The sequence below is a fragment of the Microcoleus sp. B3-D2 genome, assembly GCF_036705345.1.
Taxonomy (GTDB): domain Bacteria; phylum Cyanobacteriota; class Cyanobacteriia; order Cyanobacteriales; family Microcoleaceae; genus Microcoleus.
The window spans coordinates 57,672-115,342 of record NZ_JAUBUG010000003.1; the positions used below are offsets into that span (position 1 = coordinate 57,672).

The window sequence follows — 57,671 nt, forward strand, 5'->3', positions numbered from 1 at the left end:
TGGTATCCGGGTGTATCTTATGGAAGACCGGGAACTCCCGTTAGTCGGGGGAACGGCGCTATTTCGCACGGGCGAGCGCTTTGAACCTGCCGATAAAATTGGACTCGGAAGTTTGACGGGAGAAGTGATGCGAACTGGCGGCACGAGCCGACATACGGCTGATGAACTAAATCAGTTGCTAGAACAGCGAGCAGCTTCGGTAGAAACGGGAATTGATGTTGCTTCTGGCACCGCTAATTTTAGTGCTTTAGCTGAAGATTTGGAACCCGTGTTTGACTTATTTTCGGAAGTGATTCGGGAACCAATATTTGCTAAGGAAAAGTTAGATTTAGCAAAAAACCAAACTCAAGGTGCGATCGCCCGCCGCAATGACGACCCTAACGAGATTACCGGCCGCGAGTTTGAAAAGTTAATTTATGGCGATCGCAGTCCTTACGCGCGCACGGTAGAATACAAAACCCTCGCCAATATTTCCCGCGACGATGTGGTGAGTTTCTACCAGAAATATTTCCACCCCAAGAATATGATTTTGGGTATTTCTGGCGACTTTGATACCGCTAAAATGCGATCGCTCGTCGAGCAAAAATTTGGCAACTGGCAACCGACTCAAAATGCAGAAGTGCCTGCGCTACCAAGGGTATCGCCAGCAAATGGGGGCGGCATATTTTTGGTAAATCAGCCGCAATTAAGTCAAAGTTACGTGCAAATGGGACATTTGGGCGGAATGCTCAGCAGTCCAGATTACGGTGCTTTGGACGTGATGAATGGGGTTCTCAACGGTTTCGGTGGCCGTTTGTTTAATAACGTGCGATCGCGCCAAGGCTTAGCTTATTCAGTATACGCAGCTTGGAGTCCGAGATATGACTATCCGGGGGTGTTTTTCGCTGGAGGCCAAACGCGATCGGACGCAACAGTACCGTTTATCCAGGCAATTCGCGCGGAGATCGATCGTATCCGCACCGAACCAATTACCCCGGCAGAATTAGCTTTTGCTAAAGATTCCACCCTGAATTCTTTCATCTTCAAATTTGAAAATCCTAGTCAAACTTTGTCGCGATTAATCCGCTACGAATACTACGGTTATCCCGAAGATTTCATTTTCCGCTACCGCCGCAGCATCGAAGCAGCAACAATTGCCGACGTGCAGCGCGTAGCCAAGACTTACTTGAAACCCGAGAATCTGGTAACATTAGTAGTGGGAAATACGGCAGCAATTCAACCGCCCTTATCGAGTTTGGGAACTTCGGTAAAAGTGCAATCTGTTGATATCACAATTCCCCCAGCAACTTAATTTATTTACTCGTCTACTCGTTACCAGGCAGAGCCTGGTAACGCAGCTCCGGAGGCTCTGCCTCCATTTTCGGAAGTATTTTGTAGGGTGCGTCGCTGCTGAAACTTCGCTCTTTCTTTGTGAATTTTCTTTCTTCGACGCACCTGACTATTGTGTGGTGCGTCGCTGTGAGATTGTCGCTCTTTCTTTGTAAATTTTCTTTCTTCGACGCACCCTACGGCTAACTACTGCCAAAAGTCCACAACGATCGGTTCCAACACACCCGGTGCGCCGCAATGGATGTGAAATGCGGTCACATTGGCCGCATCAACGCCCGACACTTGGAACTCAAAATTGCCGGAACTCAGATGGCGCGGGAACCGTAGCTTACCATAGGCTATGGATTGCACCTTGAGTTCTGGATCGGCTTCTTGGGCGGGATGTAAATAGGCTTCATACTCAGTGAAAGACCGATCGCCAGCGGGTGGATTCGCCGCGATCGCGGGTTATAATAGGGTCATCAGGACTAACAATGTACTGGGAGCATCTGTGCGCAAGCTTTTGTAGTGCGACGACGCAAGAGCTCCCTACATACTATAAGCCTGTGCGAGCACTTCAAGAGCTCGCACTTAAACAAAAAATGCTTTTTACTCTCCGCAGAGATGCTCCCAATGCACTGACCAAGACACCAATCAGAAATTTCATATTGCACTCCCTGATGAAGTTGACTAACTCTCCCAGTATGGAAACGGAATTCAGCGAAATCATTGGCAGTTTCTGATTAAATGTTACTGACTCAGAAGCATAGGAAAGACCGAATGACCCATTATGACTTGATTGTGTGTGGTGCGGGCCCAGCGGGGACGGTGGCAGCGACAACGGCTGCCCAGCGGGGGTTGAAAGTTGCTTTGCTAGAAAAATATTCCTTGCCTCGCCATAAACCCTGCGGTGGGGGAACGCCGGTTGCCATCCACCAAGTCCTCCAGGATCTGGTTCCTGATGCAGTGGTGGAATGCAATGTGCGGTATATGCGGCATACCTGGCAGTTTGGCGATCCCTACCTGGGGGCGATGAATCTGCCCGATAGCGATGACCACTATTCTCTCTGGATGGTGCAGCGGACTCTGTTTGACCGAGCTTTGGCTCTTCGGGCTGTTCAGGCAGGGGTAGAACTGCGGGATGGGTTAGCGGTGCGATCTGTGGAACTGGAATCAAGCCGGGTAACGGTGCGGGCAAAGGCCATGAAAGCCAATGGGGATTCTGGTCAAGGAGGGGAGTTTGTGGCAACGGCCTGCCAGGTGATTGGGGCAGATGGCGCGAATGGAATTGTGGCTAAGATTGCCAAGTTGCGACAGAATCCGGTGATCGCCCTGGGCATGGAAATCGAACTCCCCCACGCATGGGATGCCAACCACCCCATTCTCAAGCCCGACACGATCCATGTGGAATATGGTGCCATTCCCCGTGGCTATGCCTGGATTTTCCCAAAAGCCAATCACCTCAATATTGGCGCAGGCGTGTTCCATTCCCGCTATCGGGATGCCCGCCAGGATCCCAAGGCCCGTGGGGAAATTCAGCGCACGATTTTTGAATATATGGATCATTTGCAAATTCCCTACCACCGAGAAGCCTTGAAGTTTTATGCCCATCCCTTGCCCATCTGGAATGGCCCAGAACCCTTGCATACGACCGATGGACGACTATTGCTAGCGGGTGATGCGGCGGGGTTGATTAACCCGGTGTTTGGGGATGGCATCCTCCATGCGGTCAGAAGTGGCGTGATTGCTGGCAACTGTGTGGCCGAAGGGAAGGTGCACCAATATAGCGATCGCATCCATGCTGAGTTTGCCACCAACTTCGACGCCGCCCGTCAGCTCGCCTTTATGTTCTATCGCTTTCCCAAACTTTGCTCTAAATATGGTGTCAAACATCCCAAAGGCACCCGACTCGTCACCCGACTCCTGAGTGGCGATCTGGAATTCACCGGCATCCTAGGACGAAGCATCCGGCGGATTGGCATGGGTTTGGTTCAAGATCTATTCAGACCATCGACTGAAAATTCGGTCCTTTAGAATTCTTTTGAGAAAATCACTGGTCGATTCGATGCAATCAGGTTAACTTATGAATTACAAAGGAAGCTATACAGAAACTTTCGACCTATCCACCCCAATCAGGGAGCTATACAGAAAGTTTCAGCCTATCTACCCAAATCAGGGAGCTATACAGAAAGTTTCAGCCTATCTACCCAAATCAGGGAGCTATACAGAAAGTTCGATCGCGACGCACCCTACGGCTAACTAACGAACATCCCGCCCGTTCAAGCCAGCCGATCGGGATCGACACCCAACTCCCGCAACTTTGCCGCCAATACATCCGCCCGCTGGCGTTCCTGTTGAGCCCGCAGCCGTTCCTGCTGGGCCTGTTCCGAACTCCACAGCAGCAAATTTCCCTGCGAATCCCACCAGCGCAGCCAGTTAATAGTTTGGCCCAGCCGTTCCCCCGACCAAATCCCCAGCCACAAATCCAACTCAGGAATCCGCACCCGTCCCTCAGCATCAGCAGCCTGCGTTTCATAGGCTCCATTTTGCAGATACCGCACTTCCAGCTTGGGCTCGTAGGGGTCGTAGGTGACGTAGGTGGGCACTTGCAGAATCTGTTCGTAGAAGTAGAGCTTGCCGTAGGGAGGAGTCGATCGCACAGACAATTCGCTGTAATCTTCATTAGACAAAAACTCCATCACCACCGATACCGGCGCACCCTCCAAATTCGGCGTGTAGCTGCGGCGAATCGTCCCCTCAGCAACTGGATGCACTTGCGGCACGTAAAACCAATCCGGTGCTTTGACTACAATCTGCTTATTTACTGTCGCTACCAGTCCAAAATTGGAAGCGATGAGGGCGATCGGCCCAATGCGTCCAGCGGCTCCCAGAGCATCGGTGAGAGCGGCCGCAAGGGGTGGTTGTTGAATATTTTCCACCGGATCGTCGGGTAAAACAAAGTCGGCTGGTAAGGCTTCCCAGGTGACAGTTGGTGCTTTGGAACTCGATGGGATTTGAAGTACCATTAGCTCATACCATTTGAGATTTTATATTTTATATTTTAGATTGGAAAAGAAGGTGTTTGTAGTGATGATTAAAGTCCTCCTAAAACTCGCTCTGACTTTAGTCCTCACTACAAACAATCCTCAACTAAAAATCAATGCTCAAAGGCGCTCTCGGAAATGGAATCACATCCCGAATATTCCCCATTCCCGTCATAAACTGCACCAACCGTTCAAATCCCAAACCAAACCCAGCGTGAGGCACAGTACCGTAGCGGCGCAAATCCAAATACCACCACAATTCCTCCTTATTCATACCCTGCGCTTCCATGCGCCGCTCCAACACATCCAGCCTTTCTTCCCGCTGCGAACCGCCGATAATTTCCCCAATATTAGGAGCCAAAACATCCATTGCTCGCACCGTTTTCTCGTCATCATTTAAACGCATATAAAATGCTTTAATCCCGACGGGATAGTCGCTGACAATTGTCGGCTTTTTAAACAAGTCCTCAGCCAAATAACGCTCGTGCTCCGACTGCAAATCTAAACCCCAACTTACCGGAAAATCAAACTTTTTGTCTGCTTTTTCCAAAAGTGCGATCGCCTCCGTATAAGTAATCCGCTCGAACTGATTATTAATGATATTTTCAGCAGTAGCCAAAACCGTTTTGTCAATGCGCTCGTTGAAAAACTCCATATCTTCCGGGCAATGCTCCAAAACGTATTTAAAAATGTACTTTAAAAACGCCTCAGCCAGATCCATATTTCCCTGCAGATCGCAGAAAGCCATCTCCGGTTCAATCATCCAAAACTCAGCCAAATGTCGCGAAGTATTAGAATTTTCCGCTCGGAAAGTCGGCCCGAAAGTGTAAACATTTCCGAAAGCCAGCGCCATAACTTCCGCTTCCAACTGGCCGCTAACTGTTAAATAGGCGCGCTTTCCAAAAAAGTCTTTAGCATAATCAACCTCTTGCGAATCAGTGCGCGGCACATTCTTTAAATCAAAGTTGGTAACGGCGAACATTTCCCCCGCACCTTCGCAGTCGCTAGCAGCAATAATCGGAGTGTGAACCCACAAAAAACCGCGTTCTTGAAAAAATTGGTGTACCGCCGCCGAACAAGCATTGCGGACTCGAAAGACAGCACCGTGGGTGTTTGTGCGCGGCCGCAAATGCGCGATTGTCCGCAAAAATTCAAAGGAATGGCGCTTTTTTTGCAGCGGATAAGTTTGCGGGTCTGCATCGCCGTAAACTTGTACTTGTGAGGCTTTCAACTCAATTCGCTGTCCCTTCGCCGGAGATGCTACCAGCACTCCCGACACTTCTAAAGATGCACCTGTATTCAGTTGTTTCAGTACATTTTCAAAGTCTGGCAAATCGGAATTTATGACTACTTGCAAGTTAGCCATCGCCGAACCATCGTTGACTTCCACAAAGGCAAATTCTTTCAATTCGCGTTTGGTACGAACCCAACCTTGAACAGTTACAGTTTCGTCGGGTTCACCTGCGCGCAAAATTGCTGCAATTCGTTGATTTGTCATCTCCACTCCTGTTTATTTAATATTTATTTTGCACCATCTTTATCTCTTTTCTCTTCCTCTGCGCCCTCTGCGCCCTCTGCGGTAAATAAAAAAATCCTAAATCTCAACATAGTTCAACCTGCATAGGATTTCAAAATCCAACCGATCAAAATACCGAGTCCCCCAAAGCGAACTGCTTGCCAAAAAGGTTGTTTTATGCTTCCCCAAGAAAACAGGCTGCTTTCTAAATTCAACTCGATAGTTTCCAATTCTTGCTCAATTTCCCGCAATTCTTTTTTGAGTTGCGGCAATGGATTTGGGCGTCCCGACTGGCGGATTTCTTCGCGCCGATGGCCGAGTTCGACTTGGCGCTGTCGATCGACCTGAATTTGAGTGTACCGTTCTTTGACTGCCGCGAGCGATCGCTCTACTGCTGCGAGCGCTTGAACAAACTCGCTTTCTTGCTCTTCCGGATTTAACTCTGACGGCTGTTGAGGCATTTCGATCTGCAAACCTGACAATAATAATAAAAAAAACCGATTTCCAATTAAGTTGTTATTATATGCAGTATATTTTCTAAATTAACGAACTCTAGCCAAATAGAGATAAGTATAGCAACTTTATCGGCATTTAAAACGTTTTTAATTGCTGAAACCATTGATTTTATCGCATTTTCCTTCTTCCTTCTTCCTTCTTCCTTCTTCCTTCTTCCTTACCACCTATGCTTGAAACTACACAAACAACCCAAACTGTCAACCTCAACGAGCTGAGCACGGTAGAACTGGCCCAAGCTCTAGCCGCGCGCCTCGCCATCCACGAAAAAGATTGGCACCGCCTCAAAGCCAACCGTTCCGCGCGGGCCTGCGAGCAAGCTGCGGCCGCTTTGGTCTTTTTGCTCAAAAAACAGCCCGAAGAAGCTCTCCCGCGCTTAAACCAAGCAGCAGGATGGCTGGATCGATCGATATCTGCTCCTCCCTGTCCCACCCACGGCAAATAATTAGATTGCTTCGTTCTTCGTAACGCTTGGGGGTGTTGAGTTTTGGCTTGAGTAGTCGCTCAAAACTTAGACAATCGCGCCGCTCGATCGAGCAGCGCGATTGTGAGTTCAAAAGATTTATACTTTTTTAACTCAAAACTCACATTTTGCATTATGATCAGCTATCAATAGCCAGAACGTTCAAATTCTCACTGCAAACTTCAGCCCGAGAACGAAAAATTTTCCCGGTTTAGCTGAGGTTAAAACTGCTGCCAAATAGCAGTTCTAGCGCAAGCGAGGCAGCCGGTAGCGACTGGAAAGTTCTTTGCACAGCCGTAACTCTGTACCTTGAGCATTCCACTCTACCCGATCGAATATTTGGTAAAGAATAAACAACCCCCTACCACATTCCTGTTCCACATGAGGTAGTCCAGAGTCATCTGCAACGTCCTCTGCGAGGAGATTGTCGCAATCATCGGTATAAAGGTTACAACTGCAAGGGGCATTAAAGCCAGAACCTTCATCCGATATCACCCACCAATATTGGTTTTGGACGATCGAAAAACGGACTCCAACAGTTTTACCGGGGTCTAATTTGTTTCCATGCTTAGCAGCATTTACCAAAGCTTCTTGAAGCCCCAACCGCAATTCTGCTTGCCAGTAATCTGGCACCTCTGCTAGGAGCAGATCCAAAATAGGACAAAGGTATAGAGTAGAAGCGAAGCTAATCGTAATCCAATTGCGTCCGACGGGACGGGGTGAAATAGCAATCACTCAGAAAACTCCCTAACTTTCAGGTGGATAAAGTTCACACCCTGCATAGTTGGCTCCCTAGTATTCAAAATGCTAATTAATTGAGCGGCGCAGCTCTACTTCTATATTAGAGGATCAAAGCAATTAAGAACAGCAAACAACGTCACAAAATATTCAGGGATTCTGAGAAACTTCTGCAGAGAACCATCAGTAATTTTACTTATAACTTCTCCCAGCCACGAAATTTTTGATTTCAGCTTTTGCCAACTCGCAACGCTTAGGTTCGCTGCATCCCCCAAGCCGTCAACACCTTTTGAACAAACGATCCCCACCTGTAAAAGCTCGGAAATAACTATAAAAAAGTCGATCCCTTGACCCTCACCAATCAGGTTCGACCCTCGCCGCCAAGCTTTGCACCCATCGCCCCAGAGCTATCTCTTACCGCCACACAGCACAATCATCATACCTAGGTATGTTGCAGCCAAAACCCGATTTATTTTCCCAAATGCAATCGGGCAAAACATCTCCCCTTGCTACGCCCCTCACAAAATCAATATTCGTTACAAAACTTATTAATCCTGAGTGCGTAAGATCGCCAGCTCCCAACTCGCTCACATTGACGAATCCTTTGCTAGCGGAACCCCGGCGCGGATGCCAAACTTTATAAATCTGAGCGTCGCGATACAATAGTTAAAGTAAATAATTATTTCTTTACATCATGCAAACAACCCCAGCCATCACCACAGCCCCCATAGCCGGCACTTACTGGCAGTGGCGGGGGCATTCAGTATACTACGTTCGATCGAGCGCTCGGCATCCAGAACGCCCTCCCCTGCTGTTAATTCACGGTTTTGGAGCCTCCACAGACCACTGGCGCAAAAATATCAGCGGGCTGAGCAAAGACTTTGAGGTGTGGGCGATCGACCTGATCGGATTTGGGCGATCGGCAAAACCCGAATTACAGTACAGCGGCGACCTCTGGCGCGACCAACTCCACGACTTTATCACCAACATCATCGGCCGACCCGCCGTACTAGCCGGCAACTCCCTCGGAGGCTACGCCGCCTTGTGTGTAGCAGCCCAGCGCCCCGAATCAGCAGCCGGACTCATATTAATCAACAGCGCCGGGCCCTTCAGCGAACCGCAGCCCGCACCCGAAGCCCCGCCCTTGCAAAAAGCCATATCTGCAGTAGCTAAAACTTTATTTCAGCAAGATTGGGCAAGTTTTCTGCTGTTCCAGTACGTGCGCCAGCGATCGACAATTCGGAAAACCCTAGAAAAAGTATATCTCGACCAAAGCGCCGTTACAGACCAATTAGTAGAAGAAATATACCTTCCCTCCTGCGATCCCGGTGCCCCCAAAGTATTCGCCTCCGTATTCCGAACACCCCAAGGCGAAAAAATTGACGTATTACTTAGTCAATTAACCTGCCCGTTGCTAATGCTGTGGGGAGAAGGCGATCCGTGGATGAATTCCACAGAAAGAAGCGCCAAATTTCGCAAACACTATCCGCAGTTAACAGAACACTTTATCAAAGCTGGTCACTGTCCCCACGACGAAGTACCAGAACAGATAAACGAACTGATTCGCGCATGGATAATTGACCAATAGTCGATCGGCACATAAATAATTTTCCCCCGGCCATCTCCTCCCTCGGAGAGGGGGAAAATTATCCGATTTGGGGTAAAAATCTATGTATTGTGCCCACACAAACGCGGTTAATTTCTCTCACATCTTCTGAGGAGACGGAAACAATGGCCCGCAAAAAGACTCGCCGCAATTTTATATTGAGCAGTATAGCTGTTGCCAGCAGCATTGCAGGTGCTAAGGCGATCGAACAGCAGGATCGGGAAATCGCAGCCGCACCCACTAACAAGGCGGCCGCCACAGTAAAAATGCCAGAACGAGTGTTAGGCAACACCGGGGTGAAAGTGCCGATTTTCGGTTTGGGAGGGGCCGGACAAACACCGCTGTCGCAGCCGGGAAGAGAAGCAGAAGCAGCGGTGCAAATTGAACGCGCGATCGAACTAGGCATTCGTTATTTTGACACGGCGGCCGAGTACGGGCCCAGCGAAGAAAACTTAGGCAAAGTTTTGCCACCATATCGATCGCGCCTATTCCTAGCCACAAAAACCTCCGCCAGAGACAGAGATGGCGCGTGGAGAGACTTAGAGCGATCGCTCAAAAGATTGAAAACCGATCGGATCGACTTGTGGCAACTCCACCACGTCTCATTCCAAGCCGAATTAGACCAAATTTTCAGTGCCAAAGGAGCAATAAAGGCGATCGAAGAAGCCAAACAGCAAAAAATAATTCGTTTTTCCGGCATCACCGGACACCACGAACCTGCTATCATTGTGGCCGGCTTGGAGCGCTATCCTTTCGACACAACATTAATCTCCCTCAACGCCGCCGAAAAACATCACCCGCGCTCCTTTGTTACCAGCGCTTTACCAGTAGCCAAAGCAAAAAACATCGGCGTCATAGCCATGAAAATACCAGCTTACGGCAAATTATTTCAGAACGGTGTTTTAGATGGAATGCACCAAGCAATGGGCTACACGCTTTCACTTCCCGGCGTGCACTGCTGCGTCATCGCCGCCGACTCAGTAAAGCAATTAGAAGAAAATTTCAAAGTCGCCCAAGCATTCAAACCCCTGAACACAACAGAAATGGCAGCACTTGAAAAACGCACCGCCGCCGCTTGGCAAGAAAATACATTTTTCAGACAGTGGACTTAAAATACCAACTCCAAAATCCCTTTTTTCCTCTGTGTTCGTTGTGGTGTATTTGTTGTGGCGCGGGCGTCTTGGCGGTGAATCATCTTATGTGCGATCCTCTTCGAGGGCTTCGCTAACGAACGACTGCAATCAAATTGTTTTGTAGTGAGAACGTGACTACTCATAAAACTAATAAGCTGTCAAACATCTAAACTGCATTAACTAAGTTACCTTTGTTTTTTATTTTTCGGTTCCATTTCATAATTAGTTCTCCTTCATTTAACAGTTTATGTAACAGTGATTCTAGTTTTTCAAGTGATTCAAATAATCTATTAGCAACATATTCCTTGGCAGAATGCCATACTAATTCAACTAAATTATAATCCGGGCTATACTTGGGCAAAAACTCTATGATTAAATTCGGCATCTCTTCGGCTATTTTCTGCAAAGTCGCTGCTTTTTTATGAAAACTAGCGTTGTCCAAAATTATCACAAACTTACAGCCTTTATCTTTAAAATCTTCCGCTAAATTTCCTTGCAATATCCACTCTGCTCTTAAATCTCCATAAAAATTTTTCAGCACTGCATAAAAATTAGCCTAATTCCCAGATGGAATAAAATCTACCCATCTTTTTTTGTCTGAATATCTCACTCCACCCATGACATTGATACGACCCTTTCGTCTGTCTCCTCTTTTGTTGCTTCGAGTTCCTTTTTTACACCAGTTTTTCCTTCTAATCACTCTTAAACTAAATCCACTTTCATCCCAAAACCATACCTGCAAAAGCTCGGGAGATTCTTTTTCAATTCTTAGATAGTCAGCTAATTTATTTTTAAATAAACTCCTTTCTACGGTATCTTGCTTATCCTCTAAGCTGTATTTCGCCCAGAGGTAAACATACTTTTTTGATTTTAAAATCCTCCTTACTTGGGTACTACTCAGCTCAATTCCCGTCTTCTCTCCTAGATATATTGCCAGTCTAGCTGTTGTCCATCTTCCGAACTCATAGCCATATTTCTCAGGCTCTACGTCAACTGTTTCTAAAAGTAAATTAATGTATTGTTCTGTGGCTTTTCGGTAATTACCCTTCATCCTATTATCTTTAAAAGTGTCTAAATTATCAGGATCACCATGAATGCTCCAATAAGCAATCTTTCTCAGAGAGCATCCTATTAGTTCAGCAGTTTGAGCTTGTGTATTTCCGCTATTTAGCAATAAAAAAATTAAGGCTCTTTGCCGAATGTCTGGATGCTCATGCTCCTTTAATACTTGTTGAAGAGTTGCCCTTGTCTCGGAAGTCAGGAAGTTTTTACTAGGCATTGGCTTTTTCTAAATATGGTCATATTGTATGATACAATATGCGTTTTAGATGCACAACAGCTTAGAACTCAACTCCTCATTACAAACCTACAACGTTTATGTTAGCGAACTTTCTTTGATCGGCGGTGAAAATATAGCAACCGCCAAGCCGGTTAGGACATTTTAAATTGCTGAAACCATGGCGATTCTTGCATCTTCCTTTTTCCGACTTCCCTCGGACTTCTGCTATACCTCAAATAAAAAACAAGGCGACCCAACCAGGTCGCCTTGTTTTTTATCATAAAATATGCACTTTGTCAACAGCAAAGAGCTACTTTTTTTTCCGTTTAGCCTTATCTAACCGCCTGCGATCGCGCCACTCAACAGAAGTCAAATAAGCGACCCCGCCAGTCACCGTCACCAGCAGTACAAAGGCCACTAAAACTAGAATATTAGCAATCGAAAATTCCACAACCCCTCTTCCTCTGATTTTACATTTTCTACTTTCGATTTTAGATGAAAAATGTTAACAATTAACAGTTGAATTTTGACGGCTAACTGTTAATTGTTAACACTCGATTCAAACTGCTGGCAAATCTTCCAAAATTGTAAACCTCACATGATTAATTGCCAGAGTTCCCACGGAAACATCCTCCTTGTTCAAAGGAAGACCGCCGCTCGTGAGACGTTGAAACCGAATTCCCTTGCCAATTTCTACGTGATACCAAGCCAAGCCCATAAAAAATCGCAAAGGATAAGGGCCTCTGTCTTGAATATCATCAGGATTAGATTCCATCGGCACCCAGCCAAAACCCGGAATGTAAAATTCCAGCCAAACGTGATTGAAATCCGGCTCCAGCGACACACCTTTTCTGTCAGCAAAAGCCGGACACTTGTAGCGCCCGATCGTGCGGCAAGCAATCCCGTTTAACCTAGCCAAAGCCAACAACAAGCCCACGTACTCGCCACAAGAACCGATGCCCCGGCGCAGCACAATATCGGGAGTGTCAATGTGAGGCCTAATCCCGTAAGAAAGTTGGTCGTAAACAAAATTGCGAATGCTCAGTAACTGCCTCAGAATATTAGTTTCTGAGCCAATGGCAGCCACAGCAGCCGATCGCACAATCTCCGTATCCATAGCCAAATTGTCATTATCCACCAAATACTTAGCGGCAAACTCTGGGGACAGCTTCGGAACCTTTTCGACATCCCGAGGCGACAACTGATACTTAATCGATCGAACTTCTAACAAAGCCTTCCAGCCAAAAATTCGGCGTTCCCCAGGGTGCAGCCGATCGAACTTAAACACCGCCACCCGTTCTCCTTCCTGAATTTCCTCAGTAAAAGGCATTCCGATAGGCGTAACACTCCTTACCTTTTGCCGGTGAGTTTCCGAAGGCAAAGCAATCCGCCACTCCAAATTTTCGATTTCTACCTCATCGAGAGGAGACAGTTCCTCCACATAAGACATTTCCATCAAAAAACCGTTTGACAGAGCGTAGCGGTCAGCTTCATTGTAGTAAAAAGACAAAGGCTGAATAAAAGTGCGATCGCGCTTCGTCAACTGAAAAGGATCTTCCGAATTCGGGTCGTCCCGGATGTAAAGTTCATCCCCGGCATAAGCCACGTACAGAACCTCCTCTCCGGTCTCGGAATCTTTGTGAAAAGCCAAACCAGAAGGCAACTCAAAGGGAGTCAAAACACTAAATTTAATCTCCCCAGTTCCCCGTTCCAAACAGTAAACAGTTTGCTCAGTCTTGTCGCAAACCCAAAGTTCCTCATCCCGGACAGTGATATTTTCCACCCCAATACCGGGAGCGTAAAACCGAGTAATTTCCCGACCCGTTTTCAGGTCAAAAACCAGAATAGAACCCAATCTCTGGCAAGTGACATAAAGCGTAGATTTCCAAACAGCAATCCCGTCAGCAGGATAAGAAAGCGAAACAAAATGTTCCGGCTTGAGTTCAGCGATCGCCCCGTCCCGAATTGCGCCCCGACAGCAACAAATATCCTCATCCCGCGCAAACCAGAGAGTATCTTCCGAAATAGCCAGTCCGGTTGCGCCCGCAAACTTAGCCGTTTGATAAGGATTCAAAACAGTAGTGTTGTCACTTTCTCTATCGATCTCCAATAGCAGCCCTTCGGCGCGATCGACAGCGAACAACCTATTTCCTAAAAAAGCAATGCCGTGCAGTGCCAAGACTCCGATGGGTCTTACCATCCGCAGCCCCGAAGGCTGTTTGTCCGAGAGAACAGGTGAATCGAGATTCATGCTAAATTTCTTGCCGGTATTGTACAGAAAACCTGATATGTAACTTGTAGCCGATCGCTTGAGGTTCACCAGCAAAATTGCCGAGTTTCCTGATATTCAGGATTGACGCATCAACCGGGTGTTTTTACGAAAAGACGCGTTGTAGCCTCTTGCTAGAGTTAAAAGAACCCGAATATTAGTCTTTGTCAAAGTTGGGTTTAACAAGCTCAACCCAACCTGCTGCCGTGAATGAAAGTAAGTATAACTACTAAGCTACCACTGACAAACGCAACACAGAATTATATGTTGATCAGAGCGACCCAAATAATCGTATCTGCCTAAAGATATAAATTAAGTACAAGGGATTACTATATCCGTCAAAACCTTGGATAGAATAAAACCGTGCGATAAAGTTCCTAGGTTCATCAAAAGGCAGGTTCGTCATGGCTTTGAAGTCTGCTCTAAATATCGGTGTTCTTTCCTTAATTCTGTCTTTAGAGGCAGTTGCCGCCGGTAGTTTTTTAATACCAGCAGAGGCTCTCAACAGCCGCGCAAACATTGTCCCGCGCCCCTCACGGCCGCAGCTACCCCTCAACTGGCAAACAGTTCAACCCCCTGAATCCAGCGGAAGCAGACCAAACATTCAGCCAACGGGTTCCACGTGGAATAGCTTTCAACCGCCGGAGGACGGAGTACCGGGAAGGCGTGAAGGGGGAGGAACGCGCGGCTTAGAATGCCCCACGGCCACAACTGCCTTAACTGCGTTGATTCCCCAATCAACTATGGGGCAAACCATATCAGCAAAGCCAACATTTTTCTACTACCTTCCCGTACCCCTCGACAAAATAGTTCAGTTTGAGTTAGCAGACCAAAGAGACAAAACAGTATACAAAAAAAGTTTTCGCATGGTAACTAGCCGTGCAGGTATCGTTAGCGTCAGCCTCGGCTCCGACGACAACTCGCCAGCCCTGGAAGTTGGCAAAAACTATCAATGGTACTTTACTATCAAATGCAACCCAAAAAATACAACAGATGATGTTCTCGTTTCCGGGTGGATCAACCGCACCGCACTCGCCCCAACCGTGAAAACAGAGTTGGAGCGATCGCCCGATGATCGCACCAAGCTCAGTATCTTCGCTCAACAACGTCTCTGGTACGAGTACCTGGCAACTCTAGCTCAATTGCGTATCGAGTCTCCCAGTGATGCCAGTTTAGCGATCAAGTGGTCAGCACTGTTGAACTCAGTCGAACTCGGCAAAATATCCCAAGAACCCTTAGTCGCAAGTGAGTTAACGCCTATCACAAGAAAATAATTCAGCACCAGTTTCAAAAAAGAATGCAACGGTAGGCAAGCCCCAAACGGTGATAGCCATCAGTCAGTCGATTTTAGATTTTAGATTTTAGATTTACTTGCTGCATTGAATCTGGGAGCAGGAACAGGAGTCTAAAATTTTAGGATCTACACTGATGAGCGTTCGGGATACAGTACCCGTTTTTGGGCGAGTCATTGCCAAATCTCAAATCTCAAATGGTATGACTGGTGCAGCAAGTACGAAAAACTCGGTTTCGAGCGCCGTATTTGGCAGCACCACAGATGATTTTTGCCTGTTCCGGGTTGTTTGGTCGATCGTCCTAAATAAATTAAAATTTGTGTACCGATCGGCTGTTCGGACTTCTGCCATCTTGAAAGGCGGACTGTGGAGATTTTGATGGTCAAATTTCGCCTAATACTAAATGATAAACTGGCATAGTCAAGCAGCCGACAAACTTATTTTAGAGAAATTATTAATTATGCGCCCGAATGCAAATATTGCACTATTTCGGTTGGGAATTTCACTTTTAACTGGGTTCCCGATGGCTTGCTTTTATGCCAATAAAGCTATATCCCAAACAAAGGATATTTCTCAGTTGCCCATCGCCGCTGACAACTCAGCAGATAGGGGCAATCAAGTATTAGCACTGCAAAAACTGGAAATCAAGCAGGATGAAACAGCAACCAACTTAAATCAGTTTCCCGATTCGATCGACACCAACCCTGAACCAGAAACACAATCGAACCCCGCCGAGAACAGCCAAGATGCCTGTTCCACCATCGATGGAACTGCTTGTGGTGCGGGCATCTTGCCCGAACCAACAAATCTGGCTGACAACGATCCCCAATGTCAGAACCAGCTACATTGCAATCATGTTTTAGCCCAGAACCAACCCTCGCTGCCTCCAAACCTGCCACCGCCGCCGACGGAACAAGATCCAAATCGCGATCGATTTCTGCAACCAGCCCCGCAGCCTTCCCCAGAACCTCCCCAAGTACCGCCCACAGTAGCGCCGGCGTCCCCGTCGCCAGTTCCCCCAACGCTGCCGAATACACCTATTGAGGTGCAAAAAATTCAAGTAGTTGGCAGCACAATTTTAAGCCAAGATGAAATTAATGCCTTAGTCAACCCATTAGAAGGCCGTTCTACCACCCTAGAACAACTCAAACAAATCGCCGACAAAATTACCGAAATTTACCTCAATCGTGGCTACATCACTTCGAGAGCAGTCTTGCCACCCCAAACTATCACCGCAGGGGTAGTCCAAATTCAAGTGATTGAAGGCAAGCTAGCCAGAATTGAGGTAGAAGGAACTAAAAGATTGAATCCAAGTTACATCCGCAGCCGGATTCGACTCGGTGCCGGAATGCCTTTAAGCACAGCTTCATTAGAAGACCAACTCCGGCTGCTGCGAGTCGATCCTTTATTTGACAATGTAGAAGCCAGTCTCCGGGCTGGGGATAATGAAGGTGAGAGCATTCTGATCGTCCGAGTCTCGGAAGCTAATCCATTTCAACCTACTTTCAGCATTGACAATTACTCGCCTCCCAGTGTCGGTTCCGAAAGATTGGGAGTTAGTTTGCGGCACCGCAATATAACAGGAAATGGCGACGAACTGGCAGGGGCTTATTATCGATCGCTGGGGGATTCAGATGTGTTTGATTTCAGCTATCGCGTGCCGCTAAATGCGATGAACGGCACTTTGCAATTGAGGGCGGCGCCGAACCGCAACAGTATCGTACAAGCACCTTTTGACGCTTTTGACATTTCAGGAAAATCGCATTTATTTGAAGTTAGTTACCGCCAGCCGCTGCGGAGAACGCCGATCGAAGAATTTGCCTTATCTGCCGGTTTTACTTATCAGACAGGCAGAACTTTTCTCGCCGGCGAACCGTATGCTTTTGGCATCGGCCCGGACTCCAATGGTGTCACCACTACGAGTGCAATTAAGCTGGGACAGGACTACATTCGGCGGGACCCGCAGGGTGCTTGGGCCTTGCGATCGCAATTTACGATCGGCACTAGCTTGTTTGATGCTACTCAAAACGAAGGTTCAGATCCCGACGGACAATTTTTTAGTTGGCTGGGTCAAGTGCAGCGAGTACAGCGATTGAATGACAAACATTTATTAATTTTGCAGGCAGACTTGCAGTTGTCAGCTAATAGTTTGTTGCCTTCCCAGCAATTTGTAATTGGCGGCGGGCAATCTTTGCGCGGCTACCGCCAAAATGTCCGTTCTGGGGATAACGGCTTCAGAGTTTCGATCGAGGATCGGATTACTTTGCAGCGCGATGCTTCGGGAAATCCCAAACTTCAATTGGCTCCTTTTTTGGATGCCGGTATGGTGTTGAACGTTGCGAACAATCCTAATAAATTAACCAATGAGACATTTTTAGCAGGTGTGGGTTTGGGGGTAATCTGGGAACCGATACAGCGGGTGAACTTGCGCGTAGATTACGCTTTCCCATTGGTGAGAATTAGCGATAAAGGCGATAATCTGCAAGATAAGGGCATTTACTTCAATATAATTTATACGCCATAAAATGAGGGTTCAGCACCTCTGGTAGGCATATAAATTGTCTGTTATGGCAGAGGGGAGATGGGAAGAGTGGGCGAGTGAGAAAGAGGGAGAAAGTGGTGGAGTGGCAGATGAAGAAAATATTTCCTTCTTGCTTCTTCCCTCTTCCCTCTTCCTTGTTCAACATCAAATATTAATCGCCGACTTCCCCAACAACCTCCGCAGCAGCCTGAGTTTCGAGCCAGAGTTTCAGCAGCAAGAACTCCACCCGATCGCCCAACACAGTCGCAAACACGCCGTCAGCCCCTTCAGACGCGCCAGAAATCCACGTACCGCGCAGAGTCACTTCTACAAAGTCAGCATCAGCAACACAAAGCTCGATCGCATCGTTGTCGTTTCGGCGCGCCTCAGATTCCAACAGAGGCAGCGCCGGCAAATTCGCGGGCAGCAAAAATGCCGCAGTGCTCGGTTCGACGCTGATGCTTTGACCAACTCGCATAGCCAGCACAACTCGCAGCGCCACTAACTGTTCGGGAGATTGAGCCAAACGCTCCAGGTTAAAGCCCGTTTCAGTGTAAGTCAACTTCAGCATATTGACAGCCCTAAATTTGGAATTGAAAGTTTAAAATTGAAAATCGGGAATTGGGAATTGGGAATTGGGAATTGGGCATCGGGAATTGGGCATCGGGAATTGGGAATTGAGCATCGGGCATTGGATAGGTCGGAATGAAAAGTTTGCTATTGCGACCTAAAATCCTTTTCAATTACAGGACTGAATTAGCTATTAACTATTAGCTATTACCAATTACCAATTACCAATTACCTGTTTGGCCCATGCCCCATGCCCTATTCCCTATTCCCCTATTTGATATTCGTGCCAAAACAGTTCGGCAAAAGCAACAGTGGGGTGTATGGGGGCTTTCGGCTTAGTTCGCAGAGTCATTCCAGCTTCTATGGGAGTTCGATCGCCCTTACGAGAATTGCACCGTTCGCAAGCAGTCACCACATTGTCCCAAGTATGCGGGCCGCCCTTCGATCGAGGCATCACGTGATCCAGCGTCAAATGTCGGTTGCTACCGCAGTATTGGCAAGAATGAGCGTCGCGGCGCAGAACTTCCCGGCGATTGACCGGGGGCACTTTCCACAGGCGTTCCCTGTTACCAAAAGTCAAGCGGATTTGTTCGGGTACGTGGATGCTGGTGCTGGGCGATCGTACCAGCCAGCCGTTGCCAATGCTAAAATCCAGAGGTTCAGCCTTGCCTGTTACCAAAAGTACGATCGCCCGTTTGATGTTGACACGGCTCATTGGTAGGTAATTCTGAGAAAACACCACCACAGATTGCCTCAATACATCAGTTACTACGGTCACGGCTTGCTCCTCCTCGTCAATTTTGGATTTTAGATTTTGGATTGTAAATTTTGAATTTTGGGTGCTTCGTCTGCATTGGCTACATCTGGTTTTTTGCCAGTTCCCCAAGCGGATCGAATTTCTCAAATATCCAATCAAATGCCCCCGCTTCTCTTACTTAGAAGCGGGGGCTAGAAAAACTGCTTTCATGCAAATTTTCATCCTGTCTTGGTACAGTCGTTTAGCTGTACCTCCCGCTTCGCGTATCTCGATATGGCTGTGCCACTTGCAGACCGTCTCGGTCTATCTCGTTGTAATTAATTTCTGCAATTTGTCCTAATCCACTATAACCGTGTTTATTTAGGCCCAAGCCCGCCCACGAGGTCGCTGCGACAGTCGCAAAACCTGTCCTAAAGACGTGCCGTAACGACTCGGAGCGACCCCTGGGGCGATCGCACTTCAGTTGATAGGTGGAGTAGGTGGGGAGAAATTTCACAGCAGGCAGAAAGTGGTAAGAGAGCTTTAAATCTAGCTGTAAACATACTACACTGATATTACACATATGTCCACCCGTCACGGAGAAAAAATTATGCATACCCTACCTAGAACCTCAACCACCGAAATGGAAGTCACCAGCATTCGACTCGAAAGAGAACTCAAAGAGAGACTTAAAGAGCTCGCAGGCAATCAAGGCTATCAAGCTTTGATTCGAGATTTGCTCTGGAATTACGTGCAGCAGAAGTCTGGAGAGTATCGGCAGATGTTTTCTCGATCGGATATTCGAGCTAGCATTAATGCCACAGCACAGCAGGAGGAACGCTGCGCGCTTACAGGAGAGTTGATTCGACCGGGCGGGCCGATGTTATTAGGTCTGACGATGCACGGCGAAATGGTGCCGCTGAGTATAGGGAGTATGGCTGGATAAACCAGTTTATCGAAAATTTGTGAGAGCGATCGGCCTGGGGTGAAGGCCCCAGGCGCTGAAGATCATACTATTTTAGATTTTAGATTTTAGATTTTAGATTTTAGAATTGGCAAGGACTTATAAGATAAGGGTTGGGAGCTTGCCTAGAGTTGCATTGCTTTTGGGAACTGGTATAACAATACTTGAAACATTTTTTGATTACCAACCGTAGAATAAGGGTTTCAAGGCTCCAAGGCAATCGAGCTACCAACGAAAATTCAGGGTTTCAGATTACGAACTAAAAACAGTCCGGGCTATTGGTATAAAATCCCGCAGTATTTAAACAATATTTATTTAACCAACCCCGAAGACGCCAACAGCGCGAAGAAAGATGGAGAAGAAGATAGCTACTGTTAGCGCTTCGCAATTCTGGTAACGCAGCTCCGGATGCTCCAAAACGCGCGGGCTAGTGCTAAAATTTCCATCGGGCGTGCCGAACAGACGATCGTACATTTGATGAAAAAAATTAAAGTAATGCTGAAAAACCGCTACTTGACTGCTGCGAGTTCGATCGCCCTTCTCACAATTATTGCCGGATGCGCCGCTACTGAATCACCTCAACTTGCATCTCCCTCTCCTGTAGCTGAATCTTCCCCGCCGCCAGTTAAACCAAGTCAGCCTCAGCCCTTAATAGTCTCTGCTAAGAATCCCGAAACCCCCACAAATACCAAAATCCAGCAATATCTCAACGGGTTGGCAGCCCAAGGTTTTGCCAAAGAAGACCAAGGGATCTGGATGCAATCGGGCAATACTTTGCTAGCCAATCATCAAGGTACAGTTCCTCTGTCAGCCGCTTCTATTACCAAAGTAGCAACATCTCTCGTAGCGCTGCAAGAATTCGGGCCGGAACATCAATTTATTACCTTAATTGGTACAACGGGAAAAATTGAAAACGGCGTATTAAAAGGCGATTTAATTGTTGAGGGAAGCGCAGATCCGTTGTTTGTTTGGGAAGAGGCGATCGCCCTCGGTAACGCCTTAAATCAAAAAGGGATCAAGCGAGTCACTGGCAATTTGATAATTGTTGATAAGTTTTACATGAATTTTGAACTTGATCCCCTCAAATCGGGAGAATTGCTCAAACAAGGATTGAACAGTGAAATCTGGCCCAGCGAAGCCGCCGCCCAGTATCAAACACTACCTCCAAATACGCTAAAACCCCAAATAGCAATTGAGGGTACTGTAAAAGTTTTGTCAGCACCTCCCAATGACGTGCAGCCTGTAGTCAAACATTATTCTTTGCCCCTTGCCGAACTGATCAAAAAAATGAATCAGTACAGCAACAATCTCATGGCAGATATGCTAGCTGATACTGTCGGCGGCGCCAAAACAGTCGCGCAAAAAGCAGCAGCAGCAACCGGAGTTCCTCCGGCAGAAATTCAACTCGTCAACGGTTCGGGATTGAGCGAAGAAAATCTCATTTCTCCCCGGGCTGCTTGTGCGTTATTTATAGCTTTAGAACGCTATCTTGAACCTTACAGCATGACAGTTGCTGATGTCTTAACTGTAGTTGGGAAAGATCAAGGAATACTGGCAGAACGGGCGCTTCCCAAATTAGCAGTAGTCAAATCTGGCACGTTGGATAATGTTAGCGCTTTGGGCGGAGCATTGCCCACTCAAAAACAAGAAACAGTGTGGTTTGTGATTATGAATCGCGGGGCAAATGTCGAGACATTTCGCACTCAGCAAGAGGTTTTGCTGAAAAGCTTTTTGAATGAGTGGGGAAGTGTTCAAGTTTCGCCGCCCGAATTAACCCCAAATCCTGCTAGAAGTAGTAAGGTATCTCGCAGCGAAATTGTTCAATAAGCTGTTGTGCATTTAAATTTTATATTCCAGGCGCCTCGCGTGTCCACCCCACAAGAGAGTTTGTAGGGTGTGTCAGCACAGAAATTTTCAATTTTTAGCTAAAATAATGCAAGCTGATACACCCTAGGAGTACAAACCAATTTAATTGGGGGTTTTCGCCCTAGCTACCACAATGCCGATCGCACTTTCGACTCTCCTAATATATCTGTGCAAGTCGTAAGCAACTGTCACCTCCCCAGCAGGCGAAGCGTGAATTAAACCAATATTGCCGTCAGCATTGCGGTAGACTAAACCGGTGTGGGTGACATCCAATCCTTTAACATCCGTGGCTACCGCTACAATATCCCCTGGCTTTAACTGAGAATAAACACTTTTTATCCGATTTGTCGGGATGTAATTAACAGTAGTTTTGGCTAAGTCTGCTTCTTGGCTGACAATGCACTGATAAGTTGCTTCGTCTTTGACCATTTGCGGGTAACTGCTGCGGTGCTGGCTCATGAAATTTAGTGTTTTATTCATCGGCACTCCGCCTAATTCAGCAGTAATATTTTCCACAGTTTGCCGTTTTTGATTGTCGTTAATCCATTCGGAAAAATAGTGCAATCTGCTGCAATAACCGTTGATTTTACCGTTTAAATACCGCTGTTCTTCTATGCGAGTGACAAAATTTTGATAGTCGTAATCTTGTACTGCTACGCCCCTGGCGATCGCCAAAACAGTTTCTACAAATAAAACGCAATCAAATTTATTCAAAGTTACGAGCAACTTTTCTTCGCCGGATTCGTCCAGCAAACCTGCGGCGTAGGGCTTTCCTAGGAAATTATCGGCGATCGCCTGGACGATTTCTCCGATCGTGCGATCGTGCAAATTTTGTTGTTTTGCATACTGTACAACCTTTTCAAAACGTGCTATGTCTTCAGGTTGTGCAGCGGTTTCTCTCTCCGTATTATTTGAGTCCGATCGTCTCGCCAGCACCTTCAGCAATTCGGAATAGGAAATTTCCGCTAAATTGTTGAAGTCCCAAAACATACTCGGGAAACTGGAAACAGTTTGCTTGTTTGTTACTACCAGATTTTCGCTTTCTCCCGTCAAGGAAAACGCTACATCCGCGCCCTGTCCTGCTGTTTGTGGCTCAACAACATATCCCGTAGCAGATTGAGACTGAAATGCCCAAACATCAGGTATCAAAGAATTATTCACGCCGACGATCGCAAATCCGAAAACAGCCAGACTCCAAAAATTTCTCATGTTTTTCAAAGGATTTTGCTTCAACTCAGTGCTATCCTGAAAATTTTACAATTACTAGAAGTCTCAATCAGCCTAGTAGACAGATAAAATTGGCAACAGCGGACTAGATCGATAGACTTGTCATTTAGATGCCGCCCTATTATAAACTGATCGTGCGAGTTTGATAGCACAAAACTGTAATGCAAGTAGAACGCCGACGCCGCCCACGCCCAATTCCCCCCCGACGCCCAATCGAGCCCCTAGGCCCAATCGGGCCACGACGCCAAAGCAGCCAGCCTCCTGTCCAATCCCGTCGCCGAGTCAGGACGAAATTTTCTCGCTTAAAATACCGTAACATCCTGTGCTTAATTGCGGGGGCGATCGCGATCGGTTGGATTGTCACAATACCGTTCAGAATTCGCCGTCCCCCAGAACCGCCAGTCATCTTGCCTCAACAGGCTGTCTCGCCTCAAGAAACACTCTCGCCTCCGACAATTGAACCATCGGAAAATTTAGCCGATCGTCAAAGCGAGCCTACCTTTAGCTACAACATCAAAACACCTCCCAATCCCGTTTACTCTCAAGAATTGCAAGGGATTGTTGATGAAGCTGTGAAAATTGCGACCAGCAAAGGACTACCCGCAGAATCCCTATCAATTACCTTATTTGATGTCAGCAATGCCAAAGCTCACAGCTTCGCCGGATATCAAAATCAAACTCTCCGATTTCCCGCTAGCGTTGCCAAATTATTTTGGATGGCAGCCTTTTACTCAGCCCTAGAAAAAGGCATCATTACGCAAAGAGAATCTGCCTTTACGAACGACCTAGAACAAATGATTCGCGTCTCCAACAACGATGCAGCCAGCAGGATTTTAGACAAAATCACAGATACAAAATCCGGGGGACGGCTCGCAGGAGAAGAATTGCAAACCTGGCTGAAAAAGCGCAATCAAATTAACAGTTTTTTTCAGTCTGCTGGATACAATGATATTCGTATAACCACCAAAAATTATCCCATACACTATTTAAGACAAGAACAGCCGCTCGGTCGCGACTTGCAATTGCGGGGCGATCCTTCTCAGCCGATTCGCAATCAAGTAACTACCGACCAAGCCGCCAGATTAATATATGAAATCTATACTAGGCAAGCCGTTTCCAGCGTCGCCAGCCGCAAAATGGCTTACTTGCTGACGAGAGACTTAGACCCCAAAGCATGGAAAAATGACCCCAGCAATTCGATACAAGGATTTCTCGGCGAATCTTTACCAACTAATATTTATTTTGGTTCCAAAGTTGGCTATACCTCTGGTTCCCGCAGCGAAGCGGCCTTTGTCAGAACTTTAGACGATCGCGCGATTTATATCTTAGTTGTTTTCGCAGACGATCCGGCTTATGCCAAGGACGAAACAGCATTTCCGGCAATTTCCCGATACGTTTTCGATCGGCTCAACGCTCGTGGCCCCAGCACTTTGCAGTGAGAGCGGCTAGGGCGGGTTCACTCTTTTTGGATGAGGACTTAGGCAAAACAACGTGTTTGGGCCAAAAATCCGCACTGGCGAGCAAAGAAACCGATTTCTCTATCGCAAATCTACGCTTTTAGGCCAAATCCGCAGCAAGAAACCCGGTTTCTTATATCCTGTGAGCAACCCCTAATTAGGTTTGTAGTTAGGCAGTCGTTTTTCTCTCGTCGGACGAGCGGTGACTCTAAACTATCAGTTAAATAATTGATTGACCGAACACAATTTAACTGGGGCGAAAGGATTCGAACCTCTGAATGGCTGGACCAAAACCAGCTGCCTTACCACTTGGCGACGCCCCAACGTCTTAACCTTCACTATCTTAACATTCAAACACTGGAATCTGTCAAGCATTTTGACAATAAAATTTAAAAAATGTTTTTGGAACCGATCGCCGGCCGGTTTATTCTTTGATCGCAGGGGGGCGAGCTACCGGGATTTCAATCCTGAAATCAGCTCCCTGTCCCGGTTTCGAGATACAGTTCAAGCTTCCTCCGTGTTTTTCCACCACAATCTGGTAGCTGATAGACAAGCCGAGCCCCGTACCCTTGCCCACAGGTTTAGTGGTAAAGAAAGGGTCAAACAAGTGGCATTTAGCTTTTTCGGCCAATCCCGGCCCGCTGTCTTGAATCCGAATCACCACAACTTGACCGCTCGACTTTCCTGACTCACCAGCCTCCGAGTCTGGGTTCACCACCGCCGTCGAGATTTTGATCGTCTTGGGTGGGGGCTGATTTTCCAAAGAGTCGATCGCATTCGCCAAAATATTCATAAATACTTGGTTGAGCTGCCCGGGATAGCACTCTACCTTCGGCAAGTTGCCGTAGTCTTTAATTACCTCAATTCCCGGTACGAGTCCGTTTGACTTCAGGCGGCTCTGCAAAATCAGCAGCGTGCTGTCAATCCCTTCGTGAATGTCCACCAGCTTCATCTCTGCTTCGTCGTGCCGCGCAAAGTTCCGCAGAGACAGGACAATTTGGCGGATGCGTTCGGTTCCCATCTCTATTGAAGACAGAATTTTCAGCAAATCCGGCACTAGGAAATCAACATCGATTTCTTCGCTTTTGTCGAGAATTTCGGGGCAAGGCTCCGGGTAGTGCTTTTGATACAAGTGCAGTAAATCCAGCAAATTCCTCATGTACTGCTTGCAATAAGTCAAGTTGCCGTAAATAAAATTAACCGGATTGTTAATTTCGTGGGCGACGCCGGCGACCATTAGACCGAGAGAGGACATTTTTTCGTTTTGGATGAGCTGAGCTTCTTTCTGCTGCAACTGCTGCAAAGTTTCCGTCAGTTGGCGGGCTTGAGTTTGAGCGGCTAAGGCTGCCGCCCGGGTTTGGGCGTAGAGTTCGGCTTGGTCGATCGCGATCGCCAGTTGATCCACCACCGCTTGCAGCAATTCCACTTCGCTCGTCGTCCAGGAACGGTGGCTGCTGTAATGGTTGCAAACTACAGCACCCATTTGACCGGAGCGAGTCTTGAGCGGCAGCAGCAGGTTAGAAAAAATCCCGAGACTGGTCAAAAAATCTCGCGTGGGCGGTTCTATGCACAGTGCTGTTGCCGCGTCCCCGATCCGGAGCGTTTGGCGGTGGCAAATTTTCTCGGCCAGCAGGGTTACTTGTTCGATCGGGTATTCTGTAAGCCGCTCTTTCAGTTCGGGATTTGCCGCCTCGTGGGTGATTGCAAAGCTTGGCTGCCCGTCTCGCGAGATGGAGTACCACAAAAAGTAGCACTGGTCAACCTGCAACAAGCTGCGAATTTCGTTGACAGCCGTATCTAAAATTTTGTCGAGGTCGAGGGAATTCCGCATCTGGCTGGCGAGACCGAAGAGCAGGCCTTCCCGGCGGCTCAACAATTCTTCTCGGGCCGTGATGCGATCGATCGCCACGGCGATGGCGTTAGCCATGCAGCCCAGAACTTCTAGCGCTCCCTCGCTTGCCAAAGCGCTACTGCACAGAGCCATCACTCCCACCAGGCGCTCCTCCACTATCAGCGGATAGGCAATGGCGCACAGAGACGGGTTCGACAGTAAGCAGACAGGAGCCGTTTGGAGTTTTCCCGGTTCTGCTCGCACCCAATCTTTTATTTCCCGTTCCCACCCTTCGGTGGTGAGTCCTGAATCGGCCTGCAATTCTAACTGCTCTGTCTGCGGGTTGAACGTCCAGATACTCGCCTCTTTGGCGTCGAGGTAATCTACCATTGCCTCGGTGCAGCGGTTGAGGATGGGCGATATTTTCCCGCCTTGTCCGAGGGCTGCACCGACTTTAGCTTGCAGAGCTCCCAAGCGAGCTCGCTCTTCTAGCGACGCGGCCGTTAGTTGGCGATCAGAGGTGTCCGGGGAGCCGACAACAATTTCTGGGATTTGTTTGGTATCGTCTGCACGCGCGATGCTCGCTGAAGTTTCCCACCAATATTGAGATTTGCCTGTTTCCTCGAACGTCGGGAGCTTTGTTGTTCCGCATATTCTCGTGCAGCTCTGTGGCGTCTGTACGGCACACAAGCTGGATGGGTTTGAGCCACGAACTAACTCCGAGATTAGCTGGCGGTCAGAGGTGATATCTTCTACTTCTGGCAAGTGTTTCTGGGCTTTGAGTAATTGCCAGCGCAGATCCACCAAACTCGCAACTTGCCGACTCAAAGCTTGAATACCCTCTATCGTTTCTTTTGTCAAGTCTCTCGGTACTGAGTCCATGACGGATAGCACTCCCAGCATCTGCCCATCTGAGGTGACGACTGGGATTCCGGCGTAAAATTTCACCAAGGGGTAGGAAACCGTCAGCGGATGCTCGGCAAATCCCACGTCTGTGGAAGCGTCTCGGACAATGACCACAGGCGGTTCCGTGAAGGAATTTGCAGGGGGTTCGATCGCAGATAGGGGAGCAACTGGCGGTTTTTGCAGGGGAGTTGCCCCGTCAAATTCGGAGTTTGAGTTTGAGCCGACGGCAAACTCTTCGGGAGTTCGGTCGAGCGCGCGAGCGCAAAAATTCAGATAAAGGTAGGCTAAAGCTTGATCGATACCTAACTGCGACTTCAACCAGTGGCGGTTACCGTCAATCAAGCTCAAGAAAGCAATAGGAGTTCGGCTGATCTGAGCTGCCAAACCTACCAAATTGTCCAAGCAGGCGTCTGGAGCAGAGCCGAGAAGCTGATACAAGTCAATGTTATGGAGCTTGAACACTTTTTCACCAAGAGGCAAGGGTGCTTTCATCATGTGTAACTGCCCGTCTAGTTGCTGGCAACCGCCCTTCTCAATACTTTAGAGAAAAACAAGCTATGAATTGTGTTATGGGAGACTGTGGGCGCAACTTCGGCGCAGGCTGCTTGCGCCGAATTCAAACTAACCTCTTGACTGATCGGGAAACTTTTGAGTTATCGGAGTTAGAGCACCCCAGATCTTAAGACTATATAAATTATACTTCCAGTTGACTATGCTTTTGAATACCTCCGGCTCTCTAAATCTAAGAGCCTCTGTTGAGAGGAAGCAGCTTTCCAAAATATAACGCGATTGCTTACCTAGAATTTTTTAATCACTTTAATTGTATTTTAACAAACTTATCTAATCCTGGGTAGCTGGCTTGCTGGTAGATTTAAATCAGGGGTGTGTGCCACAATACCAGTGTCCTTTAGCGAGCTGTGCCTTAGACGGTCGTTCAACTACAGTTAGGAAATGAATTACAAAAGATTGGTAAGATGTTAAACTTTGTAACAATAGTTACTCCAACTCGACCTTCTAGGGTTTCTGGGCCCAGATGCACATTTTGCAACTGTTGTAATCGCTGAGCGACAACTCTCCCAATCCCTTTTTTCGAGTTTGAGGTAAAAAAACAGGACTAAACTTTCTACTAATGTTCCAACGGGGTTGGCAACTATTGCACAGAGGCAACTCTAAAAAAATGACGGGGGGAAGTATGTTTTGTATTTTCAAGAACTATAAATAAACAGGGAGAAGAATATGTCTGCAAGTAGCAGTCAAGTACCAACTATTTTGGCAGTTGATGATAGCGTCGTGATGCAAGGACTTGTTAAACAGGCCTTAAGTAAAGAGTTTCGAGTTCTCGTAACAGACAATGCAGTGGATGCTTTGTCAACGATTTATCACGAACAAATTTCGGTTTTGTTGCTCGATGTTTCGATGCCTGGTATTGACGGATTGGAACTCTGCCGCACGGTGCGGAGCTTGCCTCAGTTTCAGAATTTGCCGATCGTAATGCTGACAGCGCGAGATGGAGCTTTTGATAAGGTACAGGGGCGTTTGGCGGGAGCAACAGAGTACTTAACTAAGCCGTTTGATGCTGAGAAGTTGCGCGAGGTAATTGGTAAGTTTATCAAAATCAAATAATCGGACTTAGAAAAAAAATTCAGTGTTGAGTAATTATGAAGTAATTTGAGTAATTAATGAACTAAAAAGTTGCGATCGCGCTTTCTTATCCCCGATTTTTTTAACCAGTTCCGGCGCGGGGTATTATGCACTCTTTGCGGGGTAAGTCCTAAATTTTTAATTTAGCCAGGAGTAAGGGAACGATCGCACTGACAGGTAGAATATATTGGGCTGCACCGAGGGCGATCGCCTCCTTGGGCATTCCGAAGACAATGCAGCTAGCTTCGTCTTGGGCGATTGTCAAACCGCCCTGTTTAGCGATAGCCAACATTCCGTCAGCACCATCTCTACCCATTCCTGTCAGCAAAACCCCCGCTGCTGCCCGACTATAAAAATTAGCTACCGACTTAAATGTCACCGTTACAGAAGGGCAGTGTCCCATGACAGGAGCAGCTTCTGAATAAACAAATCGCCCTTGAGAGTCCAATTCTAAATGACGTTTTTCGGGGGGGAAATAAACAGTCCCTGCTTGTGGCAATTCCCCAAAAGAAGCTATCTTAACTGGCAGTTTCGATTCATTACCCAGCCAATCAACTAATCCTTGCAAAAAACCTTCACTGATGTGCTGGACACAAATTATAGGCACGGGAAAACTAGCCGGAAGTTTAGAAATAATTGCGTACAGTGCTTGCGGTCCCCCTGTAGAAGCCCCTATAGCCAACACTTTAATAGTGGGAGATTTAACACTTTCGTTGGCAAATTTGTAATTAGGAACTGGTGCTTGGTTGATTTTTACAATTTGATTATTGTCTTGTGTTGGCTTTTTTTTTTGATGCCGTGTAAATACTTTAACTCCTGAGAGAATTTTTACTTTAGCTATTAATTGATTGGCGAGGCGAGCGTAATCAGATACCAACCCGCCAATCGGTTTCGGAAAAACATCCAATGCACCAGCGTTTAACACTTGAAATACATTGTGAGTATCATTCGCTTGTACTGAAGCACTAATTACTAAAATTGGTAGCGGATATTTCTTCATTACTTCTTCCGTAAATTCTAACCCGTTCATTGGTGCCATGTTCAAATCCGTACAGATTACTTGGGGCTGAAGTTTGGGGATTAATTCTAGTCCTTCTAATCCGTTGCAAGCGGTTCCTACAACTTGGATGTCTGGCGAGGACTCAAAAATTCGTTTGAGGACGAGCGTAACTACTGGAGAATCTTCAACTAACAATAGTTTAATGGGCGATAACATCAGTTTGCTGGGAAATGGCGAATGGGGAATGGGAAATGAGGAATGGGGAATGGGAAATAGGGCACTTGTGCTGCCCTTCGACTTACTTCTCTTCGGCGAAGCTGAGCGGGCAAGGCGCGCAGGGCGATTGGCTAAGCTCAGCACGAGTCGCTCAGTAACCGCGTAGTCAAAGTATTGGGCCTGGAGCAGCATCGATGCACTGGTAATTGTGCACTGGGCACTGGGCATTGGGCTTGCTAATTGGTAGTAAATAACAAATGCCTAATAACCAAGGAGTAATGACTAATGACTAAACTAACCTTTTGAGTGTATCTACCAACACATCTTGATTGAAAGTACCTTTAGGAATATAAGCATTTGCCCCCGCATCAGCCCCTCTTTTTTTATCTTCATCCGATGCCAAAGAGGTCACTAAAATTATCGGCAACTCACTGTATTCTTTTTGCTCCCGAATCTTAATAGTCAGGGCCAAACCGTCTAAATTTGGCATTTGTATGTCAGAAATCACAGCATCAAAATCGCGAGTTTTTAATTTATGGAAAGCATCCAATCCGTCTACCGCAGTCACAACTTCGTAACCCGCACCTTCCAGGATGCGCTTTTCTTGAGTGCGCGTGGCGATCGAGTCTTCTGCTAATAGTATAACTTGTTTTCTGCTGGCAGTCTCAAGTTGCGATCGCGCACCAGAAACCGCACGGGACGAAACTTGCTGGCGTACAGATTTTATCAAATCGTGGGGATTGAGGACCATACAAACTTCCCCAGTACCGAGAATTGTGGCACCCGAAACATTTCGCACCCGTTTCAGCAATTGACTTTGAGGTTTCATCACCACATCCTGTTCGTCTATCAAAGCATCTACAAACAATCCCAATCTTTCCTCCCCAACTTTCAAAACAATACAAGGCATTTTTGAAGAAGCTGAATTTAGGAAGTATTTTTGATTTTTTCTCAGAATTTCGCTCCCGGTTTCCTGTCTCAAATACCGATTCTTTTGCCACCCTTGTCTATTGTTTATTTCTAGTAAATCGGTCAGATGAGCAACTGACAGAGGCTGACCCTTTGAAAGTATAGTTTCCTTACCTTCTATAGCAAATATCTCAGACTGAGACACCTGTTGTGCCGTGTCTACAAACTCGACTGGCAGAGCATAAGGAATACCTTCAACTATGACAATTAATACATTTGCTGTAGCTAAAGACGTGCTGATTTGCAGCCTCAAAGTGCATCCTTGTCCCGGTAAAGACTCTACTTGAATACTACCTTTTAGGGCTTCTACATTAGTGCGAACTACATCTAAACCAACCCCGCGCCCCGATACTTCGGTAACAAATTTTTTTGTAGAAAAACCCGGAGTAAAAATTAAAGATTTTACTTGACTTTCGGTCATTTCTGCCAGTTCTTCAAAAGTACAAATATTACGTTTTACAGCCGTTTGTTTAATGCTCTCTAGATTTAGTCCCCGGCCATCATCAGCAACTTCAATAATAATATTGCTAGCAATATTATAGCCTTTAATTCGGAGAGTAGCCACGGCCGGTTTACCTAGTTTTTTCCGCTCGTCAACAGTTTCAATACCGTGGTCAATCGCATTTCTAATCATGTGCATTAAAGGGTCTTTCATTTCCTCTAAAATGCGTTTATCTGCTGTAGTTTCGCCTCCTTCAATCACTAATGCTACTTCTTTACCTTCCCGTTTCGCTAAGTCTCGAACAGTTCGAGGAAATAAATTAAAAATAGTAGACAAAGGCAGCAGTCTCAGAGTGCGAATTCCTGATTCTAATGCCTCTGCGATTAATTCGAGTCGGGCAGTATCTTCATAAACTCGATTTCTCAAGCGGTTGACTAAAGTGCCGAGATGTTCTAAACGTTCTTCTGTACGTTGATAGTAATCCTGCAATTGGCTAAATTTACCGTTGGCTTGAATACCGTTTTCATCTATTTGCATCCGATCAACATTCAAGCTCGTTACAAAATATTCTCGGCTCCACTCTTCCCACAAAGTTGTAATTTGTTCGATCTCTGCAACTCGGTGTCCTAGCCGAGTTTTTGTGACAGTAAGTTCCCCTGCTTGAGTCATTAAATCGTCTAAATTTTGAGTAGCAACGCGAATCGTTTCAATGCGGTAAGATGAGGTTGAGGAGGCAGTAACTGCCGACTGCGAAGCCGAGGCAGTTACTGGTTCAGAAGAGGCAGGCAAGTTTGGAGCTTGCCGTAGAAATTCGGGCTTGGATTGTAAGGGTAAAAAAGAGGAATTTTTCTCTAAGTTAAGGACTTCAGAAGTTTCAACATTGGTTTCTAGTTCTTGAATAAGATGCTCAGTAAATTGCGGTTCTACCAACGGTTGTTCTGGTACTTGTGAAGATGAGGGTTCTACTATTGAGGCTGCTGCCTGTGGCTGTGACTGACTAGAAGCACCCATCATGCTAGCGAGGATATAAAAAGTATTAACGCCGGAATCTTCGCCGGTAACGGCTTCGTTAACGAGTTTCCGCATGGCGTCTAAACCTTGCGAAAGTCGATCGCTAATATCGGAATTCAGTTGAGTTTCTCCCCGCTTGACAGCTCCCAAAATATGCTCCATTTGATGAGCTAAAGATGCTACATTTTTTACGCCTAGCATCCCAGCATCACCTTTAAGAGAATGGGTTTCTCGCAACAATTGTTCTAACTTAGCTAAGTCGCTCGGATGTTGTTCTAAGTACAGCAATCCGTCGTCTAGTTTCTGTAAGTGTTCTTGACTAGCGACTTTAAATACTTCTCGAAGTTCTTGATCTTCAATCATCATATATGTTTTTGAGTAATAGGTAATTGAGCACGGCTAATGGGTAATGGGGAATGATAATTATGTTGAATACTCAGTCGATGGCTAATGACTAATGACTACACTACTTCTTTCAGATTAAATGCAGCTTCTGTGAGTTGTTGAGTACCGATTTTAACTTGAGTAATGCCGCTGACTGTTTGAGACGCGGATTCCTTCATAGAACTCATGGCATCACCTACTTGCTGAATTGCGATCGCCTGCTGTTTAACATTAAATGAAATTTGCTGGTTGCTAGCAAACACCAGATTGCAAGCTTCCCTCACACCCGTAAAAGCTTCTGCCGTATCTTGTGCTGTTTTCACCCCTTCTGCAACCGTTTTGCGACTATCTTCAGTTGCTTTCACCGTTGAGTCGATCGCGCCCTTAATTTCTGGAATAATACCATTAATCTTTTGTGCTGCTTGTTGGCTTTCATCTGCTAACTTACGAATTTCGCTTGCTACCACCGCAAAACCTTTACCGTACTCGCCGGCTCTGACTGCTTCCACAGCGGCGTTGAGAGCCAGCATATTAGTTTGGCTGGCTAAATCGCTAACCAAACTTGCGAGAGTCGATATATTGCCAATCTGACTCGTGCTGTCATCGAGTCGATGATTTTGCTTAGAAATTGCCACCACAGCTTCTCTAAGATTCAGCATTTGATTGAGAGTTTGAGCTACCTTTTTAGTACCTTCTTCGGCTAGACTTAAAGCTTGGCGAGCGGCAATGGCAACAGACTCAGCTTGCTCGGCTGTTTGCTGAGAATATCTGCCCAAATTTTCTAGAGTTATAGTTGTTTGATTAACCGAGACAAATTGCCTATTTGCTATTTGCTCTTGTCTGTTCATATTTGATTCTATTTGCATTGAAAATGACGATATTTGGTAAATCAACACCCGAATCAGAGCAACAATTTTTTGCAAAAAAAACCATCCAAATCCCAGCACCACCGCCAGGGAAACAATAGCAATAAACCCAGCTATTTTTTGAAGAGAATCGATCGAATAAAATAGCATTTTTTTGGGTGAAGTATCCACTATTACTAAAAATTTGTTTGTATTTTCTTTGCTGGGAAAAACTGTATTATAGCTAATCACTAGATCCTTATCATCAATATTTCCCTGCTCCCCTGAGAGTATTTTAGCAACAATGTCTCCTGAATAATCATTTTGGACATTTTCCTTAGTTTGGAGTTCAAATCCCCATGCTTTTTTAGAATTGGGATGAGCCAGATAATACCCATCTTGATTTAAGATAAAAGATTGGTCTGATAGTTCAGGATTGAAATTTTTAACCATATCGATCAGAGTGCTACCCAGAGCATTCGTAATTAAAAAGCCTTGTCTTTCTCCTTTGGGATCAAAAATTGGAGTTGCGTAGCGAATTGTTGGCTTGTAAGGAATTTCTATTTTCCCCCTTTCCTTATTCAGATTTAAGGAAGACACATAGACTTCTCCTGGTTTTAGCTTCATAGTTGCCGAAAAATAATCTGTGTCTGCTTTATTTTGTAGTTGAGAATCTGGAATAACTTGGATATTTGTGCCGTCAGAATCTACGCGAACGATCTCCTTACCGGTGTTATCTATATAACGCAATTGCATATAATATGGCTTGGCTTCCATCATGGAGAAAAATGTGAGTTGCATTCGAGAAAGCCAATCTTTATAAGTTGAATTAGTCTGTTTGTCTACTCCATTTCCTTCTCTCGCTCTAATCAGTCCCTGAACAGGGGGAGTTTTGCGGAGAAACAAAATATCGGCTCTCAAATTTTCAAATTTGTTAATCATTTGAGTAGCGGTAGAATTAACACTGTCACTAAGGCTTATTAATGCTAATTTTTGCAGGGCTTCTGTTGAAGAAGAAATTCCATACCAACCCACAATAGATACTGGAATCAAGGTACTTAAAATTAGGAGCAGCAACAGTCGATGCTGCATTTTTTGGAAAAATTTGTTAATCATTGGTTACTGGGAATCGGTTACTGGTAACTTGTACGCTCGCATAGTATAAGTATAGGGAATTGGAAAATTGTACGCTCGCGTAGCCGAAGTATAGGGAATTGGAAATTGCTAGTAAATAAAAAATAACAACTCCCTAATAATAACTCACAACTCACTACACGGCTGATTTGAGATTAGGTTTTTATTATTTGCCCACAAACAAGTTATTACTCCCGTTAATATCGCTGGAATTGTAGCGAGGTCGATCGCCAAAGCAATTGCTTTAATTATTAAGGATAGATTTGGCATTTTTGGGTAACTACTCATAATTCATCGATCTCCTACAAAACTGCTTTCAAATCTAAGGCTGCTTCATTCAATTTTTGAGTACCGACTTTAGTTTGACTGATACCGCAAGCGGTTTGGGCTGCGGCTTGATTGAGAGAGTTCATAGCTTGCACTACCTGTTCGATCGCGATCGATTGCTGTTTGGCATTCAGCGAAATTTGCTGAGAGCTCAAAACCACATTGTTAATGGCATTGGCAACTCCTGCAAATGCTGCTGCGGTTTCTGAGGCAATACTCACGCCCGATTCCACTGTTTTAGTTCCTTCGTCTGTCACCATTACCGTTGAGTTAATCGCCTTTTGAATATCAGCAACTAATAGATTAATTTGCGCTCCTGATTTTTTACTGCGATCGGCAAGTTTGCGAATTTCTGACGCCACCACGCCAAACCCCTTGCCGTGTTCTCCCGCCCGCACTGCCTCAACAGCAGCATTGAGTGCTAACATATTAGTTTGATTGGCCAAATCGCTAACTACAGTTGAGATATTACCAATGTGATCTGTTTGTTCGCTCAACTCTATAATTTGTCCTTGGATATCCTGAACTTTAGTTTTCAGAGTTGCCATTGCTTCTAAAGTTTGTTCTACAGCTTTTGTGCCACCTCCAGCTAAATTCAAAGCTTGCATTGCTTGAACCACCGCTGTTTCTATCTGCTGTGATGTCGCCCTGGAAGATGCTCCCAATTCGTCCATTGTAGTAGTAGTTTGATTTACTGAAGCTGCTTGCTGACTTGCCATCCGTTCCTGTTCTTCCACTGTGGCTGCAATCTCAGTGGAAGAAGTGGCGATCGAGCTAATTGCCCGATCGATAGTTTGGGCAATTCCTGACGAAATGAGCCAAGCTATAACTGCACCTAACACCAATAAACACACGGAACCAAATACCAATGCCGAGAGCAAGAAAAATAAAGATTGCTTCGTTCTTTCTGTAGCTTGATTAATGGCTTTTACTTCTGTTTCACGAAATTGCTTATTTATTGCTACAAATTCCTCCACAAATTTTGTCTGTTTTCCGGTGTTAAATATAGCCAATGCTTCGGCTTTCTTATTTTGTTGTACTAAAACAACTATTTGGTTAGAACCATTATAATATTCTTGGCAGAGATCTAACATCCTGTCTAAACGACTTCTCTGTTCAGGATTTTCGATTTTCAAATCCGCAGTCTTACCCGACTTAAGAGCTAATTCTCTCCCTGCTTGAAAATCCTTTAAAAACTTCGGATTTTTATTAATGAAATACCCCCGCATTCCCCGTACCATTTGTTCAGCACCTGTGGACATATCATTTGCGTATCTGATAACATTTTCGATCCTTTCTACTTCTTGAAAATTATTCAATACCTGATTAGTAGTTGTATAAACTAGCAGAGGAAAACCCAAGTATATAGTTGCCGGTGCTACATAGGCAAGCAGCATTCTATTTCTAATATTTAATTTGAGCAACTTAGAAAACATATTTTTCTCCTTAATTTAAGCACGTGCACACACGAATTAGATTGCTTAGTCAAATCTCGCTTGCAAAGCGGATTTGGTATAACTCAATACGCTTGGGTTAAAACTATTTATTCCTCAGAGATCCCCGTCGCATCCCCCGCATCGTTGCGAGGACTTTGAGTAAGTTCTTGTCCCCGCCTTGAGAAGGGGGGCTAGGGGGGAGCGAGCTTAACTCAACCGTATTGTGGTATAACTAACTTCTTTAGTCCTGGACGCATTTCAAGATAATTCTCTCATGCTAAGTCCCGCTGGTTACCAGTCCTGATCTCTGCGTTGGATCGGGATTGCGAAGGAAATGAAGTATCAAGCAAGATGCTTCACTTGACTCATGCCACATATGCTTTGCGTAAGTCCTGTTCTTGATTCAAACCTCTTCATCAACAACTACTCCTCCTTTTGTCAGCAGTTTTTGCAAGTTCAGAATAGCCATCATTTTTTCCCCGTAAATAGCTGTCCCCCGTAGATATTCGCGGTTGGCAGAATGCAGTGCTGCCGGAACAGCCGCCATTTCCGACACATTTAAGTATATAATATCTAATATTTCGTCAACAACTATACCAGCGACCACATCCGCCACTTCAACAAGGATCGCCTTAGAGAGATAATTTGCAGTCTCCAACATATTTAAAGACATATTTAAAACACTGCGAATATCAATTAGCGTCACAATTTCTCCCCGTAAATTTATATTTCCCACTATGCGATCGGGAGTGCAAGGAACCGGAGTTACTTGGCTAATATCCGTAAATTCGCGCACTAGATCTAAATGAATACCAAAGTATTCGCCATTCAAAACAAACACCGCCAGGGACATATTAATTGCAGCATCATTTTCCCCCTCGCCTTGCAGCCTCAAATTATTAGCCCGCGATTTAAAAATTGCCTTTTCTTCCGGCGTAGCCTGCGGACAAAAAACTTGACGCTTGCTCAAAATTTTAGGATTTTTGCCTAACAATTTTGCACTTATTTGCCACTGTAAATTCTCCGTCTCTGCCTCACCTGCTGCTGCTTCACTACCTGCATTGCTTGGAGAAACAGGCCAGCTTTTCTCTGATTTTTCTGGAGAAGATCGAATTAAGCGATCGAGATTCAGCAGCATGATAATATCGGCTTCGCAGCGGGCAAATCCAGCGACAAAATGATGAGAGGCTTCTGAATTGTCTCGCCCGTAAGATAGCTGCGGAGTGATGGCATCTTCTGAGAGTTCTCTAACTTCGCGAACTTGATTGACAATTATACCGACTTTCGATTCTTGCCACTCGATGACGATCGTACTATCTGTCACAGAATACTCCTGCCAAGCGTATCCAAAACGGAGATTCAGATCCATCACGGGCAGAATTTCGCCCCGAAGGTCGATCGCCCCAACAATATCTGGAGGTGCTTCTGCAATTGCTGTCAACTCCGGCAGAAAGAAAATTTCCCGAACATAACAGGCTTCTATACCGCAGAGAAAACCGTTCTGTTCAAAGATAAGATACGGTTTAGTGTCCATATTTTAGTGTACAGTTTCTTTACTGTATAATCTTAACAATTTTTTTTTTACATTCATCAGCACTTGACTAGCTGTCATTTTCCCCTGTGAATCTATGGGAGTGTTTGGCGGTAGTGCTTTCAGGATTTCACACGATGAATTGTACATTTTAAGAGCTCTTTTTACTTGACCTTCTTTATTGTATATATTCCCTAGTTCTATATAAGCTGCCACAAAAGAGGGACACATATAAATAGTCCTCTTTAATAAATTCTTTGCTGTTTCCAGTTGCCCCTGTTCTTCAGCAATTTGAGCTTGTAAATAATCAGTATATACTGATCCCGGCTCTACTTTTCTAGCTCTATTACAGTATTCTATTGCCTGAGAATAATTGCCGGCATTTGCCTGAACTTGAGCGATTAAAAAATAAGCATCAAAATTATGCCCCTGCAAGTCTATTGCCTCTTGTGCCTTGTTGATGGCCTCAGCATAAGCTTGATTTTTAAATAATTGTTTAGCCTCTAAAATTAGCATTTGAGGCGTTTTAGTTTGAGTATTTTCTGCTATTATTTTTTCTGTAACTGACACGGCATTGTTCGGCCAACCTTCCTCCAGATAGGGAGAGGGTAACATCTTCCCCAGCGGATTACTTATGTTTAATACGGGCGGCATCTCTATCTCTGGAAAATTGCTGTTAGTAGTAAAACGAGGTGGCATCGTTTCCCCTGTTAGCAACTCACCACTATCATCGCCCATAGTATCTGCTTTGGGCAATTCCCGAAATGCCGAGTTGGCTTCCCCTACCGTCGCAACCCTAGACTCTATTTGAGAGCCTTCCTCCATTACTGCATCCCGACGCTGATAAACCACCGACTCCGGGAAAATCTTGGGTTCAAACTCGTTCATAATTTGACCGTAAACTTCAGCGTGACCGGTCATTAAATATCCTCCAGGTCTCAGGGTATTGGCAAATTTTTTCAGTACCAGTGAAATATACTTATGTTCAAAATACACAAAAACGTTTCTACACAAAATTAAGTCTATGTTATAAAGATTTTGGTAAATATTAGGAAACTCATCTGTGATTAAATTTACACAGCTAAAGGTTACACTTTCGCGCAATTCTTGATTAATTTCCCAATCATTTTGTCTCGGATGAAAATACTGCTTTTGTATCTGCGGTTCCACCAAGCGAAAGGACCAATGACTGTAAACTCCCTGGGGCGCTTTTTTGATTACTTTTTCATTGATATCTGTACCTAAAATTAATATTTTCCATTGTTCCCAATCGGGAATCAATTGTTTTAAAACAATAGCTAAAGAATAAGGTTCTTCACCGGTGGAGCAGCCCGCACTCCAGATTCGCAGTGTGGGCTGCATTCCCAATGTCTTGTGCAAGTTTCTTTTGTGCTCGATCAATTCAGGAAGAATTACTTCTTTTAACAGAGAAAACTGTCCTTTATCTCGCATGAAATAACTTTCAATTGTTGTTAGTAGCAATACTAATTCTGACCATTCATTTTTACTTTCCAAATTTTTTGCAGTTAAAAGCTTATAATATTTTTCTGGTTCTGCGATTTTTTTGGCTCTCATTCGAGTCATAATTTTATGAGACAAACCAGCTCGATCTTGGGATCTAATTCGCACACCAATCTCAGTAGTAATTAAGTTGATAAATAGCTGAACTAGGGAATCATTCATGTCAACTTAGGGAGATTAATTTAATAATTTGGGAAGTGGCAACTTTTACTGAGCTGGTGGTGAGTTTGTGCTGAGGATAACCGATCGCCCGCAGCTCGTCCGTTCGCAAAGCCGAAGGGAGCCGAAGGGAAGTGCGTAGCTGAACTATTGAGAATTGGCTAACTTGTAAGCTCGTGTAGTCGAAGAAGTGGTAATTGGAAATTGGGGAATTGGGAATTAGAAATCGGGAATTTAGCCGATCGCATTAACAAGAACAGTGTCACACCAGATCATATCAGAAACTTGCCAGCTACTCAAAAGAAAAAGGCAAAAGGTAAAAGACACAAGCCAGGAAAAAATTATCCCTTCTGCCTTCTAACTTCTGCCTTCAAAGGCACTAATCTCCAACTTTAAGCTGGATATATCCGCAAGCGACGATTGGGTTCTTCCCCAAAACTGTGGGACTTCAGGTGATAGTGTTCCACAAGTTCGTGCTGCATTTTGCGGACGTTGGGAGAACGGGGCAGGAGTTCCACCGGCTGTCCCTTCGGAATGACAATTTGCTCGACTGCTAAGCGCGTTTCTTCCAAAGCTTCGAGCTCGTCAGAAGAACCGCTGCGGGCGAATAAGGCGAGGTCTGCCACTTCCGGGGTACCTGGGTCATCCATGTCCAACAGGCGCCGCAAAGCTCTGGCTACGTGGGGAATAGTGGCGGCCTTAATTGTGTGCACGGGTACTTGGCGAGTTTTGGCCAAGTGCCTCAATTTCGACTGGTTCCGAACGTTCGATCGCAAAGCCACAACCACGTCAGCACTCTCAATATCCTTCGTCAGCAGAACCGGCAGGTTCAGCGTCGAAATCACCTGTTCGAGCTGGTGGCGAGGTATACCGTAAGGATAAACGTGGAGGGGCAAATCTTCGCCGTTAGGGCCGACATTATGGGAATAGCGTCCGGCCTTGGGTACCGGTTCGACGGACAGGGATTCTTCGAGCAGTTGCTCGAAATACCGAGTCTCAGAAACTGGCGCGCTCTTAGCAGCTAAGTTCTCGTTGGGAGCGGGCATCGGCACCATTTTGCCAGCACTCCGCCACCCTGAGATCGGTGTGACGGGCCGGATTGCCGATACAGCAGCCGGGCCGCTGGAAGCTGCCATCCCCGGAAAGCGGGCGGGGGGAGCGGCTGACTCGCGCTCGATAATGATTTCTCCAGTCTCGCTGACGCTTCTGATTTGCTGGTGCGGTTCGCGTCCCCGCAGCAAAGTGTCGATCGCATCTGCAACTCGCTCGTGGATTACCCAGCGCTCGCGTTCGAGCATTTCGATGGCTATTTCAAAAGTTGGCGGTGCTTTGCGCTCCAAAACCGTCTTTTGAGAACCGCGCCGTCTTGCTTCGTCATCTCCCAGCGTCACCGCTTGGATGCCCCCAATTAAATCTGCCAGAGTCGGGTTTTTCATCAAGTTTTCGATCCGGTTCCCGTGGGCGGTACCGACCAACTGCACGCCCCTTTCGGCGATCGTCCGAGCAGCCAAAGCTTCGAGTTCCGTACCGATTTCGTCAATCACGATCACTTGCGGCATATGGTTTTCCACTGCTTCGATCATGACTTGGTGCTGGAGTTCGGGACGGGAAACTTGCATTCTGCGAGCTCTGCCGATCGCTGGGTGGGGAATATCTCCATCTCCGGCAATTTCGTTGGAGGTGTCGATGATTACCACCCGTTTTTCCAAGTCATCGGCGAGCACGCGGGCAATTTCGCGCAGGGCCGTGGTTTTGCCAACTCCGGGGCGACCGAGCATCAAAATTGACTGACCGGTTTCCACCAAATCGCGGATAATGCCGATCGTCCCGAACACAGCGCGGCCCACCCTCAAAGTCAAGCCGATAATCTCGCCGCTGCGGTTGCGTATGGCGCTAATTCGGTGCAGGGTTTGCTCGATACCGGCTCGGTTGTCGCCACCGAAGTGGCCGACTCGTTCGATGCAATAGTTGAGGTGTGCCTTGGAAACCGGCGTTTGGGAAAGAGGTTCGGCCAAGGATGGAAAACGAGCTTCTGGTTGGCGGCCCAAATCCATGACAATCTCAATGAGATTGTTGCGCTGCGGGTGCTGCTCTAAGGGCTGCCGGATCTCATCTGGCACGATGTCTAATAATCTGTTGAGGTCGTCTGTAATCTGCATTCGCCTCGATGTGTTCGGTGACGTTTTCAACTTTTTAGTCAGTTGTCAGTTGTCAGTTGTCAGTTGCCAGTTGTTTTTTACTTGTAACTAATGACTTCTGACTAATGACTCATGACTAATGACTAAATTTCTTTGAGCTGGGAAACTAGAGAACAAGCTAAACTCACGGCCTCCGAGAGAAGTTCTGGGACGGCTTCGAGCTGAGGTAGCCGAGATGTTTGAACTCCGGCTCCTGGCCGCGCGACTGCCACCGGAACGGCATAGGCTCGATCGGTCTGCATTGTTTCTAACTGTTCTAAAATTGGCGATAGCAAAACCCTGGCATAGCTGCCGTAAGCTACACCTGCAATGTATGGGACAGGGGGAACTGACAAATTTTTCCCGCCCTCCTTCATCAGCCCGTCGGCTCTCAGCTTGCTGACAGTGTGAGCATTAGTGCCGCCTGCAAGTTGCACGTATCCCGGCAACTGGGCAGCCAAAACTTTTTGACCGAGTTTGACCGCGGCTCTGGTAGTTCCTGTTCCGATATCTCCGCTCATTGGCCTACCGTCGGTTTGCCAAATTAGGGGACAAGGAAGGGGGGAAATTATTTGATACAGTGTCCGCAAATAATCAATCAAACCGTCTCCATCGGGGCAACTAATTGCTATTACCTTGAGTTGACCGACCCAGGGAGCTATACTCGACCAAAGTCGCGCAAAATCTGCCTCTCTGCCTACTTGCGTGTGGATTTCTAGGGCGTCGGCACCGGATTGCAAGATTAAAGGTGCGATCGCGGCGGGAGCAGACACGTAAGAACGAGTGTAAATCAGTTGGCTCGGACAAATCGGCAGACAGCGACCGCAGCCATAGCACTGCTGGTCTATCACCCCGGAAAAACCACTGCCAGCACTCTGAAAAACTATTGCTTCGGCTGGACATATTTTTTCGCAAGGCCGCCAGCAGTCCGCCGGACAATCGGCTGGGTTGAATTCGGCTTTGCGAAAATGCGGGTCTTCCCCATCGTTTAAACTCACCATCAGCAACGGCAACCCTTTGCCGCCAAACCTGCGGTTTTGAGTTCTTGCCTGTAATTCGCTGGCCACTTGTAGGGCTTCTTTCGCTGCGGCGACGGCGGCGGGATCGGCCGCGACATCGATACAGTCAGCGCCTGCTAAGGTGTAAGCCAAGGTGAGATTCCGTACAGCAGGCAGGTGTTGAAAGCTCGCCCCACAGATCAGCTTGAACCAATGGCCATCTTTTAATGAGTTTAGGGGATGATAATGTTCTGTCACCCTTATATGCTAATCCTTTGAGCTGAAAATTACTATGTGGAAATTTCTACTTAATTTTAAAATTTAGGCTGATAGGAGCTGGAAACGCTACTGATAGCAGTAGCTCTGGTGCTGTTGGCCCTATATGTAGAGTTCGGAGGTAACTATTTTTGAGAAATCTAATTTTTTTGAGAGTGCCTAACGATGAGGCGATTTTTAACTTTGCCGATCGGCTTTAGTTACGGACAGACTCTCTATCCTATCATACTTGGGTCGATTAGGCAAGATAAAAGTAAAGTAGAGATTTTTTTTGAAGTGACCGTGCAGTGGCACTAGCTATAAAGTTTGATCGAGTATTGAAACCCATCGACCAACCGCAGATGAACATTCTCCTCCCTGACTCGAAGCTAAATTCATCTGGGTTAATTTGCGATTGGTCGAGCTCTACTACTTGCTCAGCCGCTTGTAAACCGTAGCCAAAGCATGGCTATCCCCCACATTTCCCGGAAACAAAACCACTGGCAAATTGGGAAACAGAGGATGATCGGCATCGGTTTTCACCACCGAACAACCGGCAATAATTTGACCGATTTGCCTGACACTTTTCAGCGACAAACCTGTACTCAAAACATCATTAGAAGTAATGCCGCCCTTGCTAATCAAAAATCCGATATCTGCAGGCAGTCCCCGCACGATATCCATCAATAAAGCAGAAACCGCCTCTCCAAATTTTAACCTAATTTCTGCATTGTCAAATTCGAGTTCCTTGCGGCTGGTATAAATTACAGGCGTTTTGCCATCGGCATGAGAATTGCGGACTTTTTCGAGAATTTCATCGAGCAGTTGGGTGCGATACTCGGGTGAATCTTCTAGCAAGTGAGATACATCTATTTCAATGCTAACTATATTGGGTTCTTTTAACAAGCGCTCCAATTGGTCCGTAGTTTTCTTAACGTGGGAACCAACTATTACTGCACCCGGTTTGCCATCCCTCACATATTTTGCCATTTCGTCGGCTGCTACTGGCTGTGGGCCGAGGTCAGCTAAGGATGTTAAAATGCTCGCTGCACTGCGGAATAAAAACTTTTTGCCTTGACTGACTGCATTGAGAATGTGTTTGGCAAATGTGTCTAAATCGCCTTGGCTTTGGCCGTCAACAACTGCACATTGGTTGTCTGTCATGTCCATCAGTCGATCTAAACTTCCGTAGCGAATGTCTCCGAGTAAAATGCGATCGACTGCATCAGCGGGGATGCGACCTTTGGTTTTTTCTTCTACATAGTCTGGCAGGTAACTGTGACTGTACCCGAAGACTGAATCTTTGGCAAATTCAGTTTCGTGTACTGGTGTCGGGACACTGTTAACTACTAGGTAGTGCACGCTGTGGCGGGTAATTCTGCCTCCTTCAAAAAAGGCGGGAATCAGAAAATGAGCGTCGAAGGGGCCGAGTTCTTCGGCGATCGCGTCGGTTTCGATGGGATAGTGGCCGCGCAGGGTAGAATCGGAACGGCTAACTATTAGGAAGTCTTCGATTTTTTCGCTGGCGATCGCCCTTTTTAGATTTTGGCACACTTCGCGGGTGACGGAGGCTGCTTTTTCGGGAGTTAGCGATCGAGTATTTGTCAGTATGAAGAAAATCGGGCACTTGTCCCGCAGCCCCAAACGCAGGGTGTCTTCGTCCCAACGTGTCAGCAGCAAGCAACTGTGCACGGTTTGAGAACCAGTCGGATCGTCGTCGAGAACTATAATCTTGGGTTTAACAGAAGACATACTGACCTGGTTGTTAACGTCACCTTTCCAAGATATCCTTACCTGTTACGTAACAGTAAAAAATTTACAATAGTTATGATATTTTTTCACAATTCTCATAACTTATAATTGGGAGAATGTGTTTGAGTTAGAGCGGTTCAGTAAGCTGCATATTGCTACTGGGTAAGAGGCGCACGCAGCCGTGTACGCTACTAAGTTTTGCCATTTTTAAAACTAGCATCGTTTCGCTCTTGCAACTTTTTCATTTCTGCTTGAACTCCGACGGCTACCTGCAAAGCTTCGTTGAGCAATCGTCCTTGTTCGCTGGCTCGATCGCTAATTTGCAGGGCATTCAATTTTTTTAAGTTATTGGTAAACAATTCGGAGTTAGTAGCGACAAATTTTTTGTTTTCCCTAAGAATTCTTTCAGTTTTCAAAGCTCGAACTAAATCGTCTCTGATTAGCTGCAAAGCTTGAATTACTTTTGCGCGATCGCCGATTTTGACTTTCGCATTGCCAGCATCTTCTATCTTGTCATTAATTTCAATCGCTTTGATTATACCATTATAGCGCTCCACATCATCAAAAAGATTGATTAAATGTTGGTTTTGCTGGCTGCACCGAATTTTCCAGGCATCCTCAAAGATTAAACCAACTATCGCAGCGAAGTGAAGGGCGAACCACAACAAATAAGCTCTAGGAAATATCGCAACCAGCAGCCAACAACTGATGAGAACCAAAACAATTAAACCGACTGTTTTCAAAGCTTCGCGGGCAAACTTAGTCGCTGTCGCCGGCCGGTATACGCGATCGGGCCCTGCGCCGGTGAGGTGCTTGAGCTCACCGAGAGTAATTTCTAATCCCTGAATGTCAGCTCGCATAAATCTTTACAAATATATGTTAATTATAAAGTTTTGTAGTAGAACAAGGGGCTCGTCTACAATAAACCTAACACTTTTTTCACCCAACCCTGCACTATGTCCGCACGTCCTATATACCTCGACAATCACGCCACAACCCCCGTAGATCCACGGGTACTTGATGCGATGATGCCGTATTTCACCGAACAGTTCGGCAACGCAGCCAGCATAAACCACGTCTACGGCTGGGAAGCAGAAGCAGCGGTAAAACAGTCACGACAAATCATAGCCGAAGCGATCAACGCCTCCCCAGAAGAAATTGTTTTTACCAGCGGCGCCAGCGAAGCAAATAACTTAGCGATTAAAGGCATCGCTGAAGCTTATTTCAGTAAAGGAAAGCACATTATCACAGTAAAAACCGAACACAATGCAATTCTCGACCCCTGTACCTATTTGCAAAAATTGGGGTTTGACATTACTGTTTTACCGGTGAAAAGCGACGGGCTGATTGATATAGGGGATTTGATCAAAGCGATTCGGGCAGAGACAATTTTAGTTTCAGTGATGACGGCTAACAACGAAATTGGCGTCATCCAGCAGATCGCAGAAATTGCAGCAATTTGTCGCGGAAATGACATTCTTTTTCACACAGATGCGGCACAGGCGATAGGCAAAATTCCCCTCGACGTAGAGGAGATGAATATCGATCTAATGTCCTTGACAGCCCACAAAATCTACGGGCCAAAAGGGATCGGTGCTCTCTACGTGCGCCGCAACAAACCAAGAGTGCAGCTAGCGCCGCAGATGCACGGAGGAGGCCACGAACGGGGAATGCGATCGGGTACTCTCTACCCACCGCAAATAGTTGGGTTTGCCAAAGCAGTAGAATTGGCAATTGCAGAAATGCCGTCGGAAACAGAACGAGTGGTTAATTTGCGGCAGCGTTTGTGGGAAAATTTGAGTGAGTTGGGCGATGTTTTTCTCAACGGTCACGCTACGAAGAGATTGCCGGGGAATCTCAATATTAGTGTAGCCGGGGTTGACGGTCAAGCGTTGATGTTGGGTTTGCAACCGGCGGCGGCAGTTTCTTCGGGATCTGCTTGCACTTCCGCAAAAATATCGCCATCTCATGTTTTAGCAGCGATCGGGCGATCCGACAAATTAGCTTATGCTTCAATTCGGTTTGGTATTGGCCGGTTCAATACCGAAGCAGAAATAGATGCAGTCGCCGAACACGCGATCGCAACTATTCAATCTCTCCGACAAGCTCAAAAAGTCAATCAATTTTAGATTTTAGATTGGAGAATTGAAGATTAGGAAGTAGTTTTGAGTTTAGAGTTTTAAATGATTTAACTTAAAACTCTAAACTTTTCCTTTTTTTATCACGGAGTACAATTGGGATCAACCCCTTACTTAGAACCAAACACCTCGCGCACCCGATAAATCGGTTTCCCCTGCGACTCGTGATAAGTCCGCATCATCACTTCCGCCAGCAAACCAAAACAAAATAACTGCACGCCACTCAACAGCAAAACCACAGCCAAAATCAGCAAAGGACGATTGCCAATACTTTGACCAAAAGCAAATTTTAAGACGGTCAAATAAATCCCTAAAACCGTTCCTAACGTCATAGAACTCAGTCCCAACAGTCCAAAAACGTGCATCGGTCGAGTCAGGAACTTTTTCATAAAAGAAATAGTTAACAAATCCATCAACACCCGAAAAGTCCGCCAAATTCCGTACTTACTTTGACCGAAACGGCGGGCGTGGTGTCGCACAGGCAGTTCTGCAATTCTCGCCCCTTCAATAAACGCCAAAGCAGGCAAAAAGCGGTGCAATTCCCCGTACAGATTCAAGTCTGCTACCAACTCGGATTTATAAGCTTTCAAAGAACAGCCGTAGTCATGCAAAGTTACGCCTGTAACGCGACCAATTAACCAGTTAGCAATTTTAGAAGGAATCAACCGGCTAATAGTATTGTCTTGCCTATTTTTCCGCCAGCCGCTAACTAAATCGTAGCCTTCATTTAACTTTGACAACAATAGCGGAATATCAGCAGGGTCATTTTGCAAATCGCCGTCTAGGGTAACAATAGCACGGCCGCGAGCGCGATCGAAACCTGCCGACATGGCAGCAGTTTGCCCGTAATTGCGGCGCAAAATTACAGCACAAAGGTCATCGCGAGTGCTGGCTAACTGCTGGAGAAGTTCAGCAGAACCGTCCTTAGAACCGTCATCTACACAAATAATTTGATAGCTGAGTCCAGATGGTTGGATAGAAGAGGCGATCGCCTCAATCAAATGAGGCAAACTTTCCACCTCATTATACACCGGCACCACCACTGAAACGTCGAGAACAACCTCAGCGCCAGCCTGCTGTGCAGCCAATTTTTCCCAAAATAATGCAGGGTCCATTTATTTATTCGATAACATCAGTAATCATTGGTCATCGATCATTAGTCATTAGTTAACAGTCAACCGTCAACCGTTAACCGTTAACAACTAATGAGGTTGATAACTTGCCACAACTTTACCATATCCCCGCAATTGCTGGTAATAAGCTTGACTGACTAGATCGCCATCGTCCGACAAAACATCGATACCGATACCGTTGCGACCTTGTGCTTTTCCAGAACTGTGAATGTAGCGATTATCTCCGAGATACAATCCTACATGAGTTGCTTTGTCCGGCGTACCAAAAAATACTAAATCCCCCGGTTCTAAAGCACTGATACTAACAGGTTTAGTAAAAGCTTCCTGCTGATAAGCATCCCTCGGCAACCAGATGCCTGCAGCCACAAAAGCCGCTTGCATCAAGCCCGAACAATCATAATTCGGCCCGACTGTGCCACCCCAAAGATAATAATTGGATTGGTTCATAGCCTCACGAGCGAAAGTAATTACTATTGGTAATTTTTCCTTGATTTCCGCCTCAGAAAGCACCAGAGGATGATACACTGTTTCTGTCTGGTCGAGCAACTCAACATCTCGAATATCCAGCCATCCCGGATAATCATCTTCGCACAGTCGCACCATCACAGCCGTTGTATCCCCCTCAACAACCGAGTCTATGCCATTTCTCCCCCCCTTCATAAGCTGGGGGGGGTCAACTACTCGCAAATGTCGCCCCAGCGCTGCTTGAGTTGCCAATCGATCGCACTTTGGGGAATCGTAAATATTTATGTGCGATCGGGTTCGGTACTCCACAACATCAGATAATTGATAATTGGCCATTGCTAATTGCTCATTGTTTGCTGTTAATTGTTCGCATTTCTTGTTCGCATTTAACGATAGATTGCCATTAGCTGCTAGCCTTTAACCGTTAAGCGTCAGCCATTAACCATGACATTTTTTCACCAAGACGAACAATTAGAAACCCTCGGCAGTAGCATTATAGACTCCGCATTGTCAGAATTTACAGGATTAAGTGGCGATCGTACAGCCATTACCTGGATAGTCTACGATCCGCCGGTGCGAGTCAATACAGGCGGCGCCCTGAGTCCAGAAGAATTTTGGAAATATCAACCCCGAGGTTTTAGCGCTAGAGCTTCCGAACGAATTTATCCCGCCAGCATCGTTAAATTATTCTACCTCGTTGCCATCTGGGAATGGGCGCAAAAAGGCATGATTAAAACATCGCCAGAATTAGAACGCGCCGTCCGAGATATGATAGTTGATTCCAGCAACGACGCCACCAGTTTAGTAGTAGATGCCCTCACCGGCACCACCAGCGGCCCAGAATTATCACCCGCGCCCTTTGAAACTTGGAAACAGCAGCGAAACATCGTCAACCGTTACTTTCAATCATTGGATTGGCCGGAATTACAAAATATTAACGCCAATCAAAAAACCTGGTGTGACGGCCCCTACGGTCGCGAGCGAGCATTTCTGGGAGAATTAATGGAAAATAGAAATATGCTGACCACAAATGCAGCGGCGCGTTTGCTGCACAGTATAATCGGCGGCGTAGCTGTTTCTGCCCAAGCATCGCAAGAAATGATGGGTTTAATGAAACGCAGTTTAGACCCAGCAGAATTAGAGGCAGATCCCGAAAATCAAGTAACGGGTTTTTTAGGCGGGGGATTGCCAGAATCAGCAAAATTGTGGTCAAAAGCCGGACTGACAAGTCAAGTGCGTCACGATGCTGCTTATATTGAAATATCGGGTTTGCGGCCGTATTTGTTGGTTGTATTTACCGAAGGGAAAGAGAATAGCAAGAATGAAGAAATTTTACCTTTTATCTCGCGGCAAGTTGTCGAAGCGATGAAAGCTCTTAATTAGATGTAGTAGTTGATTATTGGGCTAGATGGATTTAAATACAGTATTAAAACTCGTAGGGACACGGCAATGCCGTGTCCCTACATACATCTCTAAGAGTACGTTTTAAACTTCAAGAGTTTTGTCTTGCAGCCCGGTAGCGAAACTGTAAGGGCGTGTCCCTGGGTTTCAACTTAACGCGAAAGACCGCCAAGGGTTTCAACTGCTGCCGGACTTAGGGTTCAAGGCGCTTGTTGACACATACGGACACGGAAATGCCGTTTCCCTACATATATCTCGAATAGAACGGAGAGGGAGGGATTTGAACCCTCGAAGGATGTTAACACCCTTAACAGATTAGCAATCTGCCGCTTTCGACCACTCAGCCACCTCTCCAAGATGACAGTAACTAACTATAGCACACACATCTTCTTTTTGCCAACCCCTAATTGAAAAATTCCTCAATCCCTTACTATGTCTACTTTTCGCGACCTCAACCGCCAGCTTCTGCCCCAAAGCCCCTAGCCTTCAAGTGCTTGTCCCAACTAAAATTGGAACTCAAAAAGAACCTCTTAGTATACATATATCCCAAGCGGTACAGGTGAGCCTTGCGATCGCCATCGAGATTAAAGTCCGTCGTCGTCACCCCAGCTTCAGTCACATCAATATTAATCACCCTGCCCTTATCCATTTCCCGCTGGTGATAGCGGTCTCTTGCTTTCATCATCGTTCTGAACATCGCCGCCAGCATCGACAGGGGAGTATCAATCTTAGCTTTAGTCTCAATTCCGGTATCGACTAATCGAAACCCAAAGGTAAACCAGCGCGGCGACGCAGGAGTCGCACCGACGGATTGTTTGTCATAAATCCACAGGGGGAAATTGCTCAAAATTCCGCCATCTACAATTAAGTCATCGCCGAGTTTTCCTGGTTCAAAAAATAGCGGAATACTCATCGACAACCGAACGGCTTCAGCGACGCTAAAATGTTCAGCGCTTGGGAGGTGCAACTGCTCGTACAAAGCATCGGAATCTGTCGATTCGCGCCGATGTAAGTCGTCGGGAAGCACCAACATTTCACCGCGAGTGAGGTTAGATATTACTACTTTTAATTCCCGGTCTTTTACGATTTTTTTGACATCGGCAAAAGTTTGCAAGTTACCTCGACCGAGCATTGCTTCCAGCCACTGCCGGAAAGGCTGCGCCGAATATTCTCCCATTTGACGGCTAACTGTTAGAAAAAGTAGCGTCCAAGCTGGGGATTGCAAATCATCGGCGGGATCGCCGTTTAAAATTAGAGGACTATTTTTTTGAGTTAAAAATATGCTGTAATCGAGCTGACCTAAAATTTCCTCTAAATCATCAATTGACAAGTCGGTTGCCAATACTGCTGCAGTAATTGCACCTGCCGAAGTGCCGGCTAATTTTCGCCACCGGATGCCCAAATCGCTACAGCACCTGAGTGCTCCTAAAAACGCAACTCCGCGCACGCCGCCGCCTTCAAAAACCCCGTCGGCATATATTTGACCGTTTTCGTCGGGAGGCGGAAATTTGCTGAGAATTGTTTGTTTCTCCGTTGCGGTCATTCTGACACCGGGTTCTTGCAAAATTTGCTGCGGATACCACTTGCTCATGGGAAATACCTCGGATAAATTTTGGGTTTTAGATTTTAGATTTATATCTATTGTTCTTGATTGTTGTCGGCATCCATTGCCTCTTTGACGTATTGTTGAACTTGCGATCGCACTTGTTCGTAGGCCACCGACGCGCACCAAGGTCGGAGAGATAAAATAGTGGTATCGGGAGTAATCTCGGCTACCAAACAAGTCGGGGGCGGATTCTCCAGCACCAGCGGGTGAGAGTGGGCAATTTCTAATAACTCAGCTACTGTCTGACGAATTGGCCGATCGCCAATATCAATCTTCAAGTCTACTCGCCTCGTTCCCATTGCCGTTGTATTTTTCAATGTACCGTTAAACAACTGATTGTTCGGGACAATAATTTTTATCCGATCGTCTGTCACCACGGTTGTTGAAAAAATCCCGATGCTGTCCACCACTCCCTTAACATCCCCAGCTTCAATCCCATCTCCGACTTCAAAGGGGCGCAAACTAATCAACATTACCCCAGCAGCAAAGTGCGACAAAGTATTTTGCCACGCCAAACCGATCGCCAAACCCGCGGCACCCACCACCGCAACCACACTGGTAGTTTGAATTCCCAACTGACTCAAAGCGGCGACTACTCCCACTACCAAAATCGTAATTTCAGCAGCTTGAACTAAGAATTTCCGCAGCGTGGCTTCGGTGCGACTCAGTGCTCGGCGAGTCACGCGACCCGCAAAGCCGATCGCAAATCGCGTAATTAACAAAATGCCGATCGCCCACAGCAGTTGAGGTACAATTTTAAACCCCAATTCTACGAATTTTTTCGAGAATTCTTGGGCTACTTCCAAGGCTTGTGTTCTTTCTGCATTTAGCTGAGTATAGAAGGTTTGAGCTATTGGTAAAAACTTCTGAATAACTGTCATATCAATTGGGAATTGGGAATTGGGAATTGGGAATTGGGCATTGGGCATTCGTAAACGCAGTCTCAGTCTTATCGCTTATTACGAGAGTCCGACGGGGGTTGAAAACCCCTGTCTCATAGCTAAAGTCCTCTCAAAGAAAACTAAAATCAATAATTTCCTCGCTCAAAATCTTGAGTCGGTTTTAACCGACTTTTGCTATGAGGCAGGGGTTTAAACCCCTGCCGGACTACTGCTAATAGTGTACTGCTACGCGGGGCAATCGGTGTTTAAAACCGCAGAGAATTTCCCACGAAATAGTTCCTAAAGTTGTGGCCCAATCGTCGGCAGTAATTTGATATTCCCCATCTTTGCCCAACAGCGTTACCACTTCGCCGACTTCTAAATTGGGAATATCAGTTACATCCAGCATTAATTGATCCATCGTTACCGCGCCCACTTGCCGCACGAACTGACCCCGGACTAAAACCTGCATTTTATTAGAAAGATTGCGCGGAATGCCATCTGCATAGCCGATACCAATTACGGCAATCTGTGTCTGGCGCTGAGCTATAAATTGATAGCCGTAACTGACGCCGGTTCCTGCTTCAATTGTTTTCACCTGCGTTACCCTAGCTTTTACCTGAATTGCGGGCTTCAAATTGGCGCTCGACTGCAAGTGAGGCGCTGGATAAAGACCGTAGGTAGCTAAACCGACTCGCACTAAATCGTAGTGCAAAGCCGGGTCAGCGAGGGCTGCTGCAGAGTTTGCCAAGTGGAGGCGAGGGGGGTTAATTCCTGCTATTTTAATTTGCTCGATCGCCTGTTGAAACCGCTGGTGCTGCTCTCTCATAACTGCGGGGTCGGGACTATCTGCTGTCGCCAAGTGAGAGTAAATACTGGCTAATTTTAAATTGGGCAACCGCTTGACTAATTGCACAAATTCTGTAGCTTCTTGCCAGGGCGTTCCCAAGCGAGACATTCCCGTATCTAACTTAGCGTGAACCGGCAAAGATTGGTTAAGATCGGCGAGAACTTCCGAAAAAATTAGGGCTTGTTTGGCAGTACAAATAGTGGGCTGCAAGTGCCAATGGGCGATCGCCTTTACCTGTTCCGGTGTATGGGTTGCCCCCAACAGCAAAATCGGCGCTTCTATCCCAGCTTCTCGCAATTCTATTCCTTCGGGAATTGTCGCCACTCCCAGCCAACTAGCCCCTGCTTGCAATGCTATTTGACTGACTGCAACAGCACCGTGACCGTAAGCATCGGCTTTCACAACTGCCATCAGTTCTGTGTGGGGAGATAAGAGATTTTTAAGCTCTTTTACATTGTGAGTTAAAGCTGCTAAATCCATTTCTACCCAAGCCCGCTGGCAAAGTCCCCCGTCGCCGTCCCCCAGCAACGTCTGGCGGGATTCTTTTGTCGTTGATTCTGCGGTTGTTTTTTCCCCACTCCACATTGTCGATCGCTCCTACTTGCTTGCACCATTAAAAACTGCTTGGAGATTTTACCCTAAGTTTGATTATAATAAGATTCTCTCTTTCATCAAAGTTAACTGGTGTATCATAGCACCAAAAATACCCGGTAAAAACTATGGACGGACTGGCCTACCTACATTTAGCTGAAACTTGGGAAACGGCTGCGGGTCAAGCTCGATCGACCCACTCAAAAATGCACCGGAATTTAGCCTATACTCCTTTACTTTTCTTTACGATCGCTCTCACAATTGTCAATTTAGTCAATCCCGCACTCGCCATCAAAAAAGGTGATTCAGGCCCGGAAGTAGCCCAACTTCAGAAAACTCTACAAAACGCAGGCTATTTTAGCGGTAAGGCTACAGGATTTTACGGTTCTCTCACCCAGGCTGCTGTGAAAAAGTTTCAAGCAGAGAACAACCTGAAAGTTGACGGAATTGTTGGCCCTAAAACCTTGTCAGCACTGAAAGGTAAGCCGGAAGATACCAGCATGGAAGCTGCGGAAAAAATCTCGCCAAATGTCGATCGATCTTCCCCCTCTCCTACCGCCACAGATAACACAAACGAACTCGACGAAGATCAAACTAATACTCAGACCCAAGAACCTCTATTTCAAGAACCGTCTTTGCCACCATTTAAAACGGAAAATTCCGAGGATAAAGAAAGTGAATTACCACCCCCAACCCTCGTAAATCCTCCCGATAATACTCAAGGAAAAATGACCTTGAAAAAAACCATTTACGGTAACATATCGCCCAAATCAATAGTTTATTCGGGAGCGGGTTTGTTTTTTGCTCAAAACATGATGTACCGCCACACAATCACAGTTTACGACAGGAACTTTAAATTAGTCAAGACTATTCCCGATACAGTAAACTTGTCGAAGTTCGGCTTTTCTAAATTCCAAGGCAATTATAAAGGCTCTCCCGTAGAAGCGGCTTTTTCAACCGATGGCAAATATGCCTACGTCTCCAACTACAAAATGTACGGTTCCGGGTTTAGAAATCCGGGAACCGACAGGTGTTCTCCAGCGGCAAAACACGACCAAAGTTTTCTGTACCGCATCAATACCCAAACTTTGAAAATAGAAAAGGTAATTCCTGTAGGTGCAGTTCCGAAATTCAATGCTGTTTCACCTGACAATCGCTTCGCGCTGGCTAGCAATTGGTGCAGTTGGGATTTGAGCGTAGTTGATATCAATAAAAATCTCGAAATAGAGCGAGTTAAACTGGGTGCATATCCTCGGGGTATTGTTGTTACTCCCGACTCAAAAAATGCCTATGTTGCCATCATGGGTTCTTCCGATATTGCGAAAGTGAATCTCATCGACTTTTCGGTAGAATGGCTGAAGAATATTGGCAATGCGCCGCGTCATTTGACGATCGATCCCAATGGAAAGTATCTTTATGCCACTTTAAATGGTGAAGGAAATGTGGCAAAAATTGACCTAAAAACGGGTAAAGTGGTAGACAAAGTTTCTACAGGAAAAGCACCTCGCAGCATGACAATTTCCGATCAGGGAAAACTGCTTTATGTGGTCAACTATTTCTCGAATACTGTTAGCAAAGTTAGGACGAGCGATATGAAAGTGCTGCAAACAGTGAAGGTTAATTCAAGTCCGATTGGGATTACTTACGATCCGGAAACTAATCAGGTTTGGGTAGCTTGCTATTCGGGCAGTATTATGGTGTTTCAAGATTAATTTAGCTGCTTCGTAGTGAAGGCTTCAGTCCTGACTACAAACAATAAGGATTAAATGTTATTGTGGGGCGGGCTAGGAGCAACGCCCCTAAAATATTATTTGGGCAACTTTAAAGGCTTCACAACATACTCAGAAGACTTAGCAGGTACTTGGCCTTTTTTGGCCATAGCTTGGTAAACCATGGCTGCTACTTCAGCTCGAGTTGCTGTTTTATTAGGCTGCAAAAGTGCGCGCTTCGGGTGGTTGACAACAATGCCAGCTTCTGTCGCTGATGCTACTTTGTTAACTGCCCATTTCGGCACTTTTGCCCTGTCTGTATAAACTTGTAAAGTTTTGGTTGCTTTTGTGGATGGTTTCAGGCTCAAACCGCTCGCTAAAGCTGCGATGACTTCGACACGCGGAATCTGTTTGTCGGGACGGAACTCATTGTTTGGGTACCCTTTAAGATATCCAGTTTGGACGGTGTGGTCGATCGCAGGACCGGCAGGACTCTGGTCTTTTACGTCTTTAAAATCAATTGGTTTTCGGATCGGTTGTTTGTCGTCGGACATTCGCTGAATTAAGCGCGCTAGTTCGGCTCGCGTCATCGGTTCGTCGGGACGAAATTTGCTGTCGGTGGACTCAGCAAAAATTTTCCGATCGACTAAAGCTACAATGAACGGACGCGCCCAATATTTCTCCGGAACATCGGAGAATCTAACGGGCCCAACTTTGGGTTTATCGGCTTTGGGTTTATCAGCTTTCGGTTTGGTAATTGCTGGAGCGGGAGTCGATCGCGCAATTGGCTTGGGAGGAACAACGATTACACCCACCGGAGGATTTTGCGGTAAAACCGGCCCTAAAGGTCCCACAGGTGCGGCATCCGGTTCTGAGGGAATGATAGTTGTAGCGGGCGATCGCAAATCGGAACTTGGCGATTCGGGTGTTAATATTCCCGGACTCGCGGGCGTAACAGCAGGTTGAGAAAAAACGGCTGGAAATTGCCAATTTCTGGCATTCAATCGATCTGGATTTTTACCTGTTACCCAAAATAAGATGGCTCCCATCGTGCCGAAGGCAACCAAGATCGCAATCAATTCATCCAATCCTAGAGGGTTTCTTTCCCCTGACGGGGGTTGTGAAGAAGACATATTGTCACCTACATACTAATGTAGAAATTAAATCACATATTTTTTGGGTCTGGGGGAAACAGAGAAGGCTAAATCAATTATTCCAAAGTTTTCACTCTCTATACCTGCGCCTGCGTGGCATCGGGAGGATTGATAAAATCAACTTTTACCGATCTCAGTTGCTGATTTTTGCCATTTTCAACTCAGCGCCTTCTACTCCCGAAAGAGCGATTCCGACTCGGTTGACGAGAATTCCTGCCACTACCAAAACTCGGCTGCCGCTTGTATTGATTTTGACGTTGCTGCGGCGATCGCCTCAAAGTGCTGCCACCGTAACCCGAACCGGTCGATCGATTGCCATTTGGGCGTGCTGAGGGTCTTACTGGCTGGTTATAGGTGGGCGATCGCAAGCGGCCGGTCGTCCTTAAAACTTGACGGTTTCTCACAGCCGGAGGCGGAGTTCGATAGCGAGTTTCATACTGCTGAACAGCTTGGCCGTAAGTATTACCATACCCGCCATATCCTGTCATAATCCCCGGCTGATAGACTGGCGGCATATAATATCGCGGTCTAAATAACAAACTGCCGATCGCCTGACCGGCTATAGCCCCAGCAAACGGTGCCCAGAAGCCAGATTGCTGTCTCACTACTACGGTTTGGGGCTGACCTGTTTGAGGATTCGGAACAGTTTCGGTAACGTTGTGAACGTACTCAATTTTAAAATCTTCTGTCAAATGCAAAACCGCTT

General features: G+C 46.2%; 42 protein-coding genes, 2 tRNA genes and 1 pseudogene (2 of these 45 cut by a window edge). 15 read left to right on the forward strand and 30 right to left on the reverse strand.

Annotation, left to right across the window (positions count from 1 at the left end):
- Both QUB14_RS01935 and QUB14_RS01940 read left to right on the forward strand, forming a co-directional pair.
- On the forward strand, positions 1-1,291 hold the 3' portion of the coding sequence (locus QUB14_RS01935; protein ID WP_333214220.1) for a pitrilysin family protein. It extends 191 nt beyond the left edge of the window; the window shows 1,291 of its 1,482 coding nt (coding positions 192-1,482); its start codon lies beyond the left edge, outside the window; the stop codon is at positions 1,289-1,291.
- Between the two features lie 797 nt (positions 1,292-2,088).
- A complete protein-coding gene (locus QUB14_RS01940) occupies positions 2,089-3,342 on the forward strand; it encodes a geranylgeranyl reductase family protein (RefSeq protein WP_333213975.1) in 1,254 nt (417 codons plus the stop codon).
- Between the two features lie 245 nt (positions 3,343-3,587).
- On the opposite strand, the gene QUB14_RS01945 is transcribed toward QUB14_RS01940, so the two are convergent.
- From QUB14_RS01945 to QUB14_RS01955, 3 genes are all read right to left on the reverse strand, one after another.
- A complete protein-coding gene (locus QUB14_RS01945; RefSeq protein ID WP_333213977.1) occupies positions 3,588-4,334 on the reverse strand; it encodes a Uma2 family endonuclease in 747 nt (248 codons plus the stop codon).
- Between the two features lie 124 nt (positions 4,335-4,458).
- A complete protein-coding gene (gene asnS, locus QUB14_RS01950; protein ID WP_333213979.1) occupies positions 4,459-5,850 on the reverse strand; it encodes an asparagine--tRNA ligase in 1,392 nt (463 codons plus the stop codon).
- Between the two features lie 113 nt (positions 5,851-5,963).
- On the reverse strand, positions 5,964-6,329 hold the full coding sequence (locus QUB14_RS01955) for a DUF2203 domain-containing protein (RefSeq protein WP_333213981.1): 366 nt from the start codon (positions 6,327-6,329) through the stop codon (positions 5,964-5,966).
- 221 nt (positions 6,330-6,550) lie between these two features.
- On the opposite strand from QUB14_RS01955, the gene QUB14_RS01960 reads away from it, so the two are divergent.
- A complete protein-coding gene (locus QUB14_RS01960; RefSeq protein WP_006631172.1) occupies positions 6,551-6,826 on the forward strand; it encodes a DUF6439 family protein in 276 nt (91 codons plus the stop codon).
- A gap of 264 nt (positions 6,827-7,090) precedes the next feature.
- On the opposite strand, the gene QUB14_RS01965 is transcribed toward QUB14_RS01960, so the two are convergent.
- Complete coding sequence (locus tag QUB14_RS01965; RefSeq protein WP_333213983.1) at positions 7,091-7,579, reverse strand: anti-sigma regulatory factor; 489 nt, start codon at positions 7,577-7,579, stop codon at positions 7,091-7,093.
- A gap of 697 nt (positions 7,580-8,276) precedes the next feature.
- Here QUB14_RS01965 and QUB14_RS01970 point away from each other — a divergent pair.
- The gene (locus tag QUB14_RS01970; RefSeq protein WP_333213985.1) at positions 8,277-9,170 is read left to right on the forward strand and encodes an alpha/beta fold hydrolase; all 894 of its coding nucleotides are present in this window, start codon (positions 8,277-8,279) and stop codon (positions 9,168-9,170) included.
- 89 nt (positions 9,171-9,259) lie between these two features.
- Positions 9,260-10,300, forward strand: coding sequence for an aldo/keto reductase (locus QUB14_RS01975; RefSeq protein ID WP_445251802.1), 1,041 nt, complete (start codon positions 9,260-9,262; stop codon positions 10,298-10,300).
- A 187-nt stretch (positions 10,301-10,487) separates the two neighbouring features.
- On the opposite strand, the pseudogene QUB14_RS01980 reads toward QUB14_RS01975, so the two are convergent.
- From QUB14_RS01980 to QUB14_RS01990, 3 genes and pseudogenes are all read right to left on the reverse strand, one after another.
- A pseudogene (locus QUB14_RS01980) lies at positions 10,488-11,600 on the reverse strand (IS630 family transposase).
- A 310-nt stretch (positions 11,601-11,910) separates the two neighbouring features.
- Positions 11,911-12,051: a hypothetical protein gene (locus QUB14_RS01985; RefSeq protein ID WP_190660773.1), complete on the reverse strand. Its 141-nt coding sequence runs from the start codon at positions 12,049-12,051 to the stop codon at positions 11,911-11,913.
- Between the two features lie 108 nt (positions 12,052-12,159).
- Positions 12,160-13,851 (reverse strand): transglutaminase domain-containing protein, encoded by a 1,692-nt coding sequence (locus QUB14_RS01990; RefSeq protein WP_333213987.1) that lies wholly within the window; start codon positions 13,849-13,851, stop codon positions 12,160-12,162.
- 422 nt (positions 13,852-14,273) lie between these two features.
- On the opposite strand from QUB14_RS01990, the gene QUB14_RS01995 reads away from it, so the two are divergent.
- The 3 genes from QUB14_RS01995 (at position 14,274) to QUB14_RS02005 (ending at position 17,685) form a co-directional block, all read left to right on the forward strand.
- Positions 14,274-15,143, forward strand: a complete 870-nt coding sequence (locus QUB14_RS01995) for a DUF928 domain-containing protein (RefSeq protein WP_333213989.1) — start codon at positions 14,274-14,276, stop codon at positions 15,141-15,143.
- A gap of 154 nt (positions 15,144-15,297) precedes the next feature.
- Complete coding sequence (locus QUB14_RS02000) at positions 15,298-15,540, forward strand: hypothetical protein (protein WP_190736059.1); 243 nt, start codon at positions 15,298-15,300, stop codon at positions 15,538-15,540.
- 24 nt (positions 15,541-15,564) lie between these two features.
- Positions 15,565-17,685, forward strand: a complete 2,121-nt coding sequence (locus QUB14_RS02005) for a ShlB/FhaC/HecB family hemolysin secretion/activation protein (RefSeq protein ID WP_333213992.1) — start codon at positions 15,565-15,567, stop codon at positions 17,683-17,685.
- Positions 17,686-17,854: 169 nt separating this feature from the next.
- Here QUB14_RS02005 and QUB14_RS02010 read toward each other — a convergent pair whose 3' ends face one another.
- A complete protein-coding gene (locus tag QUB14_RS02010; RefSeq protein ID WP_190736061.1) occupies positions 17,855-18,253 on the reverse strand; it encodes an alr0857 family protein in 399 nt (132 codons plus the stop codon).
- A gap of 261 nt (positions 18,254-18,514) precedes the next feature.
- On the reverse strand, positions 18,515-19,030 hold the full coding sequence (locus QUB14_RS02015) for an HNH endonuclease (RefSeq protein ID WP_242717210.1): 516 nt from the start codon (positions 19,028-19,030) through the stop codon (positions 18,515-18,517).
- Positions 19,031-19,598: 568 nt separating this feature from the next.
- On the opposite strand from QUB14_RS02015, the gene QUB14_RS02020 reads away from it, so the two are divergent.
- A complete protein-coding gene (locus tag QUB14_RS02020; RefSeq protein ID WP_039886507.1) occupies positions 19,599-19,934 on the forward strand; it encodes a ribbon-helix-helix domain-containing protein in 336 nt (111 codons plus the stop codon).
- A gap of 513 nt (positions 19,935-20,447) precedes the next feature.
- Positions 20,448-21,779 carry a D-alanyl-D-alanine carboxypeptidase gene (locus tag QUB14_RS02025; RefSeq protein ID WP_333214224.1) on the forward strand — a complete coding sequence of 444 codons (1,332 nt, stop codon included), beginning with the start codon at positions 20,448-20,450 and terminating at the stop codon, positions 21,777-21,779.
- Positions 21,780-21,920: 141 nt separating this feature from the next.
- Here QUB14_RS02025 and QUB14_RS02030 read toward each other — a convergent pair whose 3' ends face one another.
- Positions 21,921-23,027 (reverse strand): N-acetylmuramoyl-L-alanine amidase-like domain-containing protein, encoded by a 1,107-nt coding sequence (locus QUB14_RS02030; protein ID WP_333213995.1) that lies wholly within the window; start codon positions 23,025-23,027, stop codon positions 21,921-21,923.
- A 179-nt stretch (positions 23,028-23,206) separates the two neighbouring features.
- Here QUB14_RS02030 and QUB14_RS02035 point away from each other — a divergent pair, with 179 nt between their 5' ends.
- Positions 23,207-24,484 (forward strand): serine hydrolase, encoded by a 1,278-nt coding sequence (locus QUB14_RS02035; protein ID WP_333213997.1) that lies wholly within the window; start codon positions 23,207-23,209, stop codon positions 24,482-24,484.
- A gap of 269 nt (positions 24,485-24,753) precedes the next feature.
- On the opposite strand, the gene QUB14_RS02040 is transcribed toward QUB14_RS02035, so the two are convergent.
- Positions 24,754-24,825, reverse strand: a tRNA-Gln gene (locus tag QUB14_RS02040).
- A gap of 101 nt (positions 24,826-24,926) precedes the next feature.
- On the reverse strand, positions 24,927-27,734 hold the full coding sequence (locus QUB14_RS02045) for a GAF domain-containing protein (protein WP_333213999.1): 2,808 nt from the start codon (positions 27,732-27,734) through the stop codon (positions 24,927-24,929).
- Positions 27,735-28,475: 741 nt separating this feature from the next.
- On the opposite strand from QUB14_RS02045, the gene QUB14_RS02050 reads away from it, so the two are divergent.
- Positions 28,476-28,862 (forward strand): response regulator, encoded by a 387-nt coding sequence (locus QUB14_RS02050; RefSeq protein WP_006631154.1) that lies wholly within the window; start codon positions 28,476-28,478, stop codon positions 28,860-28,862.
- A gap of 148 nt (positions 28,863-29,010) precedes the next feature.
- Here the strand turns inward: QUB14_RS02050 and cheB are convergent, their stop codons facing one another.
- The 10 genes from cheB to QUB14_RS02100 all read right to left on the reverse strand — a co-directional run bounded on the left by cheB (position 29,011) and on the right by QUB14_RS02100 (position 45,897).
- Positions 29,011-30,324: a chemotaxis-specific protein-glutamate methyltransferase CheB gene (gene cheB, locus QUB14_RS02055; RefSeq protein WP_445251803.1), complete on the reverse strand. Its 1,314-nt coding sequence runs from the start codon at positions 30,322-30,324 to the stop codon at positions 29,011-29,013.
- A 61-nt stretch (positions 30,325-30,385) separates the two neighbouring features.
- Positions 30,386-32,881 carry a hybrid sensor histidine kinase/response regulator gene (locus QUB14_RS02060; protein WP_333214228.1) on the reverse strand — a complete coding sequence of 832 codons (2,496 nt, stop codon included), beginning with the start codon at positions 32,879-32,881 and terminating at the stop codon, positions 30,386-30,388.
- A gap of 98 nt (positions 32,882-32,979) precedes the next feature.
- Positions 32,980-34,863: a methyl-accepting chemotaxis protein gene (locus QUB14_RS02065; RefSeq protein WP_333214001.1), complete on the reverse strand. Its 1,884-nt coding sequence runs from the start codon at positions 34,861-34,863 to the stop codon at positions 32,980-32,982.
- A 320-nt stretch (positions 34,864-35,183) separates the two neighbouring features.
- Positions 35,184-36,644, reverse strand: coding sequence for a methyl-accepting chemotaxis protein (locus QUB14_RS02070; protein ID WP_333214003.1), 1,461 nt, complete (start codon positions 36,642-36,644; stop codon positions 35,184-35,186).
- Between the two features lie 403 nt (positions 36,645-37,047).
- Positions 37,048-38,178, reverse strand: coding sequence for a chemotaxis protein CheW (locus QUB14_RS02075; RefSeq protein ID WP_333214005.1), 1,131 nt, complete (start codon positions 38,176-38,178; stop codon positions 37,048-37,050).
- A gap of 3 nt (positions 38,179-38,181) precedes the next feature.
- On the reverse strand, positions 38,182-39,858 hold the full coding sequence (locus tag QUB14_RS02080) for a CheR family methyltransferase (protein WP_333214007.1): 1,677 nt from the start codon (positions 39,856-39,858) through the stop codon (positions 38,182-38,184).
- A 389-nt stretch (positions 39,859-40,247) separates the two neighbouring features.
- The gene (locus QUB14_RS02085; RefSeq protein WP_333214009.1) at positions 40,248-42,014 is read right to left on the reverse strand and encodes a R3H domain-containing nucleic acid-binding protein; all 1,767 of its coding nucleotides are present in this window, start codon (positions 42,012-42,014) and stop codon (positions 40,248-40,250) included.
- A gap of 122 nt (positions 42,015-42,136) precedes the next feature.
- Positions 42,137-43,288, reverse strand: a complete 1,152-nt coding sequence (gene ldpA, locus QUB14_RS02090) for a circadian clock protein LdpA (RefSeq protein WP_333214011.1) — start codon at positions 43,286-43,288, stop codon at positions 42,137-42,139.
- A 426-nt stretch (positions 43,289-43,714) separates the two neighbouring features.
- Positions 43,715-45,037: a four-carbon acid sugar kinase family protein gene (locus QUB14_RS02095; protein WP_333214013.1), complete on the reverse strand. Its 1,323-nt coding sequence runs from the start codon at positions 45,035-45,037 to the stop codon at positions 43,715-43,717.
- Between the two features lie 191 nt (positions 45,038-45,228).
- Complete coding sequence (locus QUB14_RS02100) at positions 45,229-45,897, reverse strand: hypothetical protein (protein WP_333214015.1); 669 nt, start codon at positions 45,895-45,897, stop codon at positions 45,229-45,231.
- A gap of 96 nt (positions 45,898-45,993) precedes the next feature.
- On the opposite strand from QUB14_RS02100, the gene QUB14_RS02105 reads away from it, so the two are divergent.
- Positions 45,994-47,166 carry an IscS subfamily cysteine desulfurase gene (locus tag QUB14_RS02105; protein ID WP_333214017.1) on the forward strand — a complete coding sequence of 391 codons (1,173 nt, stop codon included), beginning with the start codon at positions 45,994-45,996 and terminating at the stop codon, positions 47,164-47,166.
- 119 nt (positions 47,167-47,285) lie between these two features.
- Here the strand turns inward: QUB14_RS02105 and QUB14_RS02110 are convergent, their stop codons facing one another.
- Together QUB14_RS02110 and QUB14_RS02115 are read right to left on the reverse strand one after the other, a co-directional pair.
- Positions 47,286-48,290, reverse strand: coding sequence for a glycosyltransferase family 2 protein (locus QUB14_RS02110; protein ID WP_333214019.1), 1,005 nt, complete (start codon positions 48,288-48,290; stop codon positions 47,286-47,288).
- Positions 48,291-48,377: 87 nt separating this feature from the next.
- The gene (locus QUB14_RS02115) at positions 48,378-49,109 is read right to left on the reverse strand and encodes a C40 family peptidase (protein WP_333214021.1); all 732 of its coding nucleotides are present in this window, start codon (positions 49,107-49,109) and stop codon (positions 48,378-48,380) included.
- A 108-nt stretch (positions 49,110-49,217) separates the two neighbouring features.
- On the opposite strand from QUB14_RS02115, the gene QUB14_RS02120 reads away from it, so the two are divergent.
- Positions 49,218-50,156 carry a serine hydrolase gene (locus tag QUB14_RS02120; RefSeq protein ID WP_333214023.1) on the forward strand — a complete coding sequence of 313 codons (939 nt, stop codon included), beginning with the start codon at positions 49,218-49,220 and terminating at the stop codon, positions 50,154-50,156.
- A gap of 283 nt (positions 50,157-50,439) precedes the next feature.
- On the opposite strand, the gene QUB14_RS02125 is transcribed toward QUB14_RS02120, so the two are convergent.
- The 4 genes from QUB14_RS02125 to alr all read right to left on the reverse strand — a co-directional run bounded on the left by QUB14_RS02125 (position 50,440) and on the right by alr (position 54,096).
- Positions 50,440-50,528, reverse strand: a tRNA-Ser gene (locus QUB14_RS02125).
- Between the two features lie 97 nt (positions 50,529-50,625).
- On the reverse strand, positions 50,626-51,765 hold the full coding sequence (locus tag QUB14_RS02130; RefSeq protein WP_333214025.1) for a patatin-like phospholipase family protein: 1,140 nt from the start codon (positions 51,763-51,765) through the stop codon (positions 50,626-50,628).
- Positions 51,766-51,812: 47 nt separating this feature from the next.
- Complete coding sequence (locus QUB14_RS02135; RefSeq protein WP_333214028.1) at positions 51,813-52,709, reverse strand: mechanosensitive ion channel family protein; 897 nt, start codon at positions 52,707-52,709, stop codon at positions 51,813-51,815.
- A 184-nt stretch (positions 52,710-52,893) separates the two neighbouring features.
- Positions 52,894-54,096 carry an alanine racemase gene (alr, locus tag QUB14_RS02140; protein WP_333214030.1) on the reverse strand — a complete coding sequence of 401 codons (1,203 nt, stop codon included), beginning with the start codon at positions 54,094-54,096 and terminating at the stop codon, positions 52,894-52,896.
- Positions 54,097-54,230: 134 nt separating this feature from the next.
- Between alr and QUB14_RS02145 the strand changes: the two genes are divergently transcribed.
- Positions 54,231-55,814, forward strand: coding sequence for a peptidoglycan-binding protein (locus tag QUB14_RS02145; protein ID WP_333214032.1), 1,584 nt, complete (start codon positions 54,231-54,233; stop codon positions 55,812-55,814).
- Between the two features lie 95 nt (positions 55,815-55,909).
- Here QUB14_RS02145 and QUB14_RS02150 read toward each other — a convergent pair whose 3' ends face one another.
- Complete coding sequence (locus tag QUB14_RS02150; protein ID WP_333214034.1) at positions 55,910-56,944, reverse strand: S-layer homology domain-containing protein; 1,035 nt, start codon at positions 56,942-56,944, stop codon at positions 55,910-55,912.
- A 182-nt stretch (positions 56,945-57,126) separates the two neighbouring features.
- Positions 57,127-57,671 carry the 3' portion of a hypothetical protein gene (locus QUB14_RS02155; protein WP_333214036.1) on the reverse strand. Its footprint extends 337 nt past the window's final position, so 545 of the gene's 882 nt are visible here — the last part of the coding sequence; the start codon falls outside the window, past its right edge; the stop codon is at positions 57,127-57,129.

Coding starts and splice junctions, on each gene's coding strand:
- QUB14_RS01940 (WP_333213975.1), top strand. CDS start 2,089: ATGACCCATTATGACTTGATTGTGTGTGGTGCGGGCCCAGCGGGGACG.
- QUB14_RS01945 (WP_333213977.1), bottom strand. CDS start 4,334: ATGGTACTTCAAATCCCATCGAGTTCCAAAGCACCAACTGTCACCTGG.
- asnS (WP_333213979.1), bottom strand. CDS start 5,850: ATGACAAATCAACGAATTGCAGCAATTTTGCGCGCAGGTGAACCCGAC.
- QUB14_RS01955 (WP_333213981.1), bottom strand. CDS start 6,329: ATGCCTCAACAGCCGTCAGAGTTAAATCCGGAAGAGCAAGAAAGCGAG.
- QUB14_RS01960 (WP_006631172.1), top strand. CDS start 6,551: ATGCTTGAAACTACACAAACAACCCAAACTGTCAACCTCAACGAGCTG.
- QUB14_RS01970 (WP_333213985.1), top strand. CDS start 8,277: ATGCAAACAACCCCAGCCATCACCACAGCCCCCATAGCCGGCACTTAC.
- QUB14_RS01990 (WP_333213987.1), bottom strand. CDS start 13,851: ATGAATCTCGATTCACCTGTTCTCTCGGACAAACAGCCTTCGGGGCTG.
- QUB14_RS01995 (WP_333213989.1), top strand. CDS start 14,274: ATGGCTTTGAAGTCTGCTCTAAATATCGGTGTTCTTTCCTTAATTCTG.
- QUB14_RS02000 (WP_190736059.1), top strand. CDS start 15,298: ATGAGCGTTCGGGATACAGTACCCGTTTTTGGGCGAGTCATTGCCAAA.
- QUB14_RS02005 (WP_333213992.1), top strand. CDS start 15,565: ATGATAAACTGGCATAGTCAAGCAGCCGACAAACTTATTTTAGAGAAA.
- QUB14_RS02010 (WP_190736061.1), bottom strand. CDS start 18,253: ATGCTGAAGTTGACTTACACTGAAACGGGCTTTAACCTGGAGCGTTTG.
- QUB14_RS02020 (WP_039886507.1), top strand. CDS start 19,599: ATGCATACCCTACCTAGAACCTCAACCACCGAAATGGAAGTCACCAGC.
- QUB14_RS02025 (WP_333214224.1), top strand. CDS start 20,448: ATGCTGAAAAACCGCTACTTGACTGCTGCGAGTTCGATCGCCCTTCTC.
- QUB14_RS02030 (WP_333213995.1), bottom strand. CDS start 23,027: ATGAGAAATTTTTGGAGTCTGGCTGTTTTCGGATTTGCGATCGTCGGC.
- QUB14_RS02035 (WP_333213997.1), top strand. CDS start 23,207: ATGCAAGTAGAACGCCGACGCCGCCCACGCCCAATTCCCCCCCGACGC.
- QUB14_RS02045 (WP_333213999.1), bottom strand. CDS start 27,734: ATGATGAAAGCACCCTTGCCTCTTGGTGAAAAAGTGTTCAAGCTCCAT.
- QUB14_RS02050 (WP_006631154.1), top strand. CDS start 28,476: ATGTCTGCAAGTAGCAGTCAAGTACCAACTATTTTGGCAGTTGATGAT.
- cheB (WP_445251803.1), bottom strand. CDS start 30,324: ATGCCCAGTGCCCAGTGCACAATTACCAGTGCATCGATGCTGCTCCAG.
- QUB14_RS02060 (WP_333214228.1), bottom strand. CDS start 32,881: ATGATTGAAGATCAAGAACTTCGAGAAGTATTTAAAGTCGCTAGTCAA.
- QUB14_RS02065 (WP_333214001.1), bottom strand. CDS start 34,863: ATGATTAACAAATTTTTCCAAAAAATGCAGCATCGACTGTTGCTGCTC.
- QUB14_RS02070 (WP_333214003.1), bottom strand. CDS start 36,644: ATGTTTTCTAAGTTGCTCAAATTAAATATTAGAAATAGAATGCTGCTT.
- QUB14_RS02075 (WP_333214005.1), bottom strand. CDS start 38,178: ATGGACACTAAACCGTATCTTATCTTTGAACAGAACGGTTTTCTCTGC.
- QUB14_RS02080 (WP_333214007.1), bottom strand. CDS start 39,858: ATGAATGATTCCCTAGTTCAGCTATTTATCAACTTAATTACTACTGAG.
- QUB14_RS02085 (WP_333214009.1), bottom strand. CDS start 42,014: ATGCAGATTACAGACGACCTCAACAGATTATTAGACATCGTGCCAGAT.
- QUB14_RS02095 (WP_333214013.1), bottom strand. CDS start 45,037: ATGTCTTCTGTTAAACCCAAGATTATAGTTCTCGACGACGATCCGACT.
- QUB14_RS02100 (WP_333214015.1), bottom strand. CDS start 45,897: ATGCGAGCTGACATTCAGGGATTAGAAATTACTCTCGGTGAGCTCAAG.
- QUB14_RS02105 (WP_333214017.1), top strand. CDS start 45,994: ATGTCCGCACGTCCTATATACCTCGACAATCACGCCACAACCCCCGTA.
- QUB14_RS02110 (WP_333214019.1), bottom strand. CDS start 48,290: ATGGACCCTGCATTATTTTGGGAAAAATTGGCTGCACAGCAGGCTGGC.
- QUB14_RS02115 (WP_333214021.1), bottom strand. CDS start 49,109: ATGGCCAATTATCAATTATCTGATGTTGTGGAGTACCGAACCCGATCG.
- QUB14_RS02120 (WP_333214023.1), top strand. CDS start 49,218: ATGACATTTTTTCACCAAGACGAACAATTAGAAACCCTCGGCAGTAGC.
- QUB14_RS02130 (WP_333214025.1), bottom strand. CDS start 51,765: ATGAGCAAGTGGTATCCGCAGCAAATTTTGCAAGAACCCGGTGTCAGA.
- QUB14_RS02135 (WP_333214028.1), bottom strand. CDS start 52,709: ATGCCCAATGCCCAATTCCCAATTCCCAATTCCCAATTCCCAATTGAT.
- alr (WP_333214030.1), bottom strand. CDS start 54,096: ATGTGGAGTGGGGAAAAAACAACCGCAGAATCAACGACAAAAGAATCC.
- QUB14_RS02145 (WP_333214032.1), top strand. CDS start 54,231: ATGGACGGACTGGCCTACCTACATTTAGCTGAAACTTGGGAAACGGCT.
- QUB14_RS02150 (WP_333214034.1), bottom strand. CDS start 56,944: ATGTCTTCTTCACAACCCCCGTCAGGGGAAAGAAACCCTCTAGGATTG.